Annotated in this window: 57 protein-coding genes; 46 read left to right on the top strand and 11 right to left on the bottom strand. The window is 45.7% G+C overall.

Going from position 1 to position 57,671, the window contains the following annotated elements:
• The first annotated feature begins 107 nt into the window (after positions 1-107).
• The 5 genes from mobA to NAF01_RS24170 all read left to right on the top strand — a co-directional run bounded on the left by mobA (position 108) and on the right by NAF01_RS24170 (position 3,051).
• Complete coding sequence (gene mobA / locus NAF01_RS24190; protein ID WP_250801392.1) at positions 108-719, top strand: molybdenum cofactor guanylyltransferase; 612 nt, start codon at positions 108-110, stop codon at positions 717-719.
• Between the two features lie 89 nt (positions 720-808).
• On the top strand, positions 809-1,273 hold the full coding sequence (locus NAF01_RS24185; protein ID WP_048009472.1) for a molybdenum cofactor biosynthesis protein MoaE: 465 nt from the start codon (positions 809-811) through the stop codon (positions 1,271-1,273).
• Positions 1,266-1,496 (top strand): molybdopterin converting factor subunit 1, encoded by a 231-nt coding sequence (gene moaD, locus NAF01_RS24180; RefSeq protein ID WP_048009471.1) that lies wholly within the window; start codon positions 1,266-1,268, stop codon positions 1,494-1,496. Before NAF01_RS24185 ends, moaD begins: the two co-directional genes overlap by 8 nt.
• Before the next feature lie 29 nt (positions 1,497-1,525).
• Positions 1,526-2,545 carry a thiazole biosynthesis adenylyltransferase ThiF gene (locus NAF01_RS24175; protein WP_226618768.1) on the top strand — a complete coding sequence of 340 codons (1,020 nt, stop codon included), beginning with the start codon at positions 1,526-1,528 and terminating at the stop codon, positions 2,543-2,545.
• 107 nt (positions 2,546-2,652) lie between these two features.
• A complete protein-coding gene (locus NAF01_RS24170) occupies positions 2,653-3,051 on the top strand; it encodes a hypothetical protein (protein ID WP_048009469.1) in 399 nt (132 codons plus the stop codon).
• A gap of 111 nt (positions 3,052-3,162) precedes the next feature.
• Here NAF01_RS24170 and NAF01_RS24165 read toward each other — a convergent pair whose 3' ends face one another.
• A complete protein-coding gene (locus NAF01_RS24165) occupies positions 3,163-3,492 on the bottom strand; it encodes a YflT domain-containing protein (protein WP_076257032.1) in 330 nt (109 codons plus the stop codon).
• A gap of 183 nt (positions 3,493-3,675) precedes the next feature.
• Between NAF01_RS24165 and NAF01_RS24160 the strand changes: the two genes are divergently transcribed.
• The 3 genes from NAF01_RS24160 to NAF01_RS24145 all read left to right on the top strand — a co-directional run bounded on the left by NAF01_RS24160 (position 3,676) and on the right by NAF01_RS24145 (position 5,389).
• Positions 3,676-4,353, top strand: coding sequence for a uracil-DNA glycosylase (locus NAF01_RS24160; protein WP_250801391.1), 678 nt, complete (start codon positions 3,676-3,678; stop codon positions 4,351-4,353).
• Between the two features lie 362 nt (positions 4,354-4,715).
• The gene (locus tag NAF01_RS24150) at positions 4,716-4,991 is read left to right on the top strand and encodes a YwdI family protein (RefSeq protein WP_076257038.1); all 276 of its coding nucleotides are present in this window, start codon (positions 4,716-4,718) and stop codon (positions 4,989-4,991) included.
• A 26-nt stretch (positions 4,992-5,017) separates the two neighbouring features.
• On the top strand, positions 5,018-5,389 hold the full coding sequence (locus NAF01_RS24145) for a DUF423 domain-containing protein (protein ID WP_250801389.1): 372 nt from the start codon (positions 5,018-5,020) through the stop codon (positions 5,387-5,389).
• A gap of 344 nt (positions 5,390-5,733) precedes the next feature.
• On the opposite strand, the gene gerQ is transcribed toward NAF01_RS24145, so the two are convergent.
• Entirely contained in the window at positions 5,734-6,243 is a 510-nt protein-coding gene (gene gerQ, locus NAF01_RS24140) for a spore coat protein GerQ (RefSeq protein ID WP_226618765.1), read from the bottom strand.
• A 183-nt stretch (positions 6,244-6,426) separates the two neighbouring features.
• Complete coding sequence (gene hemQ / locus NAF01_RS24135; RefSeq protein WP_035328069.1) at positions 6,427-7,170, bottom strand: hydrogen peroxide-dependent heme synthase; 744 nt, start codon at positions 7,168-7,170, stop codon at positions 6,427-6,429.
• Positions 7,171-7,554: 384 nt separating this feature from the next.
• Here hemQ and pta point away from each other — a divergent pair, with 384 nt between their 5' ends.
• Both pta and NAF01_RS24125 read left to right on the top strand, forming a co-directional pair.
• The gene (gene pta / locus NAF01_RS24130; RefSeq protein ID WP_048009463.1) at positions 7,555-8,532 is read left to right on the top strand and encodes a phosphate acetyltransferase; all 978 of its coding nucleotides are present in this window, start codon (positions 7,555-7,557) and stop codon (positions 8,530-8,532) included.
• Between the two features lie 194 nt (positions 8,533-8,726).
• Positions 8,727-9,569, top strand: a complete 843-nt coding sequence (locus NAF01_RS24125) for an octanoyl-[GcvH]:protein N-octanoyltransferase (protein ID WP_250801387.1) — start codon at positions 8,727-8,729, stop codon at positions 9,567-9,569.
• 228 nt (positions 9,570-9,797) lie between these two features.
• On the opposite strand, the gene NAF01_RS24120 is transcribed toward NAF01_RS24125, so the two are convergent.
• Entirely contained in the window at positions 9,798-10,550 is a 753-nt protein-coding gene (locus tag NAF01_RS24120; RefSeq protein WP_048009461.1) for an RsfA family transcriptional regulator, read from the bottom strand.
• A gap of 357 nt (positions 10,551-10,907) precedes the next feature.
• Here NAF01_RS24120 and NAF01_RS24115 point away from each other — a divergent pair, with 357 nt between their 5' ends.
• The 3 genes from NAF01_RS24115 (at position 10,908) to NAF01_RS24105 (ending at position 13,425) form a co-directional block, all read left to right on the top strand.
• Positions 10,908-11,129, top strand: a complete 222-nt coding sequence (locus tag NAF01_RS24115) for a YuzB family protein (RefSeq protein WP_197206406.1) — start codon at positions 10,908-10,910, stop codon at positions 11,127-11,129.
• Between the two features lie 443 nt (positions 11,130-11,572).
• Positions 11,573-12,874: an HD domain-containing protein gene (locus NAF01_RS24110; protein ID WP_048009459.1), complete on the top strand. Its 1,302-nt coding sequence runs from the start codon at positions 11,573-11,575 to the stop codon at positions 12,872-12,874.
• 41 nt (positions 12,875-12,915) lie between these two features.
• Positions 12,916-13,425 carry a YwgA family protein gene (locus NAF01_RS24105; RefSeq protein WP_197217520.1) on the top strand — a complete coding sequence of 170 codons (510 nt, stop codon included), beginning with the start codon at positions 12,916-12,918 and terminating at the stop codon, positions 13,423-13,425.
• A 299-nt stretch (positions 13,426-13,724) separates the two neighbouring features.
• Here the strand turns inward: NAF01_RS24105 and NAF01_RS24100 are convergent, their stop codons facing one another.
• Positions 13,725-13,910 carry a 2-hydroxymuconate tautomerase gene (locus NAF01_RS24100; RefSeq protein WP_226618763.1) on the bottom strand — a complete coding sequence of 62 codons (186 nt, stop codon included), beginning with the start codon at positions 13,908-13,910 and terminating at the stop codon, positions 13,725-13,727.
• A gap of 184 nt (positions 13,911-14,094) precedes the next feature.
• Between NAF01_RS24100 and NAF01_RS24095 the strand changes: the two genes are divergently transcribed.
• On the top strand, positions 14,095-14,754 hold the full coding sequence (locus NAF01_RS24095) for a site-2 protease family protein (RefSeq protein WP_048009457.1): 660 nt from the start codon (positions 14,095-14,097) through the stop codon (positions 14,752-14,754).
• A 37-nt stretch (positions 14,755-14,791) separates the two neighbouring features.
• Positions 14,792-15,304 carry a YwhD family protein gene (locus NAF01_RS24090; protein ID WP_035328046.1) on the top strand — a complete coding sequence of 171 codons (513 nt, stop codon included), beginning with the start codon at positions 14,792-14,794 and terminating at the stop codon, positions 15,302-15,304.
• A 183-nt stretch (positions 15,305-15,487) separates the two neighbouring features.
• Here the strand turns inward: NAF01_RS24090 and NAF01_RS24085 are convergent, their stop codons facing one another.
• Positions 15,488-17,557 carry a transglycosylase domain-containing protein gene (locus NAF01_RS24085; protein ID WP_250801385.1) on the bottom strand — a complete coding sequence of 690 codons (2,070 nt, stop codon included), beginning with the start codon at positions 17,555-17,557 and terminating at the stop codon, positions 15,488-15,490.
• Positions 17,558-17,814: 257 nt separating this feature from the next.
• On the opposite strand from NAF01_RS24085, the gene speE reads away from it, so the two are divergent.
• The 7 genes from speE (at position 17,815) to NAF01_RS24050 (ending at position 24,385) form a co-directional block, all read left to right on the top strand.
• A complete protein-coding gene (speE, locus tag NAF01_RS24080; RefSeq protein WP_009332318.1) occupies positions 17,815-18,642 on the top strand; it encodes a spermidine synthase in 828 nt (275 codons plus the stop codon).
• A 57-nt stretch (positions 18,643-18,699) separates the two neighbouring features.
• The gene (speB, locus tag NAF01_RS24075) at positions 18,700-19,581 is read left to right on the top strand and encodes an agmatinase (protein ID WP_226618759.1); all 882 of its coding nucleotides are present in this window, start codon (positions 18,700-18,702) and stop codon (positions 19,579-19,581) included.
• Between the two features lie 427 nt (positions 19,582-20,008).
• Positions 20,009-20,461, top strand: a complete 453-nt coding sequence (locus NAF01_RS24070) for a YwiB family protein (protein WP_035328037.1) — start codon at positions 20,009-20,011, stop codon at positions 20,459-20,461.
• On the top strand, positions 20,448-22,115 hold the full coding sequence (gene argS, locus NAF01_RS24065) for an arginine--tRNA ligase (protein WP_226618758.1): 1,668 nt from the start codon (positions 20,448-20,450) through the stop codon (positions 22,113-22,115). The genes NAF01_RS24070 and argS overlap by 14 nt, the downstream gene beginning before the upstream one ends.
• Before the next feature lie 128 nt (positions 22,116-22,243).
• Positions 22,244-22,423, top strand: coding sequence for a XapX domain-containing protein (locus NAF01_RS24060; protein ID WP_226618757.1), 180 nt, complete (start codon positions 22,244-22,246; stop codon positions 22,421-22,423).
• 491 nt (positions 22,424-22,914) lie between these two features.
• A complete protein-coding gene (locus NAF01_RS24055) occupies positions 22,915-23,817 on the top strand; it encodes a DMT family transporter (protein ID WP_226618756.1) in 903 nt (300 codons plus the stop codon).
• A gap of 25 nt (positions 23,818-23,842) precedes the next feature.
• On the top strand, positions 23,843-24,385 hold the full coding sequence (locus NAF01_RS24050) for a cysteine dioxygenase (RefSeq protein WP_226618755.1): 543 nt from the start codon (positions 23,843-23,845) through the stop codon (positions 24,383-24,385).
• Between the two features lie 29 nt (positions 24,386-24,414).
• Here NAF01_RS24050 and uvsE read toward each other — a convergent pair whose 3' ends face one another.
• The gene (gene uvsE / locus NAF01_RS24045; RefSeq protein ID WP_226618754.1) at positions 24,415-25,371 is read right to left on the bottom strand and encodes a UV DNA damage repair endonuclease UvsE; all 957 of its coding nucleotides are present in this window, start codon (positions 25,369-25,371) and stop codon (positions 24,415-24,417) included.
• 30 nt (positions 25,372-25,401) lie between these two features.
• Positions 25,402-26,604, bottom strand: a complete 1,203-nt coding sequence (cls, locus tag NAF01_RS24040) for a cardiolipin synthase (protein WP_250801381.1) — start codon at positions 26,602-26,604, stop codon at positions 25,402-25,404.
• Positions 26,605-26,861: 257 nt separating this feature from the next.
• Here cls and NAF01_RS24035 point away from each other — a divergent pair, with 257 nt between their 5' ends.
• The 11 genes from NAF01_RS24035 to NAF01_RS23985 all read left to right on the top strand — a co-directional run bounded on the left by NAF01_RS24035 (position 26,862) and on the right by NAF01_RS23985 (position 41,528).
• Positions 26,862-28,973: a (Fe-S)-binding protein gene (locus NAF01_RS24035; RefSeq protein WP_222501462.1), complete on the top strand. Its 2,112-nt coding sequence runs from the start codon at positions 26,862-26,864 to the stop codon at positions 28,971-28,973.
• A gap of 321 nt (positions 28,974-29,294) precedes the next feature.
• Positions 29,295-30,482 (top strand): acetyl-CoA C-acetyltransferase, encoded by a 1,188-nt coding sequence (locus tag NAF01_RS24030; protein ID WP_250801379.1) that lies wholly within the window; start codon positions 29,295-29,297, stop codon positions 30,480-30,482.
• Between the two features lie 6 nt (positions 30,483-30,488).
• Entirely contained in the window at positions 30,489-30,725 is a 237-nt protein-coding gene (locus NAF01_RS24025; protein WP_250801377.1) for a hypothetical protein, read from the top strand.
• 38 nt (positions 30,726-30,763) lie between these two features.
• A complete protein-coding gene (locus NAF01_RS24020; protein WP_250801376.1) occupies positions 30,764-31,615 on the top strand; it encodes a 3-hydroxybutyryl-CoA dehydrogenase in 852 nt (283 codons plus the stop codon).
• A gap of 48 nt (positions 31,616-31,663) precedes the next feature.
• Complete coding sequence (locus NAF01_RS24015) at positions 31,664-32,794, top strand: acyl-CoA dehydrogenase (RefSeq protein ID WP_250801375.1); 1,131 nt, start codon at positions 31,664-31,666, stop codon at positions 32,792-32,794.
• Between the two features lie 53 nt (positions 32,795-32,847).
• A complete protein-coding gene (locus NAF01_RS24010) occupies positions 32,848-33,987 on the top strand; it encodes an acyl-CoA dehydrogenase (protein ID WP_048009445.1) in 1,140 nt (379 codons plus the stop codon).
• A 324-nt stretch (positions 33,988-34,311) separates the two neighbouring features.
• A complete protein-coding gene (locus tag NAF01_RS24005; protein WP_035328010.1) occupies positions 34,312-34,956 on the top strand; it encodes a TetR/AcrR family transcriptional regulator in 645 nt (214 codons plus the stop codon).
• Between the two features lie 49 nt (positions 34,957-35,005).
• Positions 35,006-38,272 carry a fused isobutyryl-CoA mutase/GTPase IcmF gene (gene icmF / locus NAF01_RS24000; protein WP_226618750.1) on the top strand — a complete coding sequence of 1,089 codons (3,267 nt, stop codon included), beginning with the start codon at positions 35,006-35,008 and terminating at the stop codon, positions 38,270-38,272.
• A 135-nt stretch (positions 38,273-38,407) separates the two neighbouring features.
• Entirely contained in the window at positions 38,408-38,584 is a 177-nt protein-coding gene (locus NAF01_RS23995; protein WP_197246462.1) for a hypothetical protein, read from the top strand.
• Between the two features lie 481 nt (positions 38,585-39,065).
• A complete protein-coding gene (rpoE, locus tag NAF01_RS23990; RefSeq protein ID WP_197217548.1) occupies positions 39,066-39,647 on the top strand; it encodes a DNA-directed RNA polymerase subunit delta in 582 nt (193 codons plus the stop codon).
• 273 nt (positions 39,648-39,920) lie between these two features.
• Positions 39,921-41,528, top strand: a complete 1,608-nt coding sequence (locus tag NAF01_RS23985; RefSeq protein ID WP_048009442.1) for a CTP synthase — start codon at positions 39,921-39,923, stop codon at positions 41,526-41,528.
• A gap of 125 nt (positions 41,529-41,653) precedes the next feature.
• Here the strand turns inward: NAF01_RS23985 and NAF01_RS23980 are convergent, their stop codons facing one another.
• Positions 41,654-42,175 (bottom strand): DUF2529 domain-containing protein, encoded by a 522-nt coding sequence (locus NAF01_RS23980; RefSeq protein ID WP_250801374.1) that lies wholly within the window; start codon positions 42,173-42,175, stop codon positions 41,654-41,656.
• A 211-nt stretch (positions 42,176-42,386) separates the two neighbouring features.
• Between NAF01_RS23980 and NAF01_RS23975 the strand changes: the two genes are divergently transcribed.
• The 9 genes from NAF01_RS23975 (at position 42,387) to NAF01_RS23935 (ending at position 51,878) form a co-directional block, all read left to right on the top strand.
• Complete coding sequence (locus NAF01_RS23975; protein WP_172581936.1) at positions 42,387-42,761, top strand: response regulator; 375 nt, start codon at positions 42,387-42,389, stop codon at positions 42,759-42,761.
• Positions 42,762-43,018: 257 nt separating this feature from the next.
• Positions 43,019-43,876, top strand: a complete 858-nt coding sequence (locus tag NAF01_RS23970) for a class II fructose-bisphosphate aldolase (RefSeq protein ID WP_048009440.1) — start codon at positions 43,019-43,021, stop codon at positions 43,874-43,876.
• Between the two features lie 146 nt (positions 43,877-44,022).
• Entirely contained in the window at positions 44,023-44,667 is a 645-nt protein-coding gene (fsa, locus tag NAF01_RS23965; RefSeq protein ID WP_048009439.1) for a fructose-6-phosphate aldolase, read from the top strand.
• A 736-nt stretch (positions 44,668-45,403) separates the two neighbouring features.
• Positions 45,404-46,690 carry a UDP-N-acetylglucosamine 1-carboxyvinyltransferase gene (locus NAF01_RS23960; RefSeq protein ID WP_048009438.1) on the top strand — a complete coding sequence of 429 codons (1,287 nt, stop codon included), beginning with the start codon at positions 45,404-45,406 and terminating at the stop codon, positions 46,688-46,690.
• Between the two features lie 167 nt (positions 46,691-46,857).
• Complete coding sequence (gene glpX, locus NAF01_RS23955) at positions 46,858-47,820, top strand: class II fructose-bisphosphatase (protein ID WP_035327992.1); 963 nt, start codon at positions 46,858-46,860, stop codon at positions 47,818-47,820.
• A 606-nt stretch (positions 47,821-48,426) separates the two neighbouring features.
• The gene (rho, locus tag NAF01_RS23950; RefSeq protein WP_009332281.1) at positions 48,427-49,692 is read left to right on the top strand and encodes a transcription termination factor Rho; all 1,266 of its coding nucleotides are present in this window, start codon (positions 48,427-48,429) and stop codon (positions 49,690-49,692) included.
• Between the two features lie 166 nt (positions 49,693-49,858).
• Positions 49,859-50,071: a 50S ribosomal protein L31 gene (gene rpmE, locus NAF01_RS23945; RefSeq protein WP_009332279.1), complete on the top strand. Its 213-nt coding sequence runs from the start codon at positions 49,859-49,861 to the stop codon at positions 50,069-50,071.
• 197 nt (positions 50,072-50,268) lie between these two features.
• Positions 50,269-50,889 (top strand): thymidine kinase, encoded by a 621-nt coding sequence (locus NAF01_RS23940; protein WP_035327985.1) that lies wholly within the window; start codon positions 50,269-50,271, stop codon positions 50,887-50,889.
• 548 nt (positions 50,890-51,437) lie between these two features.
• Positions 51,438-51,878: a hypothetical protein gene (locus NAF01_RS23935; RefSeq protein WP_197217553.1), complete on the top strand. Its 441-nt coding sequence runs from the start codon at positions 51,438-51,440 to the stop codon at positions 51,876-51,878.
• A 26-nt stretch (positions 51,879-51,904) separates the two neighbouring features.
• Here the strand turns inward: NAF01_RS23935 and NAF01_RS23930 are convergent, their stop codons facing one another.
• Positions 51,905-52,867, bottom strand: coding sequence for a DMT family transporter (locus tag NAF01_RS23930; RefSeq protein WP_250801372.1), 963 nt, complete (start codon positions 52,865-52,867; stop codon positions 51,905-51,907).
• 10 nt (positions 52,868-52,877) lie between these two features.
• Positions 52,878-53,531, bottom strand: a complete 654-nt coding sequence (locus NAF01_RS23925; RefSeq protein WP_197217556.1) for a GntR family transcriptional regulator — start codon at positions 53,529-53,531, stop codon at positions 52,878-52,880.
• A gap of 205 nt (positions 53,532-53,736) precedes the next feature.
• On the opposite strand from NAF01_RS23925, the gene prfA reads away from it, so the two are divergent.
• The 4 genes from prfA (at position 53,737) to NAF01_RS23905 (ending at position 57,615) form a co-directional block, all read left to right on the top strand.
• On the top strand, positions 53,737-54,810 hold the full coding sequence (gene prfA / locus NAF01_RS23920) for a peptide chain release factor 1 (protein ID WP_035327978.1): 1,074 nt from the start codon (positions 53,737-53,739) through the stop codon (positions 54,808-54,810).
• 7 nt (positions 54,811-54,817) lie between these two features.
• Positions 54,818-55,672, top strand: coding sequence for a peptide chain release factor N(5)-glutamine methyltransferase (prmC, locus tag NAF01_RS23915; RefSeq protein WP_226618748.1), 855 nt, complete (start codon positions 54,818-54,820; stop codon positions 55,670-55,672).
• Between the two features lie 116 nt (positions 55,673-55,788).
• Entirely contained in the window at positions 55,789-56,463 is a 675-nt protein-coding gene (gene spoIIR / locus NAF01_RS23910) for a stage II sporulation protein R (protein WP_226618822.1), read from the top strand.
• A 771-nt stretch (positions 56,464-57,234) separates the two neighbouring features.
• A complete protein-coding gene (locus NAF01_RS23905; protein ID WP_048010934.1) occupies positions 57,235-57,615 on the top strand; it encodes a KGG domain-containing protein in 381 nt (126 codons plus the stop codon).
• Positions 57,616-57,671 lie beyond the last annotated feature (56 nt).

The following is a 57,671-nucleotide window of genomic DNA, read 5'->3' as shown; positions in this document are numbered from 1 at the left end:
AGAAACCGGCAGATCTTGATCAAAGAAACCCATTGGATTAGATGGTAAAATAAAACCACAAGGATAGAATGTCGCTGTTCCACATCCCACAAAGACAGGTGAAGAATATGAGTACAACAGGCATTATTTTGGCAGGAGGGCATTCGAGCCGTATGGGGGAGAATAAGGCCCTGCTAAAAATACAGGGAAAAACAGTGATTGAACGCATCGCAGATTCATTGGCTTCTTATACATCACAGGTGATCGTCGTTGCGAATAAACAGGATGAATACCGGTTTCTTGGGCTTCCGATAGTCAGTGACAAATGGATAGAAAAAGGTCCGCTTGCAGGAATTCAAGCAGGGCTGTCAGCGTCATCAACCCAAAGAAATCTGATTGTTGCCTGTGATATGCCTTTCCTATCTGTGGATTTAGGGAGAATTCTTCTAGAAGAATTAAACAGCCGTCAGGCCGCTGTACCGGAAATGGAAGGCCGTCTTCATCCTCTGTTTGCAGCTTACCGAAAAGATGCTAAAGAAGCCGCTGAACAAGCTTTGATGAATAATCGATTAAAAATCCGTGAGTTTTTAAATGAAATAGACACTGCCATATTAAGAGATGAAGAACTGAAGAAGAGAGGTTTTCTAGCCAAGGATGCCTATTTTTTTAATATGAATCATCCGGATGAGTATCGGCAGGCACTAAAAATGGCAGCTGAAGAGGAAGGAAAATCAAATTAAACAATCAGCCATTTCACTTCCGGCACAGGATATGTCAAAATGAAACAAATAAGGCTAGAAGAGTTTTTTTCTATAAATGAGGTGATTCCATGAATTTTGAGATTTCAAAAGAACCAATCGATATTCAAAGTGTGATCGATAAAGTGGTGCAGCGGGAAGCAGGAGCGATTACGACCTTCATCGGAACCGTCCGCGAGCTGACTCACGGCAAAAAAACACTGTACTTAATCTATGAAGCATACGAAGCCATGGCTGTGAAAAAACTGGAGCAGATTGGAACCGAGATAAAAGAACGCTGGAACGGGGCAGAAGTGGCGATTACCCACCGCACAGGCAGGCTGGATATTACCGATGTAGCGGTGGTCATTGCCGTTTCTACTCCACACCGTGCCGATGCTTATGAAGCCAACCGTTATGCGATTGAAAGAATTAAAGAAATTGTGCCGATCTGGAAGAAGGAACATTGGGAAGACGGCGAAGAGTGGATCGGCAATCAGCTGGAAACAGTGGCATATCCAAAAGGGAAACCGGAGGCGGAGGATTTAAATGAATAAAATTATGTTTTTTGCCCATTTGCGGGACCGTGTTGGAGAAGAGTCTGTAACAAGAGATGTCAGCGGCAAAACCATCGCTGAGCTGAAACAGCTGCTTGAGGAAGAATTCGGGCTGAAGCTTGATTCAGTCATGGCAGCCGTGAATGAAGAATTTGCTTCAGATGAAGAAGTCATTCAGAACGGAGATACGGTTGCTTTTATCCCTCCAGTCAGCGGCGGGTGATGCAGCTTTGATAGAGAGGAGTGACCCTATTGTCTGAAAGGTATTCACGCCAGACCCTGTTTGCGCCGATTGGAAAAGAGGGGCAGGAAAAAATCCGCTCTAAGCATGTGCTGATTATCGGTGCCGGCGCACTTGGCTCGGGAAATGCGGAATTGATGGCGCGTTCCGGGGCCGGCAAACTGACGATCATTGACCGTGATTATGTCGAGGAAAGCAATCTGCAGCGCCAGCAGCTTTTTGCAGAAAGCGATGCAGCGGAAAAAATGCCGAAAGCGGCCGCTGCCGAAAAACGGCTGAAACAGATTAATAGCGAGGTTGAGATCCGATCGATTATTGGCGATGCTACTCCGGAAAAGCTGGAGGAGCTTGCTGAAGGGGTGGATCTGATTCTCGATTCAACTGACAACTTTGAAACCAGAATGGCCATTAATGATATCTCCCAGAAATATACTATTCCGTGGATTTATGGAGCCTGTGTCGGCAGCTTTGGCATGAGCATGACCATCCTTCCAGGGAAAACGCCATGCATGAATTGCTTATTGAAAAAAATCCCGATCCAGGGGATGACCTGTGACACCGGCGGGATTATTGCGCCTGCTGTGCAAATGGCCGTCGCCCATCAGGCGGCAGAGGCACTGAAAATTCTGGCTGAGGACTGGGAAGCAGTAAGGACCGCCATGGTCAGCTTTGATTTATGGCGAAACCAGTACACGAGCATGAAGGTGTCAAAAGCGAAGGATGAAGGCTGCTTATCCTGCGGAAAAGAACGAACTTATCCTTACTTGCAGCCGGAAAACATGATGAAATCCACCGTTCTCTGCGGAAGGGACACTGTTCAGATCCGCCCTCCGAAAGAACTGGAAATCGAGTTCACGGAAATCGCCCGTCAGCTGAAATCAATCGGCTATCAGGTGAAAGGCAATCCATATCTGCTTTCCGTCGACATGGAGGAGCAGCGGATGGTTCTTTTCAAAGACGGACGCGCCCTGATCCATGGTACAAAGGATTTAGCGCATGCGAAGTCCATTTACCAGCGGATTATGGGGTAAGGTGAAGCTTCAATCAGTGAGGTTGAACCAAAACTAGTGCTTATTGATCATATATGACCCTCTGTCTTTTCTGTAAAATAAAGACAAAATGACAGAAGAGGTTAACGATGATTACATTTATGTATTTTTTCGGCTATTTATTTGATCAGCTGCTGGTTAATTTTATTGGGTTCATTATGATTCTATACAGTTTTATCATGCCGGTTACGCCATTGTATAAAAACAAGCGTCCTGCCGATTTGATTGTTCATATCAGCCGGATCCTTTTCGCTATCATTCTCCCTTTCCTGAATTTCTTCTACTTTTTATTCAATAGCGGAGATTGGGCGACAGGGAACGGCATAATAGCGCCGGAGCATTTTTATACGTTCATCTGGATTCAGGCAGGGTTGATTGTATTGCCTGAACTCGTATTTTTCATCCTGTCAAAAGTCAATATAACCAGAGTATGGTGGTATGTACTGTACCCGGTTCTGCTTATAGGGTTATGGATTTGGATGTTTTAAGGGCACAAAAAAAGCGATGAAAAAGTTCATCGCTTTTTTATATTACTGTCTAGCTCCAGCGCCTGCCCCCTCGAGGTGTCGGGGGTGAGCAAGGCGCCTCCGCTTTTCTAATTATTTTGCTTCATCTGTACCCACAATAACTAACTTGCCTTCATCCAATACTTTTTCATATTGTTCTGCTTCTACCGTTGTTAACCCAACAGATTCAAATTTTGAACGAAGCTCATCTCCGCGCTTTTTGAAGACATTTCCGACAGAATCGAATAAACCCTGTTCCTTCATGCCGACTTCGCCTGTATCTGTCGCATCAGATAGGTGTTCGGAGCGATCCTTGTCATGTGCGAAAATATAGATGTTTTCCTTATTGAATCCCTGGCTTTGCAGCATTCCAATTGCATCAGTAGCTTGTACACCATTTTCGACAACTTCGATTTTATACATATATAACATCCTCCTTTAAAAGATTTGCAGATTTATTTTTAAGGGCAGCTCTTACTGCCCGTTCTATATATTACATATCCGCTTTGAGATTTTTTAAACATGTAGGCAAGAATGATAGATTATGGCATGATAGCCATTGGGTATGAGAATAACAGTTCAAATAAGAGGAGGGAGAGTTGGCAAATGAAGCGTATCTTGAGAAATGACTGGCAGGAGATTTTGGCAGAGGAATTCGAGAAACCCTATTATCTTCATCTTCGTGAATTTTTGAAAAAGGAATATGAGGAGCAGACTATTTATCCGAAGCAGGAGGATATTTTCAATGCACTCCAATATACAGCTTATAAAGATGTAAAGGCAGTGATATTAGGGCAGGATCCTTATCATGGGCCGGGGCAGGCACATGGATTAAGTTTTTCGGTTCAGCCTGATGTAAAGCTGCCTCCTTCACTAAAAAATATATTCAAGGAAATGCAGGAGGATCTTGGCTTCAGCGTGCCAAATAATGGCTATCTGCTAAAATGGGCCCAGGAAGGGGTACTGCTCCTGAATACCGTTCTGACCGTCCGCAAAGGGCAGGCGCATTCGCATAAGGGGCAAGGATGGGAAACGTTCACCGACACGGTTATCCAAAAATTGAATGAGCGGGAACAGCCCGTTATTTTTATATTATGGGGAAAACCCGCACAGGAAAAAGAAGTACTGATTGATGCTTCCAGACACTTTATCATAAAATCACCGCATCCCAGCCCGTTTTCGGCCAGAAAAGGATTCTTTGGGAGCAGGCCATTTTCAAGGACGAATGAAATCTTACAGAAGCTTGGAGAAGAGCCAATTGACTGGCAGATTCCTAATCTCTGATTCTTTTCGCCATGTTTCACGTGAAACATACCGTTTTATGCAAGAAGTGCTCGAAATATGCTCTGTGCACAAAGGAGAAAAACAAATGAGTTCACAGAAGATCGATTGTTTTAAGTGCAAATATTTCTATGTGACCTGGGACCGGAATCATCCAAAAGGCTGCAGGGCCTTTCAGTTTAAAACAAGGCAGCTGCCCTCTCTCGAAGTTTTCCGCGCATCCGGCCATCCCTGTTTGCGTTTTGAAAAGAAAACCTGATAAACTTGATATGCTAGTCATTCTGGCCGTTTTTAGGCAGGCAGTTTCCCTCCCCGAATGCCGGGGATGGACAAGGGCTGCTTTTTTATAGAAAGAGGTGTAGAGGGTGAATATCTCTGTTCAGAAGCTTTTAGGGAAAATGGAGAAGGAATTGCTGGAAGCGAAAAGCAGCTCTTCCGACGCCAGAATCAGAGAAAGAGTGCAGGCGATCAAGTCGTTATGCGAGCTGGTTTTGGATGAGTCGGATGCAGGAAGTGTGGCTGCTGTTTCGTCTATTAGCCATACATACAATGCGCCGCCAGCAGCTCAGCCGGCGAATCTGCAGCCAAAGAAAATGCAGATGGATGATGAGGCGAATGGCGATTCATTGTTTGATTTTTAATAAAGAGATAAGAGGTGCAGGGGATTATGAAGCTATTTATTATCATTGGGGCTATTAATGCCTTTTTATCAGTTGCATTAGGGGCTTTCGGAGCTCACGGACTTGAAGGAAGAGTGGAGCCGAAGTACTTGGAGACATGGCAAACAGGTGTAACCTACCAGATGTTCCATGCAACAGGTCTTTTGATTATTGGCGTTCTGCTTGGCAAGCTGCCGGCAACGTCTTTATTATCCTGGTCCGGCTGGCTGATGGTGATCGGCATCATCCTGTTCTCAGGAAGCTTATATGTGCTGACTTTAACGAAAATCAGCGTGCTCGGTGCCATCACGCCGCTTGGCGGAGTCTCATTCCTTGCGGCCTGGTTGCTGCTGATCATTGCGGCAGTAAAATATTTGTAAAAGGAAGGAGCTTTGACTTGGGGTCAAAGCTCCTTTTTAAAATATGGAATACATCTTTGAATTTCGATAACTGTCTAGCTCCGGCACCCTATCGACTCGGCGTGCTTCCCTCACCTCGTCTACGACGACGCACAGGATGTGCTAGTAAGGCGAGGCGCACAGGACGTGCGCGTTCCGAGCGTTATAAGTCAACATCGAATCGCTATCGCTCTTCGTGTTTCCTTTATCTCACTCGGCTCAGTCCACCACGCTCCGTCGATGGGCACTAAGGAAAGCTCCTTAGAATAAACCTCGCAGGAACAAGCGCTTTTTGCTTGTTCCGAAGGGCGCCTCCGCTTTTCCTGTTACCTCGGCGAATACTGCGACAATCCCTGTCCCCCGCCAAATGGGTATTCATATTCGATTTCTTCATCAAACGTCACATAGTCTAAGTAAATCATCGGAAGGAGGATGCGCTGGCCTGTTTGAGGATCGCTCAGAATCAGGTGATCCCGCCCGGCTGCCTCAATGAGGCCTTTGAATATTTTGGCGTTCCATTCCGTATTGTTCTCAAATGTGGCATATACTGTCGCAAGTTTCCCTTTGTTCAGGCGAAGAATGTTTTCGATATAGGATTGTTCAAGCGGAAGCATTCCCGGAATAGATGGAGCAGCTGCCATGCCGCCCATGCCGCCGCCAGCGCCTGCACCTGCACCTGGAAACATTCCCCCTGAGCTCGCATTTGGCATGGCTCCGCCTGTTTGTGCCGGCTGAAACTGCGGCTGGGCCTGAAAGTTCTGCGGCATTTGTGTGCCGTCACTATAACGCTGCTGGTAACCATAATAAGGGTATTGACCATAATTTGATTGACTCAATTTAGTCCCTCCTAAGTATTAAAATCAGCATTTTCTATCCGCGTATTTGAGAGTAGACTGTCGGACAGTCCTGCGGGTTGAATTTAAAATAGAAACTCACTATTTCATTACTATGAAGGGGCATGTTTTTTTATAACCGGAAGAAAAAGAAAAACTCCCAGCCGAAGCCGGGAGCTTTACTTATTATATGTGAAGGAACTTTTCTACTTTGTCCTCTTCCAGGATGTTTCCAACAAAGAAAGAGCCGAATTCGCCGTAGCGGGCACTTACTTCATCAAAGCGCATTTCATAAACAAGCTTTTTAAATTGAAGGACATCGTCAGAGAATAGGGTAACGCCCCATTCGTAATCATCGAAGCCAACAGAGCCTGTGATGATCTGTTTTACCTTTCCGGCATACTGGCGGCCGATCATGCCATGGCTGCGCATCATATTGCGGCGGTCTTCCATCGGAAGCATATACCAGTTGTCATTGCCCTGGCGGCGCTTGTCCATCGGATAGAAGCAGACATGCTTCGCTTTTGGCAATTCAGGATAAAGGCGTGCCAGGATTTGCGGATTCTGGTATGGATCTTCTCCTGCAGGCAGGTAGTTGCTCAGCTCGACAACAGACACATATGAATGAACCGGAATCGTGAATTCAGCTAATTTTGATTTGTTGAATTCGTTTTCAATTTCATTCAGCTCTTCCATAGTAGGCCTTAAGATCATCATCATAAAATCAGCTTTTTGGCCGACAATTGTATAAAGGGCATGACTGCCGTTTTTCTCGCTTTGTGTTGTGTTCCACTTGTCCACTAGGGCCATAAATTCGTGGATCGCTGCCTGGCGCTCTTCGCTGGGTACCATTTTCCAAGTTGTCCAATCAACTGTGCGGAAGTCATGTAAACAATACCAGCCATCAAGCGTTACTGCTGCTTCACTCATTATAATCACTCCTAATATGTACTGAAATTCTCATCCCTACTATACCATAGTTTCTCCAATTAACATGTGTACAAAACTTGAAATGTTGGAATTCCTCATGGTGACAGGTACCTATACCAGCTCGCCGAAATGGTGAAGGTGCCTGTCTCCGCAAAACCCCGTTTACAAAGAGGGCATTATGGATATCTTAAAAAAGGTATGAAGCTGCGGCAGCAGAAGGATATTTATTATTGGAAATTTACCGAAAACAAAAACATTTTATTTGTAAACGCTAACAGCAGGTGAACTCCTTGAAATTCTTAGGATGAAGAGTATTCTAAGGGAGTATATAGGAGAATTTCTATTAATTTGAACGGAAAAATTATGGCCGTAGGAGGAATTAGCATGAGTGACTTATTCACAGTATTGAAAGAAAAAGTAACAGGGCAGAATTTACGAATCGTTTTTCCGGAAGGACAGGATGAGCGCATTTTAGCGGCTGCCGGCAGATTGGCTGCAGAAAAAATCATCACTCCAATCCTGATTGGAAACATCGCGGAAATTGAAGCGAAAGCAAAAGACATGGATATCAGCCTGGATTCAGCTGAAATTTATGACCCAAACAACTTTTTAATGATGGATGAGCTTGTGGCTGCATTTATTGAAAGACGCAAAGGCAAAGCGACAGAAGAAGATGCGCGCAGAATCCTTCTGGATGAAAACTATTTCGGAACCATGCTCGTCTATGCGAATAAAGCAGACGGCCTGGTGAGCGGTGCAGCGCATTCGACAGCTGATACAGTGCGCCCGGCACTGCAAATTATTAAAACGAAAGAAGGCGTGCGCAAAACATCGGGTGTCTTTATCATGGTCCGTGATGATGAGAAATATGTTTTTGCCGATTGTGCCATCAACATCTCGCCTGACAGCCAGGATCTGGCGGAAATTGCGATTGAAAGCGCGAAGACAGCCAGAATGTTCGATATCGAACCGCGTGTAGCAATGCTGAGCTTCTCGACAAAGGGCTCTGCCAAGTCTCCTGAAACGGAAAAGGTTTCGGCAGCACTTGAAGCAGCTAAAGTTCGTGATCCGCTATTGATTATCGATGGGGAATTCCAATTTGATGCAGCATTTGTTCCATCAGTAGCAGAGAAAAAAGCTCCGGATTCACCAATCCAGGGTGATGCGAATGTATTTGTTTTCCCTAGCCTGGAAGCCGGCAACATCGGCTACAAAATTGCCCAGCGCCTTGGAAACTTCGAGGCAGTGGGACCAATTCTTCAAGGCTTGAACCGCCCGGTTAATGACCTGTCCCGCGGCTGCAACGAGGAAGATGTCTATAAGCTTGCTTTAATTACAGCAGCTCAGGCTTTAAATCAATAATACAGCATTTTAGAAGCCGGTCCCTTGTGACTGGCTTTTTTGCTATAATGTATCTGGATATGGCCATTGGCCGATAAAGCGATCATTAACTGATAAAGCTGCAGTTAGGCCATCAAATCTAAAGGATACTGCGATTTAAATAGATAAATACTGCCGATTAACTCCAAATATCGGCAAAAGGGGATCAAATAAAGATGAATTCGCAACAAGATTTGCTTTTTCAGGAAGAATGGCGGGTCATTGACCAGTCTGCTGCGGGAATCCACTTAAATGCCCTGCACTCATTTGGAATGGATGATACGCTCTGTGCTTCTGTCGGAGCCGGCGGGGCGCCTGCCACTGCGAGGACATGGGTGCATCATAATACGATCGTGCTTGGCATACAGGATACGAAGCTTCCTTTTTTGAATGACGGCATAAATTTTTTAAAAAGCCAAGGCTATGAAGTGATCGTCCGAAACTCCGGCGGCCTGGCTGTTGTCCTGGATCAGGGAGTCCTGAATATTTCGCTGATATTTCCTGAAAGGGAGAAGGGAATTGATATAAACCGCGGATATGATGCGATGTGGGTGCTCATCCAGGAGATGTTTTCCGATTTTAATATAGAAATAGACGCGCGTGAAATTGTCGGCTCCTATTGCCCGGGAAGCTATGATTTAAGCATCGGGGGACAGAAGTTTGCAGGCATTTCGCAGAGGCGTCTCCGCAATGGCGTGGCTGTTCAGATTTACCTGTGTGTGGATGGCAGCGGAAGTGAGCGGGCCGATCTGATTGGCAAATTCTATTCTCTTGCTAAAAAAGAAGAACAGACGAAATTTGAATACCCTGAAATTCAGCCGGCTGTCATGGCTTCACTGTCGGAATTGCTGGGGACAGAGCTGACGGTTCAGGATGTGATGCTCCGCTTTCTCCAGTCCTTGAAAAAGAAATCCGGCCGCCTTTATGCAGGGCAGCTGACAAATGAGGAGGCAGGCCTGTTTGAGGGCTATTCCCGCCGTGTTATGGAGCGGAATGAGAAAGTGCTTGGCAGCGAATAAATAAAAGAAGAGCCGCAGTCGTTATCGATCTGCGGCCCTCCTTGAAAGGAATTGCTGCCATCTTCTCCTGCTCCCTATGCCGGAAAGAGTTTTGAACTTTGATAACTGTCTAGCTCCAGCGCCTACCCCCTCGAGGTCATAAGCCAATCCTCCCAGCAAGGCAAAGAACGCCTTACCGTGAGGCTCGTCTTATGCTTGTCGGGGGTGAACAAGGCGCTTCCGCTTTTCTTATTCCGCGACTCTCTCCAAATTGCCGTTGCGGTCCATTTTGAACTTGGATGCCGGCCTTTCTTCTTCATCAAACAGAACAAAATTGCGGGCTCTGTTCATGATTTTCATCAGTGTCTCGTAATCTTCCTGAATGGTTACCGTATTTTGCTCCAGCTTGCCGATTTTGCTCTCAAGCTCTTCATTTTGGCTTCTGAGATCCGCATTTTCGCGCTTCAATCTTTCATTCTCATTCTTTAGTATATCAACCTGAATACCAGAATGATTCAATGTTTGCAAGTATGCAATAACGGTATCCATATCCAGCTGTGCGGGTGCCGTGTAAACCGGCTCTGAATAGGTGTAGGATGGAACCGTTTCTGTCTGCACAGTCGCTTCATCCTCTGTGCGCTCCTCGTAAAAGTCTGCCGGTGACGGCGGTACGATCGCATTTGTCTGAACTGGCGCTGCTGAGACCTCCTGCATCGTCGGAACCGGCGGAGAGTATAAGAGTTTCTTCTTGCCGCCCTGATCCTTTCCTAGCATTCTTTGTCTCTGCTTGCGCTGTTTTTTGGCCAGCCCAAGCGCTTTTTCATATTGATGCCTCACCACAGCGTTCCAGCGGAATCCGCATGCTGCTGAGGTGCGGTTCAGCTTGTCTCCAACTTCCTCAAAAGCGTTTAACTGTGTGCTGCCTTCCCTCACATGCCGTAAAACGGTCTCTGCAAGCAATAAATCGTTTTCATCTGTCCAAGCGTCCTGACGTATTTTCATATAACCTCAACTCCCTAAATGATTACTTTTTGCTGTTGCCTTAGTTAAAGGATGGACAAACCTGGCAGATTTTATACAAAGGTGATTAAAAGGATAGTAGATTATTTTAAAAATTTTATTTTCGCTAGATACGTATGGCAGTTTTGTGAAGTTTACTAAGATTCACCACCCAAGTTAATGATTACAGCTTGCAATGAAGGTCGAATAGTTTTAAAATAGCCTGTAGCAGTTGGGCAGGGCAGTCCTTTACTTTGAATAGGAATGCCGTGCAGCGGACATGCTTTAACGAAGAAGATACTCAGGCCAAATAGCGCCGGGATTATATAAAAGATTGACCGCAGAAAGGGTTGTACGAAGATGGCAAACGAATTCCGTGTTTGCGACGATTGTCAGGCAGTAAATCTGAAGACATTGGTACCGCGATTAAAAGAAATAGATCCAGAAGCAAAAATTGATGTCGGCTGCCAGTCCTATTGCGGACCAGGCCGCAAAAAAACATTTGCTTTCGTCAATAACCGTCCCCTTGCCGCACTGACGGAAGAGGAATTGATGGAGAAAATTAATAAAAAGCTGAAATAAGAAAAGCGTAAGGCGCCCGCCTATCGGCGACAAGCATAAGACGAGCCGACTGAAAGGTTGTTCTTTAACCTTTTAGACGGATTGGCTTATGACCTCGAGCCGATGGCGCCTGGAGCTGGACAGTTATCGACGTTCAAAATTTTATACATAGTCGTAAATAAAGATCACCCTGACTCCTGTCCTGCGGTGATTTTATTTTTTGCCTGAGTTTATGATTTAACCCTGATTGGTAAATAGACTTAGGAGGCAATATTGTTTTTGGAAAAGTCGAAAAATATTTCTTGGCCAGATGATTGATGTATCGCGGTTTCTGTCGAACAGCCATGAAAAACGGTGAATTTTGTGATGAATTGACACTATAATCGGGATATAATAAGTATACGCCAGAAATTGGGAACAACAGGTTCGGCGTGCGTGGAAACAGGAAAAGCGGAGGGTACGGAATGGCATATTCAGCGGAAAAGTTAAATGAGGAAAAAGTATTCAAAGACCCCGTTCATCGGTACATACACGTCAGGGACAGAGTCATCTGGGATTTAATCGGGACAAAAGAGTTTCAGCGTCTCAGAAGAATTAAGCAGCTCGGGACAACTTATTTAACCTTCCATGGTGCTGAGCATAGCCGCTTTAATCACTCGCTCGGAGTTTACGAGATTGTGCGCCGCATTTCCGATGATGTCTTTTTGGGAAGGCCGGAATGGGATGAAGAAGATCGCATCCTGACTTTATGCGCGGCACTTCTCCACGATTTGGGGCACGGTCCGTTCTCGCACTCTTTTGAAAAAGTATTCGACCTGGATCATGAACATTATACGAGGGCGATCATTCTCGGAGACACCGAGGTCCATCATGTGCTTACAAGAGTAAGTGCCGATTTTCCGCAGAAAGTGGCGGATGTGATTGCCAAAACATCTAAAAATAAGCTGGTCGTCAGCCTGATTTCCAGCCAGATTGATGCGGACCGGATGGATTATCTGCAGCGGGACGCTTATTTTACCGGTGTCAGCTATGGCCATTTTGACATGGAGCGGATCCTGCGTGTCATGAGGCCGCGGGAAGATCAGGTCGTGATTAAGCAGAGCGGGATGCATGCCGTTGAGGATTACATAATGAGCCGCTATCAGATGTACTGGCAGGTGTATTTTCACCCGGTTACCCGGAGTGCAGAGGTCATCCTGACGAAAATCCTGCATCGCGCAAAAGATCTGCATGAACAGAAATACAAATTCAAATATGATCCAATCCATTTTTATTCTTTATTCAATGGGGAGATCACTCTTGAGGATTATATAAAGCTTGATGAAGCTATTATTCTTTATTATTTTCAGATGTGGCAGGAAGAAGAAGATCCGATTCTAAAGGATCTCTGCTGCCGCTTTATGGACAGGAATTTATATAAATACGTGGAATTCGACCCGGCGAAAGAATACAAGAAGCTGGCCGAGCTGTCGGCATTGTTTAAAAAGGCAGGCATGGATCCTGAATATTACCTGGTCGTCGATTCTTCATCTGATTTGCCTTATGACTTTTACCGTCCGGGGGAGGAAGAAGAAAGATTGCCGATTCATCTGCTGCTGAAAAATGGGGATATCCGCGAGCTTTCCCGTGAATCAGAGATCGTAGATGCTATTTCCGGGAAACGCCGAACGGATCATAAGCTGTACTTTCCGGCTGATTTTATTGCAGACGACAGTAAAAAGCCAAACATTAAAAAGCAGATTAAAATGCTGCTGGAAATTGACTAAAACATAGATACGGGAAAAAACGGAGTAGGAGATGAAGAGCTTTGTTAAAGGATCACGCCAAACTAATGCACGCCATTGCAGTCTCTGAAGAAATCGTGGGACGGAAAAAGCTGCAGAAAATGATTTATATCGCCAAGAACATCGCCTTTCCCTTTCAGGAAAGATTTCAATTTCACTTTTACGGGCCATATTCGGAAGAATTGACACTAAGGGTCGAAGAGCTTTGCAACATGGGATTTTTAAACGAAGTAAAGGAAAAAAAGGGCGGTTACTATCAGTATCGCTATACGCTTACTGAAACCGGCAAGGAATTTTTGGGCATCAACACAGTCGATATGCCGAGCCTCCAGGAATGCCTGCTCGATATGAACGGCCAGAATGCCAGATTCCTTGAACTCGTCTCAACGGTCCTATATTTCAATGACCTGCCTAAGGAAGAAGTGAAAGAAAAAGTCTTTACCCTGAAAAGCAAACAGCGCTACACGGATGAAGAAGTGGAACAGGCGTATCAATATATTGAAAGCTTAAGAGAAAAAGCCGGGCTGCATTGAGTGCCCGGCTTTGTTTTTTGCTGAAAGAGTCTTACCGCACATAAATAGTATTATGCGCGCTGAAATTGGGCTGTGCGCACAGAAAAATTATTATGTGCACAGAAATTTGTGCTATGTGCACATAAATTCCGGCTATGTGCACAGAAATTTTTTATGCGAAAGTAAAACCGTGCTATGCGCAAATATATTTTTTTATCCGCAAGTAAAATCGTGCTATCCGCAAATAAAACCGCTCATTATGCAAAAACTCATAAAAAAGGCAGTCTCCGTTATAGGAAACTGCCTCTTTTTACGCAATTTTACTGGTCGCTTAAGCGTTTTCCGCCGACAGCATAGTGATTTTTGGCCATTTCTTCGATAAATACGACGATTTTGTCTTCTGGTGCTCCAGTTGTTTCACTGACGGCCGCTGTTACTTTTTCAGCGAGTGCTTTTTTCTGTTCCTCAGTACGGCCTTCAAGCATTTTCACGGTTACGTATGGCATTTCTTTTCCTCCTCATTATGTATGCTTGTTTGTATTTTTCCACTTTTTCCTGCAATGTGCAAGCCTGATTCCCTTTGACCAGGCGTTCATGTATACTTTTAGGTAAATAGCAGCGGCTTTTCCTACATAGTATGTATAAATAAAGCCTGGCTTTTTTAGCCGGCAGGAGAGGGAGTTTTGGCTTTTGGAACAATTTTTGGCGTTTTCTCTCAGGGAGATTCCCTATGTGGCGGTAACATTGATGATTGCCTTTACGGTTCATGAATTTGCCCACGCCTATATGGCTTATAAGTTTGGGGATTCCACTGCAAAAAACCAGGGAAGGTTAACGTTAAATCCCATGCAGCATCTGGATCCGATTGGGACGATCCTGATTTTTATTGCCGGTTTCGGATGGGCCAGGCCTGTACCGGTCAACCGCTTCTTTTTCAAGAATCCGAGGCTTGCCGGGATCTCTGTCTCCATTGCGGGACCGATATCCAATCTGGTAATGGCTGTTCTGGGCTTTTTCATCTGGTATGCCCTTGCCGGAACCGGTCTCGCAGCTTCGTTTCCAGCGTTTGTGGCAGATTTCCTGAATATCTTTATTCAGCTGAATTTAGTGCTGTTTGTATTCAACCTGCTGCCGTTTCCGCCGCTCGATGGCTACAGAATTATTGAGGATTTGGCGCCGGCCCATATTCGTCCGAAAATGACCCGGTTTGAGGCATATGGCTCCGTTATTTTTCTGATTCTTGTCATTACCCCGCTGGATCAATACACCATCCAGCCGATTTTTAACACCGTATTGCCGGTTCTGGCGAGCGGCCTAAATGATTTTTTCTATGAATTATTTATGACATAATAAGAAGAATCCAGTACTTGCATAGGAGGACGTGAAGATGGAAGAAAAAAAGAAAAAGAAAGTCGATTTTAATATTATCAAGAGCGACCCGACAGATGGACATGGCGGATTCGGGGTCGGGACTCTGAGCCTTGATAATGTGACACCGGTCATCATTGATGTGGATGCCGGGGAGGCGTCTATTGAAGTGGGTGCCATGCATGCGCGCAGTCCAGTGGAAAAAGGCATCAAGTTTTTGAAAAGCAAAGAGGAAGTGCCAAACGGAAAACCGTACTGGCTGATTTGGATTACTATTGACCGTAAAGAGGGAGGCGCCTACTATGCAGGCGTTACGGCCTGCGAAATGACGGTCGACAGGGAGATTCGCCGGGGCTACAAATCGCTGCCCGAGCATGTGAACCGCATGGATAAATCGATTAAAAGACATATCATCGTGGATCATATGGACGGGAAATCCAAGAAGGTGCTGGCCGATTTCCTGAAAAACCATGACGCAGGCATGTGGGAAAGATCGGCGGAACAGCTAAAAACAGATTTACAAGCCATTTAGAAAAAAAGTCTAATTTTGTGACGAAATTGTGACATTTTTTTGACGTGATTTTCTAACTACTTGTACAATTCCCGTAAAAAAAGTAAACTAATTAACAGTGTGAAGGCACAGTATAGCACTAGGACACGAAAAACCCCGGGATTCGGACCCCGGGGTTTTTCATTTTTTATTTATTAAGGTGTGTCACGAAGCCCACCGGAACAGTTTCTTATACCAAGGTGTCTCCGGCTTCTTTTCAGGCTGCTCTGACTTTTCCTCTTTTTTGTGGTTCAGGTGGTCTGTACAGTATTCCGCTGGTTCTGTGCCTTCTGCGAAGTAGGTAAGGCGCTTGACGGGGCAGTTTTCCCCGGCTATTTTTCCGTTGGCCGGGTCGATGTAGATGCCGGCTGTGCCTTTGGGTGCTTTGAATTCCTTGGCCGGCTTCCCTTTATGGGCTTCTTCCATAAACCGGATCCAAATGTTTTTGGCATACGTTTTTTCAACGGTTTTTGTAATGACCTGGCCTTTGTCATAGCCGGTCCATACTGCAGTAACCAGTTGAGGTGTAAAGCCTGCCATCCAGCTGTCCGTTTCGGTTGAGCCCGACTTGCCTGCATACGGGCGGGTCATATCATTGATAACGGTGCTGCCGGTTACCTGGGCATAGCCGTTCAGCTTCCGGTCAAAGATTCCCGTCATCATATGGGTCATGACGAAGGCGAGATCAGGCTTCAGAACCTTCATCTGGAATGGCTCCTGCTCGTAAATGACTTCGCCTTTATGATTTTCCACTCGCTTAATCAGCACCGGCGATACCTTTTTCCCGCCGTTAGCAAACATGCTGTAGGCATTAGCCAGCTCAATGACTCTCATACCCGATGTGCCGAGTGCCAGGGAAGGAACCTTCGCCATTTTAGAAGTGATGCCAAATTTCTTGGCTGTATTGACAAGCGTCTCTTCTCCTAAAAATAAGTGGGTCTTCACTGCATATACATTGTCAGATAAAGCCAGGGCCTGGGCCATGGTGATCTCATCATCCGCATATTTGCTGTTGAAATTATGCGGTGTGTAGTCCGGTGTGCCGTCTTCAAAGCGGAACGTCGTCTGCTCGCTGCGGATTGGAGTGGAAGGGGTGAATCCCTGCTCCAATGCTGCGTAATAAAGCAGCGGCTTGATCGTCGATCCCGGCTGCCTGACGGCCTGGACTGCCCGGTTAAAGGGACTTTCCTCATAATCCCGGCCGCCGACCATCGCCTTGACGTAGCCGTTTTTCGGATTCATGGCCACAACTCCGACCTGAATCTCCGAGTCTTGTGAAATCATCTTATCTACTGTTTCTTCCGCGATTTCCTGTTCCTTCAGATCCAAAGTGGTATAAACTTTCAATCCGCCCAATTCAATGGTCCGGTCATCCAGCTTCAGCTGCGTTTTAAGAGCATTGCGGACCGCATCCTGGAAATAGGGGGCCGTTTTCGCTCTCGGGTGCATGTGCTCCCCGACCAGCTCAAGCTCCTCTGCGGCAGCAAGATCCGCCTCCTTTTGACTGACCATCCCGTTTTTCACCATGGTCTGCAGAATCACCCTCTGCCGCTGTGCTGCTTTTTCCGCTGATGCGAATGGCGAATAAATGCCTGGCCCTTTAGGGATTCCGGATAAAATGGACGCCTCAGACAATGTAAGCTCTTTGGCATCCTTCCCGAAATAAAACTGGCTTGCTGCCTGAGCGCCATAAGCTCCATTGCCGTAATAAATCGTATTTAAATAGCCTTCAAGAATTTCCTTCTTTGTATAATTCATCTCAAGCCTTATGGTATAAAAAGCTTCAAGCAGCTTCCGCTTCCAGGTTTTTTCGTGCTCGAGAAACAGGTTGCGGGCATACTGCTGGCTGATGGTGCTGGCGCCCTGAACCTTAGCCATTGCTTTGAGGTCAGCGAGAGCGGCGCCGGCAATTCTTTTATAATCAAAGCCATTGTGTTCGAAGAAATTTTTATCCTCAATCGAAACCGTCGCATCAACCAGAAGCGGGCTGATATCATCAAGAGGTGCCCAGTAGCGCTTTTGCCCGTTGTGGCTTTCTCCAATCACAGTGCCATCCTCAGAGAAAAATAAAGTCGACTGCGGAACAGCGAGCGGCGGCGGTCCCAGGATTTTGGCATATACCAGAATGCCCCCAATCATCACAGCGGCTAAAGCCATTCCTATTAAGCTGATAATGAGAAATGCACGCAAATATTTCATTGTTTTTCTGAATCGCTGATCGGTCATTAACTCCAAGTGTGGCACCCCCTGAATCTTTCTAAGTGCAATGCGAAAAATAAAATAAGCATAAGTACATAACTTTAGTATTGAAAAAAGAGTCCGATTTTAAACATCTCTCTATTAAAAAGCGAAATTTTTCTTGCAATTTTGCTAGATTCATCTATACTTTTTCTGTGTTTGTTATTTGCATGTTAGGGAAGTATAAAAGATGAAAATGCTTTTTGCTGCTCTTTAGTGATAATTCATTTTTTTATGGAAGGAATGATTCAAGAATGGGACTTTGGTTTACAGAGAAACAAACAGAGAACTTTGGCATTACGATGAAGGTGAAGCGTACTTTACATACAGAACAGACAGAATTCCAGAAGCTTGATATGGTGGAAACAGAAGAGTGGGGCAATATGCTGCTTCTTGATGACATGGTTATGACTTCAATCAAGGATGAATTTGTGTACCATGAAATGGTTGCGCACATTCCTTTGTTCACACATCCAAACCCTGAAAACGTACTTGTAGTAGGCGGCGGGGACGGAGGCGTTATCCGTGAAGTCCTTAAGCACCCAAGCGTGAAAAAGGCGACTCTTGTAGATATCGACGGAAAGGTAATTGAGTACTCAAAGAAATTCCTTCCTGAGATTGCAGGCAAGCTTGATGACCCGCGCGTAGATGTACAGGTGGGCGATGGCTTCATGCACATTGCGGAAAGCGAAAATGAGTATGATGTAATTATGGTTGACTCAACTGAGCCGGTAGGACCTGCGGTAAACCTATTCACTAAGGGCTTCTATGCCGGGATCTCTAAAGCTCTAAAAGAAGACGGCATCTTCGTGGCCCAGTCTGACAACCCTTGGTTCAAAGCGGACCTTATCCGCAACGTGCAGCGCGATGTGAAAGAAATTTTCCCGATCACCCGTCTTTACACTGCCAACATTCCTACGTACCCAAGCGGCATGTGGGCGTTCACAATCGGCTCTAAAAAATACGATCCATTAGAAGTAAGCGAAGACCGTTTCCATGAGATCGAAACAAAATACTATACAAAAGAACTGCATAAAGCGGCATTCGTGTTGCCTAAGTTTGTTGCCGACTTAGTGAAGTAATGGACAGGCTGCTACTCAGAGCAGCCTTCCTGAATACATAAAAAGTGAGGGATGACCTTGGTTCGTTTTGATGAAGCCTATTCAGGCAATGTGTTTATTAAAAGCCATCCTAGTTATGAGGAAAGTGAAGCAGTCATTTATGGCATGCCAATGGACTGGACGGTCAGCTACCGTCCGGGTTCCCGTTTCGGCCCTGCCCGCATCCGCGAAGTGTCCATCGGGCTTGAAGAGTACAGCCCATACCTGGACCGCGAGCTGGAAGAGGTAAAATATTATGATGCCGGCGATATTCCGCTGCCATTCGGAAATCCGCAGAAAAGCATCGATATGATTGAAGAGTTTATTGATCAGCTTCTGGCTGAGGGTAAATTCCCGCTTGGCATGGGCGGAGAGCATCTGGTTTCCTGGCCTGTCATCAAAGCGATGTACAAAAAATATCCGGATCTGGCGATTATCCACATGGATGCCCATACAGATCTTCGTGTGGATTATGAAGGGGAGCCATTATCCCACTCAACTCCAATCCGCAAAGCAGCTGACCTGATTGGGCCAGGCAATGTCTATTCTTTTGGCATCCGTTCCGGCATGAAAGAAGAATTCCAGTGGGCGAAGGAAGTCGGCATGCACATCTCCAAATTCGAAGTGCATAAGCCACTGAAGGACATCCTTCCAAAGCTTGCCGGACGTCCAGTCTATGTAACAATTGATATTGATGTACTGGATCCTGCCCATGCGCCGGGAACTGGAACAGTGGACGCAGGCGGCATCACATCAAGAGAGCTTCTTGCTTCTATCCATGAAATTGCCCATTCAGATGTAAACGTTGTGGGAGCTGACCTTGTTGAGGTCGCGCCTATCTATGACCCATCTGAACAAACGGCTAACACAGCCAGCAAACTGATCCGGGAAATGATTCTGGGATGGGTGAATAAAAAATAACGGGGACCTCGGTCTCCGTTTTTTTTCGTCAAATTTCGGGCGGTGCCTGTCTAGCTCCACAATTCGACAGCATCATCATCGCACGGCTAAAAGCGTTAGTTTTTAGGAGGAGCGCCCATCCCCCTCGAGGTCACAAGCTTGTCTAGTTGCGGCTCCTAGGGACTCGAGACATAAGCCGATCCCTTCCAGAAGGAAAGAACACCTTCTTGCAGGGCTCGTCTTATGCTTGTCGTCCCTGGACAGTCGCCTTCACTTTTCAGGCAATCCTCCCAAAAAGGCAAAGGACGCCTTTCCGTGAGGCTCGTCTTGTGCTTGTCGGGGGTGGGCAAGGCGCTTCCGCTTTTCTTCCTGTCACCACCTTCTTGCACTTTCCCCATCAAATATTTATACTTATATAGTTATATATGATGAAAAGGATGTGTTGCCGTTGTCCAGTCGCTCAGCGGAACAAATGCCTGTGAAGATTAATGTGAAGACAGATATTCGCAGTGGAGGCAGCAAAGAGACTTTTGAATTGACTGCTTTTGGCCGATACTATATAAAAGATTCCGCCCGTTTCCTTCAGTATGATGAAGTGATGGAAGAGGGAACAGTTAAGACGATTATAAAAATGTCCGATGCAGACGGGCTGATTTTACGAAGCGGCGCCGTGAAAATGAGGCTCCCTTTCAGAATGAATAAAAAGCTCCGCGGCAGCTACGAGACGCCGTATGGAGTGTTTGAGATGGGTACGGTGACCAAGCGGATGGCCCATCAATATGACGGCGAATCCGGCGAAGGTTCGATTGATATTTTATACGACCTGAAAATGCAGGGATCCCAGGCAGGTACATACCATTTGGCGATTACGTTTGAGGAGGAGAACAATGAACATAGTTGAGCAGGTGCAAGGCAAATTAAAGCAGGAAATTAAGGATGCGGTTGTAAAAGCCGGTTTGGCAGCGGAAGAGCAGATTCCCGATGTGATTCTTGAAATCCCGAAGGAAAAGTCGCATGGCGATTATTCCACGAATATGGCAATGCAGCTGGCGCGAGTGGCAAAAAAGGCGCCAAGAGTGATTGCAGAAGAGCTTATTGCTTCATTTGACAGCTCAAAAGCTTCCATTGAAAAAATTGAAATCGCCGGACCTGGCTTTATCAATTTTTACATGAATAACTCTTATCTGACTGATCTGATTCCAGCCGTTCTTGGAGCAGGAGATCAGTACGGAGAAACAACAGTCGGCAACAATCAGAAGATCCAGGTGGAGTTTGTTTCCGCTAACCCGACAGGGGACCTGCATCTTGGACATGCCCGCGGCGCAGCTGTAGGCGACTCCCTATGCAACATTTTAGACAAAGCCGGCTACGATGTTTCCCGTGAGTACTATATCAATGATGCCGGCAACCAGATCAACAATCTGGCTCTATCAGTTGAAGCCCGTTATTTCCAGGCTCTTGGCTTAGATAAAGAAATGCCTGCTGACGGCTATCATGGCGAAGACATCATCGGCATCGGCAAAAAGCTGGCTGATGAGCACGGCGATAAATATGTAAATGCGGATGAAAAAGAGCGTTTTGACTTTTTCCGTGAATACGGCCTGAAATATGAAATGGCGAAGCTGAAGCAGGATCTTGAAGATTTCCGCGTTCCATTCGATGTATGGTATTCGGAAACATCTCTTTATCATAATGGCAAAATCGACACAGCCCTTCAGGCATTAAAGGATAACGGCCACATTTACGAGGAAGAGGGCGCAACATGGTTCCGTTCCACCACTTTCGGTGATGACAAAGACCGTGTCCTTATTAAAAATGACGGCTCTTACACGTATCTGACTCCAGATATCGCTTACCATAAAGACAAGCTTGAAAGAGGCTTTGAAAAGCTGATCAACATCTGGGGCGCTGACCACCATGGCTACATTCCGCGCATGAAGGCGGCCATCCAGGCACTTGGCTATGACCGTGAGGCGCTCGAAGTCGAAATCATCCAGCTTGTACACCTTTACAAGAACGGCGAAAAAATGAAGATGAGCAAACGTACCGGCAAAGCGGTAACAATGCGTGACCTTGTAGAAGAAGTAGGACTGGACGCAACACGCTATTTCTTCGCGATGAGAAGCGCAGATACACATCTTGATTTCGACCTTGATCTGGCTGTATCCCAATCCAATGAAAACCCTGTTTACTATGCTCAGTACGCACACGCGCGTATTTCCAGCATTCTGCGCCAGGGTGAAGAGCAGGGCATGTCTGCTGAAGCAGCAGATTACTCCCTGATTTCTGCGGAAAAGGAAATCGACGTTCTGAAGAAGATTGGTGAATTCCCGCAGGCTGTCGGCGAAGCAGCGCAAAAGCGCATGCCGCACAGAATTACGAACTATATTTATGAACTGGCTTCATCTTTCCACAGCTTCTATAATGCTGAAAAAGTATTGGATGCGGAAAATCCGGAAAGAACGAAAGCACGTCTGGCACTGATCAAAGCGGTTCAGACTACTTTGAAGAACTCCCTGAAATTAATTGGCGTATCTGCTCCGGAAAAAATGTAATGGTGGAAGCTGGCACTTATTGGTGCCGGCTTTTTTCATGTTTTAGACGAAAAAGGGGAAGCTAAAGTCATATGTTTAAGGGTATAGTGAAACTGGTAAAACATAGTAAGCCATTTTAGGAGGGTCTCATGAAAATCGTTCTTTTATCCATTCTTACAGGATTCTTAGTCGGATTCGTCTTTGCTTTCATGAAGCTGCCGATTCCCGCTCCGCCAGCGCTTCCCGGGATTATGGGAATTGTCGGCATTTACCTCGGGTTTAAAGCATATGAAGTGGTTCTGCCTTGGCTGCAGGGGATGTTGAGATAGATGGAGAAGGGGTGTCCACATTTAATGGGCAGCCTTTTTTGTCTAAATGTGAACTTTGCAAATAGATCTTGAATATTTGCAAATAAACCTTGGAAATCAGCAAATAGATCCGGAATATTTGCAAATAAACCTTGGAAATCAGCAAATAGATCCGGAATATTTGCAAATGAACCTTGAAAATCAGCAAATAGATCCGGAATGTTTGCAAATTAACCTTGAAAATCAGCAAACAATAGCTAAAACTGGCAAACACATCAGGAAAACTGCAAACAACCATGGTATAACTTGCAAACAAGCCTAAACTGAAATCCGGACAGCAAACCAAAAAACTAAAGAGCAGTCCTCAAAAAGTTAGGCAGCAAACCAGCCAAATCAGCAATCAAATGATAAATCTGCAAATAACCTGTCAAAACCGCCAAAAAAAACACCGCATGTTACATCCGGACGAGCATATCATGGTAAAAACCCTTCCGGAAAGGACATGCCCGCCCATGAAGCCACAGTTTGCAGCCTCACTTTACGCAACCATTTCGATCAGTTTTTGGGGAGTCTCTTTTGTCTCCACTAAAGCTGTTTTGGATAAGCTGGATCCTTATACGTTAATCATGCTCCGGTTTGCTATCGGAGCCGCTTTTCTGCTCCTTGTGCTTCTCTTGAAAAGGTATCCGCTCCAGATTCCGCTTAAATATATTCCCCATTTAATTGTTCTCGGTGTACTTGGCGTTTTCATCCACCAGGTCATCCAGGTCACAGCCTTAGAGACGATAGACGCCTCCTCTGCGGGATGGATTATTTCTTTTTCACCTGTTTTTACCGTGCTTCTCTCCATGATCTTTCTTCATGAAAAATTGACATTCCTTAAGACACTGGGCATTATAACTGCGATTTCCGGCGTGCTCATGGTAACGGGAGCGAGGAGCGGTCAGACGCTGGGATTTGCTATAAATATAGGATATATCCTCATGATTCTAAGTACACTGAATTGGGCCGTATATTCCATCCTGGTAAAAAAACTGCACATTAAGCTGCCTTCCCTTGTGGTCACTTTTTATATGAGTCTGCTTGGGTGCATGCTGACAATTCCCTTTTTAGTGAGAGATAGAGGATGGGAGAAATTCCATCTATTATCTGGTTCTGAATGGGCCCATATCATGTTTTTGGGCATATTTGTTTCAGGGATCGGCTACTGGTACTGGTCCAAGGCACTCGAGGTTATGGAAGCCTCCAAGGTATCCATGTTTATCTACATGGAGCCGTTATTTACCCTTATTGCGGCCATTCTTCTGCTTCGTGAAAAAATTTTCTTCATAAGCATCATGGGCGGAATCATAATTATTATAGGGGTGATCATGGTGAATGGTCAGCTGAAATACTTTTCATGGAAAAAACGATAATCCACATGAAAAGGGGAGTCGTTAAATGAAGGAACGGTTTCAAAGCATTTTGGCTTCTTTAAAATCACCTTCTGCAGATGAACTTAAAAAAGCTTTGGCCTCACTGAATATCAAGCTTGAGGACCTGCTTCCACACTTGCAGCCGGCAGATGGAAAACCCTATTACCGAAAGCTGCTTTATCATAATGATGAAGTGGAGCTGCTCGTCATGAACTGGTCGGATATCGAATGCGCCCCGCATGATCATGGAAACTCAAAGGGATGGATTCAAGTGATGAATGGAGATTCGGAAAACACTGTTTTTGAAGTGAGGGAAGACGTCCCAATTGAGCTTTTTGCAGAGGTTAAGTCCCAAGGCTCCTTCTTTTATGCGCCTAAAAAAGGTGTGCACAAAATGAAGAGCGCAGGCAGGGAAAACCTTGTCACCCTGCACCTTTATTCGCCTCCGATTACGGGTATGAAGGTGTACGATCTGAAAAAATGTGCAGCCTGTGTAGTCTCTGAAGACTGCGGAGCCTGGTGGCCGGAGGAGCAGAGACAGAAGGTAAGGGAAATTCAGTTAAAATAAAAAGGCGTTCCGCACCTGGAACGCCTTCATTATTTCCACTCTACTTCCGCTCCGCCGATCCTTTTCACCCCGCGGATATTGCTGATATCCTCTGTCAGCTTAAGTGCAGCCTTGTCCTTGGCTTTCGCCTCGATCATAAAATCGACATCCTGATTAAAGGTTTTCAGCACGTCGAGAAGGGGCCGGATAAAATCCAGGTCGACATAGTCGGCATGGGACCGAAAGGCCTTTTCCGATTTGGGCGAGGAAATATGAATTTTCGGCTTAAGACCTGTTTTGTCCCATGTCTGGAAAATCTCCGGGAGAATTTCTTCCAGCGGGCGGGTGCTGAGGTTCGCCATATGGTGATGATAATCGAATACAAGAGGGATGTTTTCCTTTTGGCAGGCCAGGAGAGTTTCCTCCGCGTTATAGGTTTTATCATCATTTTCGAGTGTCATTTGCTCTTTGACATGAGACGGCAGCATCTTTAGACTTTCATGGAACCGGTCAATGGTCGAGAGCTTGTCCCCGTAAGCCCCGCCAATATGGATGTTGATGACGCTTTTCTTTTCGACGCCCATGGCCTCAAACATCCGGTAATGATATTCCATATCTTTAACTGCATTCCGGGTCACATCCTCGCGCGGAGAAGTGAACAGGGTGAATTGATTGGGGTGAAAGCTCACGCGGAGATCATGTTTTTTAATCAAATCGCCAATCTCAAGCCATTTTTTCTTAAAGGGGGTGACAAAATCCCATAAAACCTCCGGATGGGTGGCCAGAGGCACGATGGAGCTTGAGAGCCGATACAGCTGAATTTCATGGGCGATATTAAAATAAAGCATTCGTAGCGTATTTTGCAGATTCACCGCTGTGACGGCCTTCAGCTTTTCCAGCCTTTCCTCTTCAGGCAGCTGCTGATAGCGTGTAAATGTTAATGTTCTTGCAGGAGATGCCTCCCACAAGCTGATTGCATGGGAAACATACCCCAGTCTGATTTTCAATTTGCAGCACCTTCTTTATGCCGGCCTCCTTTACAGAAAACTTGCCACAGAACGGGCAAGCATCTCTTTAAATGTCCGTAAAGGATCCAGACGGTTTAATTCTTTTAGGGTCAATCTCTTTGCATTTAGTATGTCTTTGTCTACAATAGCCTGGATTTGCTCTATGAACTCTTTGTCAAAGATAAAGCAATTGATTTCATAATTTAAGAACAGGCTCCGCTTATCAAAATTGGCTGTTCCAATATCACTAATCTCATCATCGATAATAATCGCTTTTGCATGGTAAAAGCCCTTTTTGAACTCATACACATAAGCGCCTTCTTTTATCAGGGTTCTTAGATAAAGATAAGAGGCTTCTTTTACAAGAATATGATCTGTCACGCACGGGACGAGGATCTTGACCGTGACGCCGCGTTCCAGGGCATGGAGCAGATCCTTAAAAAGTCTTTTGCCCGGAATAAAATAGGGGGTCCCAATCGTAATGCTCGTTTTCGCCTTCCGTATTAATGATGAAAAGCTTTCCTCCAAAAAAGCACCTTTATAAGCCGCAAACTGATGGCGGTATTTACCTGCATGAAGCTCAGGAAAATAGATGCTGTTTGCGAGCAGGTCGGTCTTCGTTGCTTTATACCAGTCAGTCAGAAACTCTCTTTGCAGATCCTGCACGCCCTCGCCCCAAAATTTTAAATGGTAATCACGCCACGGGTTCAGCTTTTTATCCTGATTGATGTATTCTTTGCCGATATTAAAACCGCCGCTGTAACCGATCTTCCCATCAATAACAGTAATTTTACGATGGTTCCTGGCCTGAAACGAATAAAAGAGAAAAGGAAGCTTTGGCACATGCGCAAACGAAAACTTGATGCCGCTGCTCTTCAGTTCCTTGACGATTTTTCTTTTGACAGGAAAGCTTCCGGCCCAATCCAGGAGAAGACGGACTTCCACTCCTTCTTTTGCTTTACCCATTAATATGGTTAAAAACTCCTTGCTGATTTTATCATCCTTCACAATGTAAAATAAAACATGAATGTGCTTTTGAGCTTTTTTAAGCTCGGAAAATAAGTTTTCAAACAAAGCAGGCCCGTCTGCAAACAGCTCCATATCAGACTGCCGGATAGGGCATGCGGTCCGCTCCAGCTTTTTCATATGGCTTTTCCGGCCCCAAGTAAAATCGATATAGAGCCACAGGAATATGATGAGTAATACGGCCATAATGATATTCCAGACAGTCATTGCGATCTTCCTCTCGACAGGGTTTTCCCGTTAGTATTTCCTGCCGTGCCATTTCTATCAGGGATTCTTTCCAAATAGGGAGGACTTTTCCGCTTTAAAAAAGAAATTAATAAATGGAAATAATAAAATTTTTCGAACAAGTTTTAAGAAAAGTGGTTGACTGAATGCTCATTCATAATATAATGGGAGTAAGAGTAAATTCAGAAAATTATACTGTTTTTTAAATTTTCTAAGATGAGGAAAGGAGCACCATGCCCATGAACGGTTTATTGTGGATCAACTTAATTGCATTCCTTCTTGTAACCGCTTACGCTATCAGCCTGTTTGTCTATGTTGTGAAGACGCGGATTGAATATATTAAGCTTGGCAAAAAGGTGGAGTTTGACGGCAAGGTGAAAGAGCGCCTTGAAAAGATCTGGGTCAATGTTTTTGGCCAGAAAAAGCTTTTAAAGGATAAGAAAAGCGGCATCATTCACGTGATGTTTTTCTACGGCTTCATTCTTGTCCAATTCGGAGCGATTGATTTTATTATAAAAGGAATTAAGCCAGGTGCACACCTGCCGCTTGGACCTTTATACCCCGGGTTCACCTTTTTCCAGGAAATTGTGACCCTTACGATCCTTGTTGCGGTCATCTGGGCTTTCTACCGCCGTTATGTGGAAAAGCTTGTCCGCTTAAAGCGCGGATTCAAATCTGGTCTCGTCCTTATTTTTATCGGAGGGCTCATGCTTTCCGTCCTGCTTGGCAATGGCATGAGCATGATCTGGCATGGCCATGAAGGAACCTGGACAGAACCGGTTGCTTCCCTGATTGCCGGCGGATTCTCATGGATGGGTGAAACAGCCTCAATTGCTGTCTTTTATATCGCATGGTGGATTCATTTATTATTCCTGCTTGCATTCCTGGTGTATGTGCCTCAATCCAAGCACGCTCACTTAATCGCCGGACCGGCCAACGTATATTTCAACCGTCTGGACAATCCGGGGAAATTAAAGGCAATCGACTTTGAAGATGAATCACAGGAAAGCTTTGGTGTCGGAAAGATTGAAGATTTTACACAGCATCAGATGATTGACTTCTATGCGTGTGTGGAATGCGGACGCTGTACCAATATGTGTCCGGCAACCGGCACTGGAAAGATGCTTTCGCCGATGGATTTAATCCTGAAATTGCGTGATCATTTAACCAATCACGGTGCTGTTGTCACGTCGAAGCAGCCTTGGGTGCCGACATTCGCTTTTTCCAACACGAAAGGCAATCAGCTTGCCCTTGCAGCTGCCGGCCAGGGTGCAGAAGAAGCTGCAGCTGGCCTTGCATACAGCCCAAGCCTGATTGGCGAAGTCATTACCGAAGAAGAAATCTGGGCTTGTACGACTTGCCGAAACTGTGAAGACCAATGTCCGGTAATGAATGAACATGTTGATAAAATTATCGATCTGCGCCGCTACCTTGTGTTAACTGAGGGTAAAATGGACGCTGACGCACAGCGCGCCATGACCAATATCGAGCGCCAGGGCAATCCTTGGGGACTGAACCGCAAGGAGCGTGAAGACTGGAGAGAAGCACGTGAAGATGTTCATGTGCCGACAGTGAAGGAAATGAAAAAGGCGGGAGAAGAGTTCGAATACTTATTCTGGGTTGGTTCCATGGGCTCTTACGACAACCGCAGCCAGAAGATCGCTCTTTCCTTTGCGAAACTGATGAATGAGGCCGGCGTCAAGTTCGCCATCCTTGGCAACAAGGAAAAGAACTCTGGTGACACGCCAAGACGTCTTGGAAACGAGTTCCTGTTCCAGGAGCTTGCCACTAAGAATATTGAAGAGTTTGAGAAGAATGAAGTGAAGAAGATCGTCACGATCGACCCTCATGCCTACAACATCTTTAAAAATGAGTATCCGGATTTCGGATTAGAGGCAGAGGTTTTTCACCATACTGAAGTTCTTGCCCAGCTAGTGGAAGAAGGCAAGCTGAAGCCGCAATATGCTGTGGAAGAAACGATTACCTTCCATGATTCCTGCTATCTGGGACGCTACAACGAGGTGTATGATCCTCCGCGAGAAATCCTTAAGAGCATCCCGGGCGTCAAGCTTGTGGAAATGGAAAGAAACCGCGAAACCGGCATGTGCTGCGGAGCGGGCGGCGGCCTGATGTGGATGGAAGAAGAAACCGGACACCGCATCAACGTATCACGCACAGAGCAGGCATTGGCAGTAAATCCATCCGTGATTAGTTCAGGATGTCCATACTGCTTAACCATGCTGTCTGATGGAACAAAAGCTAAAGAAGTGGAAGAACAGGTTCATACGTACGATGTTGCTGAAATTCTTGAAAAGTCTGTTATAGGTGAAAGCCGGAATGTAGCATCTTAAATATTGAAAGCGGAAATTGAAGCACAGCCAAAATTCCTGTAATGCATTTTGACGAAAAATGTTTTTGCCTGAATTTTGTGTAAAGTGTTTCAATTTCTGCTATTTTTCTAGTAAAATAGAAAATGATAAAGCGCTTACAATTTTGCTGGGTGACTGAAGATCGGGTGAATCCTTTTGTCGCAGTCCTTTCGAGCGAGCGTTCAGTCAATGACCAGCACCTTCACAAACAGTTAACTTCAACTAGACCTGCAGCAGAGACTCTATTTTTTTCTAATCAATTTTTCGAACATTTTAAATTAATAGTACAAGGAGCGATTCTTTATGGGGAAAACCGTAATTCTTAGCGGAGTAAGAACACCATTTGGAAAATTTGCAGGAGGTCTCAGCACCTTTACAGCTTCTGATCTTGGCGGATTTGCAGTTAAAGAAGCGCTGAACCGTGCCGGCGTTAACCCGGAGGATGTTGACGAAGTGATTATCGGAACCGTTCTCCAGGGAGGACAGGGGCAAATCCCTTCACGCCAGGCTGCCAGAAAAGCAGGCTTGCCGTGGGAAGTGAAAACAGAAACGATCAATAAAGTGTGTGCTTCCGGAATGCGAAGCGTCACATTAGGAGACCAGATCATCCGTGCGGGTGACGAGGAAGTCATCGTTGCCGGCGGCATGGAGTCCATGAGCAACGCGCCATACATTTTGCCAAAAGCACGCTGGGGCCTGCGCATGGGTGATTCAACGGTCAAGGATTTAATGGTCTACGACGGTTTAAGCTGCAGCTTTACAGGCGTCCATATGGGAACGTACGGAAACTCGACAGCGAAAGAATTCGAAATCAGCCGTGAAGAGCAGGACAATTGGGCACTGAGAAGCCATGAACGTGCACTTGCTGCAATCGAATCCGGCAAACTGGCAGAAGAAATCGTTCCGGTGGAAGTTCCTCAGCGAAAAGGGGAACCGGTCGTTGTTTCTCAGGATGAGTCTCCCCGTAAAGATACTTCTTTAGAAAAGCTCGCCAAGCTCGGATCTGCTTTTAACTCCGACGGAACGATCACTGCCGGTAATGCGCCTGGCGTCAACGACGGAGCAGCAGCATTGGTATTGATGAGCGAAGAACGTGCAGAACGCGAAGGCAAAAAACCGGAAGCTTATATTCTCGGCCATACAGCTCTTGCTGTGGAAGCCAAAGACTTCCCGCAGACACCGGGCCTTGTCATTAATGCTCTTTTGAAAAAGACAGGAAAAACCCTTGAAGAGATTGATCTATTTGAAATAAATGAAGCATTTGCAGCCGTGGCACTTACAAGCGGAAAAATTGCCGGCCTTGATGCTGAAAAAGTAAACGTCAACGGCGGGGCCGTGGCTCTTGGCCACCCAATTGGCGCGAGCGGTGCAAGAATTATTCTGACCCTGATGCACGAACTGAAGCGCCGCGGAGGCGGAATCGGCATTGCGGCTATCTGCAGCGGCGGCGGCCAGGGCGATGCGGTGATGATTGAGGTTCCGAAGCAATAATCTGCTTTGGTAAGGCGGCTGCTTCACGGAAAAAGCCGTCTTACCGGACAAAAAATCGGTGCAGCGGCCCATTTATCGGCCCAAATCAGGTATTTACCGGCCATGCGGATAAAACGCCCGGCGGAACGAACATTTACCGGCCGATTCTATAAAAATACCGGCCAAGAAGCAGAATTTACCGGCCATATCAGCAAAAATACCGGCCAAACAGAGAAACGATTTGGAGAATTGATCACCTATTAAAAATTTACCGGTCAAACCCAAGAACGGAGGATACAAAAATGAACGTAAAAAACATTATGGTAATCGGTGCTGGACAAATGGGTTCAGGAATCGCACAGGTTTGTGCACAGGCAGGCTATAGCGTCATCTTAAATGACTTAAAGCCGGAGTTTGTGGAACGCGGCCTTGCTGTGATTAAAAAGAATCTTTTCCGCCAGGTGGAAAAAGAGCGCATGACAGCTGACGAGATGGAAGCAGTACTCAAAAATGTAACCGCTTCAAGCGATCTTCAGGACGCCAAAAACGTAGAGCTCGTCATCGAAGCAGCGGTTGAAAACATGGAGATTAAAACGAAGATCTTCAGCCAGCTGGATGAAATTGCACCAGAGCATGCGATTCTGGCAAGCAACACGTCATCCCTGCCAATTACAGAAATCGCAGCAGCAACAAAGCGTCCGGAAAAAGTAATCGGCATGCATTTTATGAACCCGGTGCCGGTGATGAAGCTTGTGGAAATCATTCGCGGCCTTGCGACAGCTGACGAAGTGTACCAAACGATCGAAGACATCACGAAGACACTCAAAAAAGTGCCGGTAGAAGTAAATGATTTCCCAGGATTTGTATCCAACCGCATCCTGATGCCGATGATCAATGAAGCAATCTTCACGCTTTACGAAGGGGTCGCGACAAAAGAGGCCATTGATGAAGTGATGAAGCTTGGCATGAACCATCCAATGGGACCGCTGACTTTGGCAGACTTCATTGGCCTGGACACATGCCTGTATATTATGGAAACCCTGCATGAAGGCTTTGGCGATGATAAATACCGCCCATGCCCGCTGTTAAGAAAATATGTAAAAGCCGGCTGGCTTGGCAAGAAGACAGGCAGAGGCTTCTACGTTTACGAATAAACCATTAGCCTTGGCCATCAGACCCAGGCAGCATCGGAGGGTATACAAATGAACCTGAGATTTACTGAAGAGCAGGAAATGATGAGAAAAATGGTGCGCGATTTTGCTCAGGCAGAAATCGCCCCTTTTGTTGAAAAAATGGAGCAGGGCCAGTTTCCAAGGGAGATTCTCCGCAAAATGGGCGAGCTTGGCCTGATGGGGATTCCCATTCCTGAAAAATACGGCGGATCGGAAATGGACTTTACCTCTTATATTATCGCCATCCATGAACTGTCCCGCGTAAGTGCGACGGTTGGCGTTATTTTATCGGTCCACACATCGGTTGGAACAAACCCAATCCTTTATTTCGGTACGGAAGAGCAAAAGCAGAAATATATTCCGAAGCTTGCTTCAGGCGAGTATCTCGGCGCTTTTTGCCTCACGGAACCGAGCGCAGGCTCGGATGCCGGAAGCTTAAAGTCCCGTGCGGTAAAAAACGGAGATCATTATGTCATTAATGGTTCAAAAGTGTTCATCACGAATGCCGGCGAAGCAGATGTATATATCGTATTTGCTTCCACAAATCCGGAGCTTGGCAGCAAAGGCATCTCCGCTTTCATTGTCGAGAAGGATACGCCAGGCCTTGTGTTTGGAAAAGATGAGCACAAAATGGGTCTGCACGGCTCCAGAACATTGCAGCTGACATTTGAAGATATGCGGGTTCCGGCTGAAAATCTCCTCGGCAATGAAGGAGAAGGCTTCAAGATTGCGATGGCTAATCTGGATGCCGGACGGATCGGGATTGCTTCACAGGCACTTGGAATTGCAGAAGCAGCTTTTGAAGCAGCCGCGGGTTATGCAAAGGAACGTGTACAGTTCGGCAAGCCGATCGCTGCTCAGCAGGGTGTCGGCTTTAAGCTTGCAGACATGGCGACAAGCGTTGAAGCAGCAAAACTATTAATCTATCGCGCAGCAGACATGCGCCAGCGCGGCATCAAGTGCGGACTCGAAGCCTCCATGGCAAAGCTGTTTGCATCCAAAACGGCAGTGGACGTGACAACAGAAGCCATCCAGGTATTCGGCGGCTACGGCTACACAGAGGATTACCCGGTTGAACGCTACTTCCGCGATGCAAAAATTACCGAAATCTATGAAGGCACAAGCGAAATTCAGCGGATTGTCATCAGCAAACAGCTGTAAAGCAGCCTTTTTATAAAAAAGTTATCGAATCCATATAAAGCGAGGGACCAACAATGAATTTCCAATTAAGTGAAGAGCATGAAATGATCAGAAAAATGGTGCGTGATTTTGCCAGGAACGAAGTGGCTCCGACAGCTGCTGAACGCGACGAAGAAGAACGCTTTGACAGAGAGATTTTTGACAAAATGGCGGAGCTTGGCTTAACAGGGATTCCGTGGCCTGAAGAGTACGGCGGAATCGGCAGTGATTACCTGGCTTACTGCATCGCAGTTGAAGAGCTTTCAAGAGTGTGTGCATCTACAGGTGTAACTCTTTCTGCCCATACGTCCCTTGCAGGCTGGCCGATCTTCAAGTTCGGCAACGAAGAGCAAAAGCAAAAATACTTAAAGCCAATGGCACAAGGTGAAAAAATCGGCGCATACGGACTTACTGAGCCGGGCAGCGGATCTGATGCCGGCGGAATGAGAACGACAGCACGTCTTGAAGGCGATCATTACGTCTTAAACGGCAGCAAAATATTCATTACAAACGGCGGAATCGCAGATATCTATGTCGTGTTTGCCCTGACAGATCCATCCTCCAAGCATAAAGGAACAACAGCGTTCATCGTGGAAGCAGGCTTTGAAGGCTTCTCTGTCGGCAAGAAGGAAAAGAAATTGGGAATACGTTCATCACCAACAACTGAGATTATTTTTGAAGAGTGCAAGGTGCCGGTTGAGAACGTGCTTGGCAATGTAGGCGAAGGCTTCAAAGTTGCCATGATGACACTGGATGGCGGCCGCAACGGCATCGCTGCTCAGGCAGTCGGAATCGCTCAGGGTGCACTGGATGCTTCCATCGAATACGCTAAAGAACGCCACCAATTCGGCAAGCCAATCGCTGCCCAGCAGGGAATCGGCTTTAAGCTGGCTGACATGGCAACAAGCATCGAAGCTTCAAGACTATTAACTTACCAGGCAGCATGGCTGGAATCAGAAGGACTTCCATACGGAAAAGAATCTGCCATGTCCAAACTTCTTGCGGGCGACACGGCCATGAAAGTAACAACAGACGCCGTTCAAATCTTTGGCGGCTACGGATATACAAAGGACTACCCGGTAGAACGCTACATGCGCGACGCCAAAATCACACAAATCTACGAAGGCACACAGGAAATCCAGCGACTCGTAATCTCTCGTATGGTAACGAAATAAGTTCTTAAAAGGGCTGTTTTGAAGATAGTTGTGCATTAGAGTTGCTGACTAAGTTTTAAGTAATGAGTTGATTGGAGCGGAAGGTGCGAGATCCTCGAAAATGCTATCGCATTTTCTTCGTGCGGTGTTTTTTTCGGGGAAGTTTATTCAACGTCCTGCGGGAGTAGCGGGACAGGTGAGACCCCGCAGGCGCGCAGCGTCGAGGAGGCTCACCGCCTGCCCCGCGGAAAGCGAGCAGCCTGGAGCGGAAATCAACGGGCATAATTCATAAGCTAAAACAAATTTATAAACAGGCATATGAATGGCGGGAGGCGGTAGGTAACAATGAAAAAACGGGAAGTGCAGGCTTCTGTTAAAGATGAGCGTCTTGTCAAAAAAAGACGCGATCAGATGATCAAAGGTGCCGTCACCCTTTTTATCCAAAAAGGGTTCCATCGTACAACAACTAGAGAGATCGCAAAGGCATCTGGTTTTAGTATTGGAACGCTTTATGAATACATCCGGACAAAGGAAGACGTCCTGTACCTGGTTTGCGACAGCATTTACGACCAGGTCGCCGAACGGCTTCAGAAAGGCCTTGATACAAAACAGGGCACACTTGAAAGCCTGAAACAGGGCATCGCCGATTACTTCAAAGTGGTCGACGAAATGCAGGATGAAGTGCTTGTCATGTACCAGGAAGTAAAGGCGCTGACAAAAGACGCCCTTCCATATGTGCTCAAGAAAGAAATTGAAATGGTTGGCATGTTCGAGCATGTCATTACCCTTTGCGTGGAGAACGGAGAACTGGACCTGCCGGAGGAAAAAATCAAAATGATCGCCCATAACATTTTTGTCCAGGGGCAAATGTGGGCATTTCGCCGCTGGTCCCTGCAGAAAATGTACAGCATTGAGGAGTATATCCAGCTGCAGACCAATCTTCTTTTCCAGGGAATAAAGGATTCGGGCAAGGTCTCGGAAAAAGCTTAAGAATAGTGCGCAGGGATTAGCCTTGCGTTTACGGACAAGGGGGAGAACGATGAGCAATCCAGAAGTCTATAAGCCGAAAAATCATATTCGTTTTGTGACGGCTTCCAGTCTATTTGACGGGCATGATGCCTCCATCAACATTATGCGCCGCATCATCCAGGCAAGCGGGGCAGAGGTCATCCACCTCGGGCATAACCGTTCTGTGGAGGAAGTCGTAAATGCTGCGATTCAGGAAGATGTGCAGGGAATCGCCATTTCCTCTTATCAGGGAGGACATGTGGAGTATTTCAAATATATGTATGATCTTCTGAAGGAAAGAGGCGCATCCCACATCCGCATTTATGGCGGCGGCGGCGGTGTCATTATCCCGAAGGAAATCAAAGAATTGCATGACTACGGAATCGCAAGGATTTTCTCGCCGGAAGACGGGCGTCAGTACGGTCTTCAGGGCATGATTGATCAGATGATCAAGGAATGTGATTTCCCGACGTTTACAGCCGAAGCATCCGAGCAGATTGAAAAGCTTCAGGATGGGGAAACAAATGCCATTGCCAAGCTGATTACACTGGCTGAGCATCAGGTAACCGTAGGCAAGGAAGCGGCAGCTGCGCTTGAGCCGGTTATGGAGAAAGTGAAATCCCTCGAAAAGCAGGTTCCGGTTGTAGGGATTACAGGAACAGGCGGTGCCGGAAAAAGCTCGCTGACAGATGAGCTAATCCGCCGTTTCATCAATGAAATTCCAGAGAAAAAAGTCGCGATTCTTTCAGTAGATCCGACAAAGCAAAAAACGGGCGGAGCCCTTCTTGGCGACCGTATCCGCATGAACGCCATTTTTAATCCGCGCGTCTACATGCGAAGCCTGGCAACAAGAAATTCCCGCAGCGAGCTGTCGCTGGCGATTCAGGATGCCATTTCAGTTGTCAAAGCAGCCGGTTTTGATTTGATTATTGTGGAAACAAGCGGAATCGGGCAGGGAGATGCCGGCATTACGGAAATTTGTGATGCTTCGATGTATATTATGACAAGTGAATTCGGTGCGCCTTCCCAGCTTGAAAAAATTGATATGATCGATTATGCCGATTTGATCGTCATTAATAAATTTGAACGCAAAGGCTCAGAGGATGCGATGCGCCAGGTGCAAAAGCAGTACCAGCGCAGCCGGATGCTTTTTGAAAAAGAGCTTGAAGACATGCCTGTCTACGGAACCATTGCGAGCCAGTTCAATGACCCGGGCACAAACGCGGTGTTTGCGGCACTGGTGGAAACGATTAATGAAAAAGCAGGTACAGACTGGAAGACAAGTTTTACGAAAAATGCAAAAGTTGAAAAGCAGAATGTCATTATCCCGAATGAACAGCGCTATTATCTCCGCGAAGTATCTGAAGCAGTCCGCAGCTACCATAAGAAAGCCGAAGAGCAGGCGGATCTTGCCCGAAAACTGTTCCAGCTTGAGGGGGCAATTCTTGCTGTAAAAGAACAAGAAGGAAACGAAGAAGTCATTGCTTCGCTTGAAGCCATTAAATCAGCAGCAGAAGAAAAGCTGACGGCTGAAACAAAGAACATTCTGGCAGGCTGGGAAGATCTGAAGGAAAAATACTCTGGCGAGCAATTTGTAACAAAAATCCGTGATAAAGAAATCGTGACGGTTTTAAAAACAAAGAGCTTATCCGGGCTGTCCATTCCAAAAGTGGCACTGCCTAAGTACAAAGATTACGGAGAAATCATCCGCTGGGTATACAGAGAAAACGTGCCGGGTTCTTTCCCGTATACAGCAGGTGTATTCCCGTTCAAGCGCGAGGGTGAAGATCCGAAGAGACAGTTTGCCGGAGAAGGGACACCGGAACGGACAAACCGCCGCTTCCATTATCTGTCCAAAGACGATGCCGCAAAGCGCTTGAGCACAGCATTTGATTCGGTCACCCTATACGGGGAGGATCCTGACTACCGTCCGGACATTTACGGAAAAGTCGGGGAGAGCGGAGTCAGCATCTGTACACTGGACGATATGAAGAAGCTGTATGCCGGTTTTGACCTGTGCCATCCATCTACATCTGTATCAATGACGATCAATGGGCCGGCGCCGATTATTTTGGCGATGTTCATGAACACAGCGATCGAACAGCAGATTGAGGCAAAAGAGCAGGAGCTTGGCCGTGTGCTGACACCTGAAGAGTTCACCGAAGTCAGGGCGCAAACGCTGCAGACAGTCCGCGGAACGGTTCAGGCTGATATTTTAAAAGAGGATCAGGGCCAAAATACTTGCATCTTCTCGACGGAGTTCGCATTGAGAATGATGGGCGATATTCAGCAGTATTTCATTGACCACAAGGTCCGCAATTACTACTCTGTATCCATTTCCGGCTACCATATCGCCGAAGCGGGCGCTAACCCGATTTCACAGCTTGCCTTTACACTGGCAAACGGTTTTACGTATGTGGAGTACTATTTGAGCAGAGGCATGAACATCAATGATTTTGCACCAAACCTTTCATTCTTCTTCTCGAATGGACTGGATCCGGAGTATACCGTGCTCGGCCGTGTGGCGCGCCGCATCTGGGCAACGGTTATGAGAGATAAATATGGTGCGAACGAGAGAAGCCAGAAGCTGAAGTACCATATCCAGACTTCAGGACGTTCCCTGCATGCACAGGAGATAGATTTTAACGATATCCGCACAACGCTGCAGGCGTTAATGGCGCTTCAGGATAACTGCAACTCGCTTCATACCAATGCGTATGATGAAGCCATCACGACACCTACGGAAGAGTCTGTCCGCCGGGCAATGGCCATCCAGATGATCATTACAAAAGAGCATGGCTTATCGAAAAATGAAAACCCGCTTCAGGGCGCCTTTATCGTGGATGAGCTGACAGATCTTGTGGAAGAGCAGGTGCTGAGAGAGTTTGAACGCATCAATGACCGCGGCGGCGTTCTTGGTGCCATGGAAACTCAATACCAGCGCGGAAAAATCCAGGATGAGTCCATGTACTATGAAATGAAAAAGCATACCGGCGAGCTTCCGATCATCGGAGTTAACACTTACTTGAACCCAAATCCTCCATCAGAGGACGAAATGAACAATATGGAGCTTGCAAGGGCAACGAAGGAAGAAAAAGAAACACAAATCCGCAATCTGCGCAGCTTCCAGGAGCGCAACAAAGACAAATCGGAAGAGGCACTGAACCAATTGAAAAAAGCAGCAGTCAGCGGCGGCAACATTTTCGCCGAGCTGATGGAAACCGTCAAAGTGGCAAGCCTCGGCCAGATTACCCGTGCATTATACGAAGTGGGCGGGCAGTACCGGCGGAATATGTAAAAACAGGGCCTGCAGCTGCAGGCCCTTGTTTTCTGCACTATATTTTAATATAGAATTAATATAAAATACATCCATATCCTATATAATGGAATCAATACATAGCAATGTACTTCGGGAAACCTGGGATGTGAAAATATGAAAAAAATCTTGCTCTACGCAGCCATACTTGCCGCTGCTGCAGGTGTTTACTTTTTATATGGAAAACAGCTGGGAGCGATAGCATTCTTCCTGCTCTCCATCTACTTCACCTGGCTCGCCTATAAAAAATGGGACCGGCCGCTGAGGGGCAGGAGAAAGCGGAGGGCAGATTAGCTTCTTTTAACGGATAATCTTAAAAAAGTTAATTGTCTTGCGAATACAATGAGAGTTTTTCTGCTGAGTTAATTGGAGCGGAGGGCACTTGATCCTCGAAAATGCTAACGCATTTTCTTCGTGCGGTGTTTATCCGAGGAAGCCTATTCAATGTCCTGCGGGAGGAGAGGGAGCGGGAGACCCCGCAGGCGAAGCCGAGGAGGCTCCCGTTCCTCCCCGCGGAAAGCAAGTGCCCGCAGCGGAAATTAACGGACATCATTCAAAGCCCTATTAAGATAATTTAAAATCAAGAATAAATCGCATAAAAATACTCAGAACAACAGATATAACTGGCATAAACCGTAAAAATTTGTTTATAATGAAGAATATGCCTTCTTGCAGGCTGTCCGCATGCATTTGCAGGGCCCTGCGGAAATTCAACTTATATGGTTTATTATTTGCGCGTTTATGAGCGTTTACATAGGGAAAGGAAGTGCTGATATTGAGTTTGGAACAGTTCTCAAAAGAAGAATTGCAGGAAATGTCATTAATCGAAGTGGCTTATGAACTTCTGACAAGCAAAAAAGAACCAATGGCCTTTAATGACATCATGAATGAAGTAGCTAAACTTATGAACCTTTCAGAGGAACAAGTCAAGGGAAAAATTGCACAGTTCTATACAGATTTAAATATAGATGGCCATTTCATCGGATTGGGCGATAACCGCTGGGGTCTTCGTTCATGGTATCCGGTTGACCAATATGAAGAAGAAGTCGTAACGGTAATCAAGCCTAAGAAGAAAAAGGCGAAGAAAAAGGGCGACGACGATCTCGATCTTGAAGATTATGATGAACTGGATGAAGAGGATATCGACTACGATGATATCGACGGATTCGATGATGATGACCTGACTGAAGACGATGATGATGATCTTCTGGACGATGACGATGATCTTGAAGATGATGATGATTTCGAAGACGATGAAGATATCGTAGAAAAAGATGAAGAATTCGACCTTGGCGATGATGACGAAGAGCTTGAGGAAGATGACCTCGACGCTGACGAAGACGAAGAAGATTTATAACCTTGACTTTTCGTTTCAGGGCTTGTAGAATACTTTTTGGGCTCCTTAAAAAAGGACGATTCGTTTAGACGCTAATAGCGCTCCCTTACTTACTTAAGTAAGAGGAGCGCTTTTTATTTTTTTTACAGGCCATGTGCCTTTTCAAGAAGAGCTAAACCATCCCTTTGCGATAAGCTTCCGCTGAAAAACCGGAGGCTGAACAATAGAATTTTTATCATCAAGTTTTTAAACCGGCATCATTATGCACAAACTGATATCAAGGGGGAATTTTTCATGACTAAGTATATTTTTGTTACGGGCGGAGTTGTTTCGTCACTGGGAAAAGGAATCACGGCAGCATCGCTTGGCCGCCTGCTGAAAAACAGAGGGTTAACGGTTACGATTCAGAAATTCGATCCTTACATAAATGTGGATCCGGGAACAATGAGCCCGTACCAGCATGGTGAGGTGTTTGTAACAGGTGACGGCGCAGAGACTGACCTGGACTTAGGCCACTATGAGCGTTTTGTTGATATTAACCTGACAAAGTACAGCAGTGTTACGACTGGTAAAATTTACTCTACTGTCCTTAGAAAAGAGCGCCGCGGCGACTATAACGGCGGAACGGTACAGGTTATTCCGCATATCACAAATGAAATCAAGGATAAAGTTTTCCGTGCAGGCCATGAAACGAATTCTGATGTGGTCATCACAGAAATCGGCGGAACAGTAGGGGATATTGAGTCACTTCCATTCCTTGAAGCGATCCGCCAAATTAAGAGTGATATCGGCCGCGATAATGTAATGTATATTCACTGTACACTGGTTCCTTACATCAAGGCAGCAGGCGAAATGAAAACAAAGCCGACACAGCACAGTGTTAAAGAACTAAGAAGCCTTGGCATTCAGCCAAACGTAATTGTTCTGCGTACTGAAATGCCAATTTCCCAGGATATGAAGGACAAAATTGCCCTATTCTGTGATATCGATAAAGAAGCAGTTATTGAAGCAACAGATGCGGATACTTTATATTCTATCCCGCTATCTCTTCAAGATCAGAAGCTTGATGAAATCGTCTGCAAGCATTTGAAGCTGGATTGCGGAGAAGCAGAGATGACCGAGTGGAAGCAGCTGGTTGACAAGGTTCTAAACCTTTCAAGGAAAACCAAGATTGGCCTTGTCGGTAAATATGTTGAATTGCAGGATGCTTACATTTCTGTTGTTGAAGCCCTAAAACATGCCGGTTATGCCTTTGATTCTGATATTGAAATCAAATGGATCAATTCTGAAGAAGTGGACAGCACGAACGTGAATGAACTGCTTCAGGACGTGGACGGAATCCTGGTTCCGGGCGGATTTGGCGACCGCGGCATTGAAGGGAAAATCCTTGCCATTCAATATGCGCGCGAAAACAAAAAGCCATTCCTTGGCATCTGTCTTGGCATGCAGCTGGCTTCCATTGAATTTGCAAGAAACGTACTGGGTCTTGAAGGAGCGCACTCAGCAGAAATTGCTCCTGAAACACCGCATCCAATTATCGACCTTCTGCCTGAGCAAAAGGATATTGAGGATTTAGGCGGAACTCTAAGACTTGGTTTACAAGCTTGTAAATTGAATGAGGATACAAAAGCCTTTGACGCATACCAGGATGAAGTGGTATATGAGCGTCATCGCCATCGCTATGAGTTCAACAACCATTACCGCCAGGATATGGAAAAAGCAGGCTTTGTCTTCTCCGGTACAAGCCCGGATGGCCGCCTGGTGGAAATCATCGAAGTCAAGGATCACCCTTGGTTCGTCGCTTCCCAGTTCCATCCTGAATTTATCTCAAGGCCAACTCGCCCTCAGCCATTATTCCGTGAATTTGTCGGGGCATCATTGAAGTTTAGCGAGGAACTATAATGTATGAAAGATCCCTCCGGATTCGGAGGGATCTTTTGTTTGTCCATGCGCACGCAAACCGGCTGTATTTGTGCATAACTAGTGAATGCCTATGCGCAGCCGAGGCACGGTGAAACCCGCAAAATCTATTCAAACTCCGCCAAAATCTCATCAATTGTAAACTTAATTCCATAATACACAAACAAAGCAGCCATGGAGGCCGGATAGCCGAAGCGATTGCCCTCTTCATCAGGCAGAAGGCCTTTCGCAAGCTTTAAATCTATATGAACATCAGCAAAATCAGCCAGGCTGCCGCCATTTTCAGTTCTTAAAGTGCTTACTGACACAAAAGGGACCCCTTTTTCGGATAAAGATTTTGCCAGAGCGGCTGCATCTTCGTCATCCGAATATCTTGAAAAGATGATGACCCGGTCTGTTTCAGAGACTTCGGAATCTTTCTCCAAAATCGCTGCAACTCTAAGCGGCTCTTGGCTTTGCACGGCTTCATAGCCGATTGCAGCCATTTCCTTAGTTCCATAAATATATATTTTCCCATCACCGGCAGCAGCCTGGGCCAAAAGGCGGGCGCTGTCCTCTATGGAAAACTCTTCTTTTTCCTGAAGTCTTTTAAATAAGCCTGTCAGCTGGGTAGAAAACATCTTCAGCAAATCCGTTCACTCCTTCATCTTTTCCTGCGGTTCTATTATAGAGAATAGGGAAGGAAAGGTAAAATAATCAAAGGTAATTGCTAAAATAAGAAGGAATAATCATCTTTCACAGAGAAATTAGCTGTAGGAGAATGTATAGTTAAGTGACCTGCAGTCATAATTCAGTATGGTTTTAAACCTAAGTGCTTTTAATACGACAGAAAGAGGTGGCTTGATGAAAGGGAAAATTTTAATCGTAGATGATCAGTTCGGAATCCGTATTTTACTTAATGAGGTACTGCAGAAGGAAGGGTACGACACATACCAGGCTGCCAATGGAGTCCAGGCTCTCGACATTGTTTCCAAACATTCGCCTGATCTTGTTCTTCTTGATATGAAAATACCGGGAATGGACGGGATTGAAATTTTGAAAAGAATGAGAGTAGTGGATAAAGATATCCGCGTTATTATCATGACGGCTTACGGTGAACTCGATATGATTCAGGAAGCAAAGGATCTGGGTGCTCTTACTCACTTTGCGAAGCCATTCGATATCGATGATATCAGGGCGGCAGTAAAAAAATATTTGCTTGTCCCTAACTCGTAATAAGCCAAAAATATCCGTTTTTAACCTGAAATTCCAACACGATAAAAATGATAGCGTTTGCTTTATGACATTTCATAAAAACGCGCTGGAATAATGGCTTTTCTAAGTCCTTTTTGGTATGATAACAGATGAATTCCAAAGGGTCGTCTCAGTTTAGCGGACTATTTTAAGGGTACATATTCGTTAGTGTTAAGGGGAAAACTTTAACAGTATTTAGTCTGTTGAACTTAAACGATTATCAATAAGGAGGAAGAAAAATGCCTTTAGTTTCTATGACTGAAATGCTTAATAAAGCAAAATCAGAAGGCTATGCAGTAGGTCAATTTAACTTAAACAACCTTGAGTTCACTCAAGCGATCCTGCAGGCGGCAGAAGAAGAAAAATCACCGGTTATCCTTGGTGTTTCCGAAGGTGCTGCACGCTACATGGGCGGTTTTAAAACGGTTGTAAAAATGGTTGAAGGACTGCTTGAAGATTATAAAATTACCGTTCCTGTGGCTATCCACTTAGACCACGGTTCAAGTTTTGATAAATGTAAAGAAGCAATCGATGCCGGATTCACATCTGTTATGATCGATGCTTCCCATGATCCATTCGAACAAAACGTGGAGACTACTTCAAAAGTAGTTGAATATGCACATTCAAAAGGCGTTTCAGTAGAAGCAGAGTTAGGAACTGTCGGCGGACAGGAAGACGATGTTATTGCTGATGGCGTTATTTATGCTGATGCAAAAGAATGTGAAGAGCTGGTTAAGCGCACAGGCATCGACTGCCTAGCTCCGGCACTGGGTTCTGTTCATGGACCATACAAAGGTGAGCCTAACCTTGGCTTTGCTGAAATGGAAGAGATCGGAAACCTTACAGGTGTTCCTCTGGTTCTTCATGGCGGTACTGGAATCCCGACAAAGGATATTCAAAAATCCGTTTCTTTAGGAACTGCTAAAATCAATGTAAACACTGAAAACCAAATTGCTTCCGCGAAACGTGTTCGTGAAGTATTGGCAGCAGATACAGAAGTATACGATCCGCGCAAATACTTAGGACCGGCACGCGAAGCGATTAAAGAAACAGTAATCGGCAAAATGCGCGAATTTGGTTCTTCAAACAAAGCATAATAAAATAACTGCACGAGAAACCGCTTCTGGAATTAGGAGCGGTTTGCCTTATTTATTGAGGCGAATATGCATGTAAGGCTTTACAGAATCGCAGCTTTATTTAATAATACATAGATATCAGAATATTTTATAAGGTGGGATTTTATATGAAGTTTTTCATCGATACAGCGAACATGGACGAAATTAAAGAAGCATATGCCCTTGGGGTAGTTGCCGGAGTAACAACCAACCCATCATTGGTGGCAAAGGAAAAGAATGTATCCTTCCCTGACCGTCTTCGTGAGATCACGGAATTGGTGCCAGGCTCAGTTAGCGCTGAGGTTATCGCTCTTGATGCTGAAGGCATGATTAAAGAAGGAAGAGAGCTTGCAGCGATTGCACCGAACATCACAATCAAGGTGCCAATGACACCGGATGGTTTGAAAGCCGTAAGCGCCTTTTCAAAAGAAGGCATTAAAACAAATGTAACGCTGATCTTCAGTGCAAACCAGGCGCTGCTTGCTGCAAGAGCAGGTGCTACATACGTTTCCCCATTCCTTGGACGCTTGGACGATATTGGCCACAACGGTCTTGATCTAATCTCCACAATTGCAGAGATCTTCGCGATTCATGACATTGATACAGAAATCATTGCGGCTTCCATCAGACATCCTCAGCATGTGACGGATGCAGCATTAAGAGGAGCTCATATCGCGACAATTCCTTATAAAGTCATCCAGCAATTATTCAACCACCCTCTGACAGATAAGGGAATCGAAGCGTTCCTCGCAGACTGGAACTCAAGAGGATAAAGTGAAACTTCAATCAGTTGGGAGTGCTTTTCTCCCTGCTGATTGTTAGTTGAGGCCCACAGGAAGTGGGTCACAAAGACGTTGCCACAGGACAAGGAAAGCTACGGCAGCGATACATCGCACGACCGAAAGCGGCAGCTTTTGGGAGGATGTGGCGTTATTAGTCTTTGTTCTTCTTTTCGGGCCTTTACGGGCAGTTTGACCCCCCTTATCCTCCATTGATTTCTTTGAGTCTTGAAGTGGGGGGGCTTACTGCCCGTTAGACTGAGATAAGCTTTCTTCGGAAAAATAACTCTAGGAAACTGGCTTTGTTTCGGTGCTGAATCGGATCAAAGCCAGCCCCATTACTTGTACCCCTGTTTTTTAGTGCTTCTTTCTTAATTTTAACTTTTTTTGAATACAATACATGAGATTTGATTTTTCGTGTAAACTATAAGATAAAGATAATGTCGGATTCTGTAAAAAACATATGGAAAATTGTTCCTTTTGCAACTTGCAATGTTGCAAAATGCAGATACATGATAATATGTAAGTGCATATTTTCCCAAAGACTATATTTTTCCGATATTAAAAAAAGACAAGCCTATTGGGTTTCTTATAGAAGCTATGGCTATTTCCTGCCAAAGTTGGTTAGAAAAGTAGTGTGTAGCTTTTGCTGTAAGGGCTATCAATTTTTTAAATATTGAAGTCAAATTCCAGCATATGTGTTTAACAACGGCTTAGAAGGGAGTTACAAATGGAAAAGCTAATGATTGCAGGTGGATATCCTTTAAAAGGCACTGTCCGGATCAGCGGGGCGAAGAATAGTGCCGTCGCATTGATTCCAGCTACCATTTTAGCGGAATCGCCTGTAACAATTGAAGGTTTGCCGGATATTTCGGATGTACAAATTCTAAAAGATTTGCTTGAAGAAATAGGGGGCACTGTCGAATTCTCTGAAAATGATATGACAGTTGATCCCTCTTCCATGATTTCCATGCCTTTGCCGAACGGAAAAGTAAAAAAACTGCGTGCTTCCTATTATTTAATGGGAGCGATGCTCGGCCGATTTAAAAAAGCGGTTATTGGACTTCCAGGAGGATGCCACCTCGGGCCAAGACCAATCGATCAGCATATAAAAGGGTTTGAAGCACTTGGCGCGCGTGTGACCAATGAACAGGGAGCCATTTACCTTCGTGCCGATGAACTGCGCGGAGCCCGTATTTATCTCGATGTTGTCAGTGTGGGAGCAACCATCAATATCATGCTTGCCGCTGTCAGGGCAAAAGGCAGAACCATTATCGAAAATGCCGCAAAAGAGCCTGAGATCATTGATGTTGCTACGCTTTTGACCAATATGGGCGCGAAAATCAAGGGTGCCGGCACTGATGTAATCCGCATTGATGGCGTGGATCATCTGCATGGCTGCCAGCATACGATCATCCCGGACAGGATTGAAGCGGGAACGTATATGATTGTTGGTGCAGCGGCCGGAGAAGGCGTGCTGATTGACAATGTCATCCCTCATCATCTTGAGTCCTTAATTGCAAAACTGCGCGAAATGGGCGTTCAGATTGAAACGAACGATGACCAGGTATTTGTCGGGCCAGCTGAGAAAATGAAAGCTGTGGACATTAAAACACTTGTCTATCCAGGCTTCCCTACAGACCTGCAGCAGCCGCTGACTTCTCTGTTAACGGGAGCAGAAGGGACAAGCATGGTCACTGATACTATTTATAGTGCCCGTTTTAAGCATATTGATGAGCTGCGCAGAATGAATGCCAATATTAAAGTGGAAGGGCGCTCTGCGATCATCAATGGGCCTGTTCAGCTTCAGGGTGCTAAAGTTAAGGCGAGTGATCTGCGCGCAGGCGCAGCATTGGTAATTGCCGGCTTGATGGCGGAGGGAGTTACCGAAGTCACAGGCTTAGAGCATATTGACAGAGGCTACAGCCACCTGGTTGAAAAGCTGAATGGACTTGGTGCCACAATTTGGCGCGAAGAAATGAGCAAGGAAGAAATGGAACAAATGAAGAACGCGTAAATAGAACACCTTTGAATATTGACAGCTGACTGATTAATACTTGAGGGAAAATCAAAGTAAAATCAGCAGACAAATATAAATTAAGGCGGGCTATTGCGGTGCCGGGGGTAAGAATCCGGTCCGCATTTGCCATGCTGCCAGCCTTAGAATCCGGGGAGGAAAAATCGATGGAAAGAAGTTTGTCAATGGAATTAGTTCGCGTAACGGAAGGTGCCGCTTTAGCATCAGCACGCTGGATGGGCCGCGGATTAAAGGATGAAGCGGATGATGCCGCTACTTCTGCAATGAGAGATGTATTCGATACAGTGCCAATGAAGGGGACAGTCGTTATCGGGGAAGGCGAAATGGATGAAGCACCAATGCTTTATATCGGGGAAAAGCTTGGGACAGGCTATGGTCCGCGTGTAGATGTCGCTGTTGATCCGCTTGAAGGCACTAACATCGTAGCATCCGGCGGCTGGAATGCATTAGCTGTTCTTGCGGTAGCTGACCATGGAAATCTTCTGCATGCTCCAGATATGTACATGGACAAAATTGCAGTCGGTCCTGAAGCGGTTGGACAAATTGATATTAACGCTTCTGTTTTGGATAATTTGAAAGCGGTGGCAAAAGCCAAAAACAAGGATATCCAGGATGTTGTGGCGACAGTGCTTAACCGTGAGCGCCATGAACACATCATCAGCCAGCTTCGCGAAGCAGGTGCCAGAATTAAATTAATCAACGATGGCGACGTGGCTGGAGCCATTAATACTGCCTTTGATGAAACGGGTGTCGATATTCTGTTCGGATCAGGCGGAGCACCAGAAGGCGTGCTGGCAGCTGTTGCCCTAAAGTGCCTTGGCGGGGAAATTCAGGGGAAACTTCTTCCGCAAAATGACGCAGAGGCTGAGCGCTGCTTGAAGATGGGCCTTGATATTAATAAAGTCCTTCTTATGGAAGACCTGGTAAAAGGCGATGACGCAATTTTTGCTGCAACAGGCGTAACAGATGGTGAGCTTTTGAAAGGCGTACAGTTTAAAGGCTCATATGGTTCAACCCATTCAATTGTTATGCGTGCCAAATCAGGAACGGTCCGCTTTGTCGAAGGGCGCCATAGTTTGAAGAAAAAGCCTAATCTTGTTATTAAATAAATATATCGCAGTCTAACGGGCAGTAAGACCCCCCTTCAAGACTCAGAGGAATCAAAGGAGGATAAGTGAGGTCAAACTGCCCGTAAAGGCCCGATTGGTGAGATACAGTGAAACTTGCCGACGCGCAGGCAGAGGCTTAGTTGAACCAATCGGGTTCGTAGTGTCGATTGATCGAAGCGCTAGCGGAGATCTTAGCGACACTAGAACGCGACTAACAATCAGTGGGGGAAAAGCACTCCCACTGATTGAAGTTTCACTTTAAATAAACAGATAGAAAATGAGTGCTGGCTGCATTGCGCCAGCCTGCTCATTTTCATTTCCTTCCTGCTATATTTTCCATATCAAATTTTGTTATTGATTAATTTTCATATTAAGGGGTAAAATAGAGATTGTTTTTCATGGAATAGGATACCTCAAAATTTTAACCGAAAACGGACAGCAAACCGTTCCATTCCTCGAAACCTTTAATTAAGAACATAATGATAGAATCTTCAGCTATTTTCAGTGCCTCAAAGTATCTTTCCCTTTCCTTTCATATAAAGTCCAATAATTTGAACAGCTGCATATGGAGGAAATAATTGAAAATTTCAAAAGTGTGGTGTAAAAATGGGTTTAAACATTTCAAGTTTAGAAAATATGAAGCTTAAAGAGCTTTATGAACTTGCCCGTGAATATAAAGTTTCTTATTACAGCAAGTTATCGAAAAAAGAATTAATTTTTGCCATCCTGAAAGCAAGAGCAGAACAGGAGGGCTACTTCTTCATGGAAGGTGTCCTGGAGATCATTCAGTCTGAAGGATTCGGCTTCCTTCGTCCAATTAACTATTCACCAAGCTCAGAGGATATTTATATTTCCGCTTCCCAGATCCGCCGTTTCGATTTGAGAAACGGAGATAAGGTTTCAGGTAAAGTCCGTCCTCCAAAAGAAAATGAGCGTTATTTCGGCCTGCTGCAGGTTGAAGCCGTGAATGGCGATGATCCCGAATCAGCAAAAGAGCGCGTTCACTTTCCTGGTCTGACACCACTTTATCCAAACCGCCATATGAAATTGGAGACAGGTACAAGACAGCTGTCTACAAGAATTATGGACCTGCTTGCACCGGTTGGATTCGGTCAGCGCGGTCTGATCGTCGCGCCTCCAAAAGCAGGTAAGACCATGCTATTAAAGGAAATAGCCAATAGCATTACAACCAACCACCCGGAAGCGGAATTGATCGTGCTATTGATTGACGAGCGCCCGGAAGAGGTAACAGACATCGAGCGTTCAGTTGCAGGCGATGTAGTCAGCTCCACATTTGATGAAGTGCCGGAAAACCACATTAAAGTGGCCGAGCTCGTTCTTGAACGTGCTATGCGCCTTGTTGAGCATAAGCGTGATGTTGTGATTCTGATGGACAGCATTACAAGACTGGCAAGAGCTTATAACCTGGTTATTCCTCCAAGCGGCAGAACCCTGTCCGGCGGTATTGACCCGGCGGCATTCCACCGTCCAAAGCGATTCTTCGGTGCAGCCCGAAACATTGAAGAGGGCGGAAGTTTAACGATTCTGGCAACTGCACTCGTTGACACGGGTTCACGGATGGATGATGTCATCTATGAAGAATTCAAAGGGACAGGCAATATGGAGCTGCACCTTGACCGTTCACTGGCTGAAAGAAGAATCTTCCCGGCCATCGACATCCGCCGCTCCGGCACGCGAAAAGAGGAACTTCTTATTCAGAAGGATCACCTGGACAAGCTGTGGGCAATCCGCAAGTCCATGTCAGATTCACCGGATTTCGCCGAAAAACTGCTTCGCAAGCTAAGACAGACAAAATCAAACGAAGAATTTTTCGCTAACCTTGCTGAAGAAATGAAGGCTAAGCGTTCGTAATTAAAATCCCATCTGGAAATTACAGGATGCGGAATTCACTTATTGCAAAAAATGTATGGACTTGTTATAATGATGACAGTGTGTTTTTGAAGTTTACGGCAATTCATGATTGCCCGTAATATATAACTCTGTTTCGAATGATTCAGGGCGGAAGGAGATGAAAAGAATGAAATCAGGAATTCATCCTAACTATAAAAAAGCAATGGTGAAATGTGCTTGCGGTAACGAGTTCGAAACCGGTTCTGTTCAAGAAGAGATCCGCGTTGAAACTTGCTCTGAGTGCCATCCATTCTACACTGGACGTCAGAAATTCGCTGAAGCCGGCGGACGTGTTGACCGTTTCAATAAGAAATACGGCATTAAGTCAGAACAAAAATAATAAACAACAAAAACAGGCAAGTTAACTTTCTTGCCTGTTTTTTATTGCAAAATAAGCCGTTATGAAGAATTGCTTTAGGGACCTTATTGCTTTTTAAAAGCGCGAGTGCAAGTAAGATTAACAGCTCGACCCTTTTCTTCATAAATTAGTCAAAACAAGCCATTCTATTAGTTAGAACGAGGAAGGAGAGGCCGTTCATGTACGTTATGAATCATCACGGATGGGTGGAAGTCATTTGCGGCAGCATGTTCTCCGGCAAATCAGAAGAACTGATTCGCCGTGTGCGCAGAGCTCAGTTCGCCAAACAGCAAATCGCTGTATTTAAACCGCAGATTGATAACCGATATAGTGATGAAGCTGTCGTTTCACATAATGGAACTTCGGTCATAGCTAAACCCCTGACCCAGTCTACCGATATTTTTAAATACATTACACCTGAAACTGATTTGATTGCTATTGATGAAGTGCAATTTTTTGATGATGAAATTGTCAAAGTCATTCAGCACCTGGCTGACAGCGGGCATCGTGTCATTGCTGCCGGACTTGACCAGGACTTCCGCGGGGAGCCGTTTGGCCAAATGCCTGCCATCATGGCGATAGCAGAATTGGTAACAAAGCTTCAAGCTGTCTGTGCCGTCTGCGGATCACCTGCAAGCCGCACACAGCGCCTGATCAATGGAAATCCAGCTTCATATGATGATCCGGTTATTTTAGTTGGCGCCTCAGAAGCCTATGAACCGCGCTGCCGCCATCACCATGAAGTTCCCAAATCACCCAATGTTCTAGAAAAACAGAAGACAACCGAGTTTTTATCATAAATTCATACTTAACGATCTCTCTGCCCTGGCATGTTCCGGGCAGTTTTTTTATTTTGCCGAGTAGAATTGGTTGCCATGAAGAGTTCATGAAGCCGAAAAGCAGAAGATCCGCGAAAAATCCGTGAGTGAGTCCGAACTTGGGTCATCTTCAGACACAAAAAGTAAAATCCGGGAGACTGAGTTTGAACTTGAGTTAACTTCAGACACAAAAAACCGAAAATCCCGGAATTTGAGTCCGAACCAGGATCAACTTCAGACACAAAAAGCGAAAATCCGGGAGTCAGAGTCCGAACCTGGGTTAACTTCAGACACAAAGAGCAAAAATCCGGGAGTCAGAGTCCGAACCTGGGTTAACTTCAGATACAAAGAGCAAAAATCAAGGAGTCAGAGTCCGAATCTGGATCAACTTCCAGATACAAAACTAAGACAAATGGTCGCCATGTCTTCAGCCAAATCAAAAATCAATGCCTTCACACCCCAGCTCTGCCTTATTTTGGACCGCACAATCCTCCCTCTAGCGGACATGCTATAAAAAGGAGGTGTAAGAAATGAAGAAACTGAGTATTTTCCTTTTGATGCTCGTATTTATGGCTGGCTGTGCCAACAATAAGGCAACTGAGAGTGAGTATGACCATGAGAGCCGGGATGGTGTTTCATTTATCAATAATGACCTGGACCGCACGGAGGACAATGATACAATGGACCGGACGATGAGCGGTGACCAGAACCCGAACTTTATCAATTTTGACGGCAAACGCCTGGATAACCAGGATGATATAGACCAGGCCCGCAAGGTGATTGCTGCTCATGAAGGATTCCGTCCTGGAGCTGTCTGGGTTAATGGAGAAGATATGTGGGTGACAGCTTATCGACGAGGCAATATGACCCATCAGGAAAAAATAGATTCTCAAGCCCAACTGCACAAAATGCTGATCAAGGCTCTGCCCCGTTATCATATTGAAGTGAAGGTTCAGGAAGACCGCACGTAAAATGCCCTGCTTACCAGGGCATTTTTTTACGCAGCTTTTCTTTTTAAAATAGCGTTGTTCGAGGACACAAAACTGTGCAGCGCCATACCAGCAATGACAAGGGCCATCCCTGTTAAAGAAATTCCAGATGGCAGCGGGCTTGACAGCAGCGCCACTTCACCGAGTACAGCGAAAAGAACCTCGAGAGATTGGGTTGCTTCCACAGCTCCCAGCTTTTGCATATTGCCCCGGACTAGGTCTGTTGCTGCAAAGAATAATACTGTAGCAAAAACTCCGGAAAAGAGAGCGACTAAACCGGATTGAGTGACCTGGCTGAAACTGGGCACTCCGCTTGTTGCAAGGGCGGCAAATGAAAGCAGGAACCAAAATGGAAGACTGGCAATTGTCATACCGAGCACACGCTGGTAGGCGTCAAGCCGATTCTCACACACATCCATCATTTTACGGTTGCCTAACGGGTAGGCAAAGGATGCAATAATCAAAGGAATGATGACAAGCAGCGTATCCCGCAAAGAAATGGAGGATGCGTGCTCCACCTGCATAACCGCAACTCCAAGAAGAATAACCACGCTCATCATCATTCCGCGAAAAGGAATTTTCCCTCTTACTTTCACCGTTCCATTTCCGGTTTGAAACGCAACGAAAAAAAACGGTGCAAGCAGGGAACCGGAGATAATCGTAATCTGCCAGGTTCCGGCAATCAGCCAGCCGGGTCCATAGGCTGCCGCAAAACATAAAGGTGCGTAAAATAAGCCAAAGCCTACAAAGCTCCATAGCAGCCACGGCCCTGGGGCCTTTTTCATTTCAATAAATAATGGCCGCAAATTTCTCCTGAATGCCACAATGGCAACCAACAGTGGAATCATAAAAAAATAGCGGAGCGATGCACTCCATAGCCAGCTCCCGCCATCCATTTCCATTGCCCGGTTCAATACAAAAGTGAAGGCAAAGAAGAAAGCGGAGCAAACGCCTAAAAGAATAGCCTTCATAGGAGTCACCTCATTTCCCTGTTAATAGCCCGCCAAGACTCAGCCAATTTTCCTCCACCAGCCTGGATGCCAGCTGTTCCTGGCCTTTCCTGCTGGCTTCCATAATTTTTTTATGCTGCTCAACAGATTTCAGCCCATTCAAAGATCCGAATTGAGCAATTTCCAGACGCTGAATTTTGGGCATAATCCTCTTTAATGCTGAGATAATTTCGGGATTATCTGCAGCAGAAAGATAAACCTCGTGGAAGGCTTCATCTGCTTTTACTGCACCAAGAATATCCTGTTTTTTCATGGCTGCCTCCAGATTTTTATTGGCTGCCTCAAGCCTTGCAAAATCACTTGGCATTAAGCGGGGAACGCCAAGTCTGGCACCTAAAGCATGCAGGGAAGCTGCCACCGGAAAGGCGTGGCTGGCACCATCTTCATTTAGAGGTGTGACACGAGTAGAGGAACCGGGCGTTGATACAACGAGCCCTTCATCCTCAAGCCTCTTTAAGGCTTCCCGGACAGGAGTGCGGCTGATCCCAAAGTCTTCTGCAAGCTCTTTGTCATGAAGGCGCGAACCCGGTTCAAAATCAAGCTGGATAATATTTTTCTTGAGTGTTTCGTAAACTTCATCTCTAAGGGACAAACGTTTGATAGGTGTAATGTTTTTATTTTTCATAAAACCAATATATCGGATATCGCAATATCCCGCAATGATTTTTCTGAAAATTCCTGGAGAAAAGAAAGCCATGAATCGTTTTGACTGTAACTATCAGCTATACTATAATTAGAATGTTAAGCTGTTACGGCTTTAAAATAAAATTAACTATACCCCGCCGGGAAATCCCCCGCGGTTATTGGATAAAAAATTGAGGTGAATGGCTGTGTTTGATCGTCTTCAATCTGTCGAGGACCGTTATGAAAGATTAAATGAGCTTTTGAGCGATCCGGAAATTGTCAATGATCCAAAAAAGCTTCGGGAATATTCAAAAGAACAGTCCGGTATTCAGGAAACTGTTGACACATACCGCGAATATAAAGAAGTGAAAGAGCAGTATCAGGATGCGCGTGCCATGCTTGAAGAGAAGCTGGATGCAGAAATGCGCGAAATGGTAAAAGAAGAGCTGGCTGAGCTTGAAGATAGAAAAGAGGACTTGGAAGCGCGTCTGAAAATCCTCCTCATTCCAAAAGACCCGAATGATGATAAAAACGTTATTATGGAAATCCGCGGTGCTGCGGGCGGTGATGAAGCTGCCTTGTTTGCAGGTGACCTATATCGCATGTACAGCCGCTTTGCTGAGACGCAGGGCTGGAAGATCGATGTCATTGAAGCCAGCTCTACGGGTGTAGGCGGCTATAAGGAAATCATCTTCATGATCAACGGAAATGGCGCATATTCCAAGCTTAAGTTTGAAAATGGCGCACACCGTGTTCAGCGTGTACCGGAGACTGAATCTGGCGGGCGCATCCACACTTCTACGGCAACGGTTGCGGTTCTTCCGGAAGCAGAAGAAGTGGAAATCGACATTCATGAGAAAGATATCCGTGTGGATACATTTGCTTCAAGCGGACCGGGCGGACAGAGTGTTAACACGACAATGTCGGCTGTTCGTTTGACTCACTTGCCGACAGGTACGGTTGTATCCTGCCAGGATGAAAAGTCACAGATTAAAAATAAAGAAAAAGCGATGAAGGTTCTTCGTGCTCGTGTTTATGATAAGTTCCAGCAGGAAGCACAGGCTGAATATGACCAGCAGCGTAAATCAGCAGTTGGTACCGGAGACCGCTCTGAGCGTATCCGTACGTACAACTTCCCGCAAAACCGTGTAACCGATCACCGCATCGGCTTAACGATCCAAAAGCTTGATCAGATCCTTCAAGGAAAGCTTGATGAGGTTATTGATGCGCTGATCGTGGAAGAGCAATCTGCCAAGCTGGACAGTGCATCCAATGAGTAATTCAGCGATGAAAGTATATGAAGCCCTCAATTGGGCTTCTTCTTTTTTTAGGAAGTCAAATCGTGATGAGAATGCCGGTGAGCTGCTATTGCAGCATTTTATGAAAATGAGCAGGGCCAGCTTTCTGGCTAATCTGCGCGAAGAATTGCATCCGGAGGTCCTCGCTGAATTCCAGAGAGCTGTGCAGGCACATGCAGCGGGCCAGCCTGTGCAGTATATCATCGGCTCTGAGGAATTCTACGGGCGCACCTTCCAGGTGAATGAAGATGTGCTTATCCCAAGGCCGGAAACAGAAGAACTGGTTTATAACGCTCTGCAGAAGATAAACAAGCTGTTTGGCACCGCAACTGGGCTTGAGATGGCGGACATCGGCACCGGAAGCGGAGCGATTGCTGTTACGATGAAGCTCGAGAAACCGGAATTAACTGTCACGGCCACAGATATCTATGGGCCGACTCTTGAGCTTGCTCAAAAAAATGCAGAACAGAATGGCGCAGAAATCAAATTTTTCCAGGGAGACCTTCTCCAGCCCCTCATCTCAAAAGGAAAGAAATTTGATATCATTCTATCAAACCCTCCGTATATACCGGAAAAGGATATCGAGTGGATGTCAGATGTAGTCACCAAGCACGAGCCGCATCGTGCCCTTTTTGCAGGGGAAGAGGGACTGGATCTATACAAGCGCTTTATGGCAGAGCTGCCAGCTGTCATCAAAGACCGTGCCCTCATCGGCTTCGAGGTAGGAGCCGGCCAAAGTGCAGCAGTTTCTGCACTACTGCAAAAGACTTTTCCACAGGCCAATATCGAAACCATCTACGATATAAACGGCAAAGACCGGATGGTTTTTGCGGAAATTGGGTGACAGGCACCACCCGAATTTTGTCGAATAATAGAAACTAGAAAAATATTAATTTTAATAGTTTAAGAATCTGCCATCCTGTCCACACTGTGGATAGTGAAGGGATGGTGGCGGAAATGATGAACACAAAAACGATTGTGAAATTATATGTACTGATTTTATCCTTAGGAACTATATTAAGTTTATATATACCGCAAACAGAAGTGACAGCAGATGAACCAATGGTCATACCAAATGAGGCTATCAGGCTGCGCATTCTGGCCAATAGCGATAATGAAGAGGACCAGGCGGTTAAAAGAAAAGTAAGGGACGCAGTAAATGCAGAAATTACAGAGTGGGTGGCAGAGCTGACTTCTATCGAAGATGCCCGCGAACTGATCCAGTCCAGATTGCCTGAGATTCAGAAGATTGCCGAACAAGTAGCAGCTGAAGAAGGATCGAACCAAAGTGTAAATGCCGACTTTGGAAAAGTCAGTTTCCCGACGAAATTATACGGACAATTCTTATATCCTGCAGGCGAGTATGAAGCGATCCTTATCACTCTTGGTGAAGGAAAAGGCGCCAACTGGTGGTGCGTGCTATTCCCTCCTCTATGCTTCCTTGACTTCTCAAACGGTGTAGCGGTAAGCGAAGGATTTGAAGAAGGAGAAAAGAAGGGAGTAGTACAAGCAGAAGAAATCGCGGCTGATACAGACTCCGAAAAAGAAACCCCTCCTGTTTACACGGAGGAAGATGAAGAACCAGTAGAAGTAAAATTCTTTTTAGTAGAAATATGGGAAAAAATCTTTGGTTAAGCCCTGCTGCAGAGCAGGGTTTTTCTTTTTTGTGGCGGGTCCACAGTCAGCTTCGGACAGCGGGAGCGGGAAAAGTGGAATCGAGTCCGAACCCGGCTCAACTTCAGACAGAGCAGGCGGGAAACCTGGAATTTGAGTCCGAACCTGGGTCAACTTCAGACACAAAAGGGGGAGAAAGCGCTGGTAGAGTCCGAACCTGGGTCAACTTCAGACACAAAAGGGGGAGAAAGCGCTGGTAGAGTCCGAACCTGGGTCAACTTCAGACACAAAAGGGGGAGAAAGCGCTGGTAGAGTCCGAACCTGGGTCAACTTCAGACACAAAAGGGGGAGAAAGCGCTGGTAGAGTCCGAACCTGGGTCAACTTCAGACACAAAAGGGGGAGAAAGCGCTCGTAGAGTCCGAATCTGGGTCAACTTCAGACACAGAAGGGGGAAAAAGCAACCGTAGAGTCTGAACCCGGTCTAACTTCAGACAAAGAAGCGAGAAAAAGCGCTCGTAGAGTCCGAACCCGGCCTAACTTCAGACAGAAGGAGCAGGAAAAGTGACCCCAGAGTCTGAACCCGAGCCAACTTTACAAACATAAGCGAGAAAAAGCACCAGAAGAGTCCGAACCCCAAACCCATCTCTTTTTAGAATCATTTTAAAAATTGGAAATCAAATTACAATTAAGACAAGCATATAACATCTTCCTTTCAGGCGTTTGATTCTCCCAAAAACGGATATTTAAAGGAGTGTAACAACAAACACAAACAAAAAAGGAGATGAAAGATTATGGCTAAAAACAACAATAATAACAACGATAAAATGTCTCGTGAGGAACGGGGACGCATGGGCGGAGAAGCAACAAGCCGCAACCATGATAAGGAATTCTATCAGGAAATCGGCTCCAAAGGCGGAGAAGCAACAGCTGAAAACCATGACAAGGACTTCTACCAGGAAATAGGCAAAAAAGGCGGAGAAGCGACAGCGGAAAATCATGATAGTGATTTCTATCAGGAGATTGGCCAAAAAGGCGGAGAAGCAACAGCCGAAAATCATGACAAGGAATTCTATCAGGAAATTGGACGTAAAGGCGGAGAAGCAACTAGTGAAAATCATGACCGCGATTTCTATGAAGAAATCGGCCGAAAAGGCGGCAACTCGAACGACTAAACCTGCCGCAGAAAAAAAGCATATGATAGTAATATAAACACGGCAGCCGCATCAGA

Origin of the sequence: Cytobacillus firmus, from assembly GCF_023657595.1 — a bacterium.
Taxonomy (GTDB): domain Bacteria; phylum Bacillota; class Bacilli; order Bacillales; family Cytobacillaceae; genus Cytobacillus; species Cytobacillus firmus_B.
Note: the sequence above shows the minus strand (reverse complement) of the source record. Positions and strands in the feature narration are given on the sequence as shown.

Bases quoted from the DNA above. Each gene is read 5' to 3' on its own strand.
- NAF01_RS23935 (WP_197217553.1), top strand. From the start codon at position 51,438: ATGAAGAAACTGAGTATTTTCCTTTTGATGCTCGTATTTATGGCTGGC.
- icmF (WP_226618750.1), top strand. From the start codon at position 35,006: ATGAGCAATCCAGAAGTCTATAAGCCGAAAAATCATATTCGTTTTGTG.
- NAF01_RS24170 (WP_048009469.1), top strand. From the start codon at position 2,653: ATGATTACATTTATGTATTTTTTCGGCTATTTATTTGATCAGCTGCTG.
- NAF01_RS23940 (WP_035327985.1), top strand. From the start codon at position 50,269: ATGTACGTTATGAATCATCACGGATGGGTGGAAGTCATTTGCGGCAGC.
- NAF01_RS24035 (WP_222501462.1), top strand. From the start codon at position 26,862: ATGAACGGTTTATTGTGGATCAACTTAATTGCATTCCTTCTTGTAACC.
- hemQ (WP_035328069.1), bottom strand. From the start codon at position 7,170: ATGAGTGAAGCAGCAGTAACGCTTGATGGCTGGTATTGTTTACATGAC.
- mobA (WP_250801392.1), top strand. From the start codon at position 108: ATGAGTACAACAGGCATTATTTTGGCAGGAGGGCATTCGAGCCGTATG.
- speE (WP_009332318.1), top strand. From the start codon at position 17,815: ATGGGACTTTGGTTTACAGAGAAACAAACAGAGAACTTTGGCATTACG.
- NAF01_RS24050 (WP_226618755.1), top strand. From the start codon at position 23,843: ATGAAGGAACGGTTTCAAAGCATTTTGGCTTCTTTAAAATCACCTTCT.
- NAF01_RS24145 (WP_250801389.1), top strand. From the start codon at position 5,018: ATGAAGCTATTTATTATCATTGGGGCTATTAATGCCTTTTTATCAGTT.
- NAF01_RS24185 (WP_048009472.1), top strand. From the start codon at position 809: ATGAATTTTGAGATTTCAAAAGAACCAATCGATATTCAAAGTGTGATC.
- NAF01_RS23925 (WP_197217556.1), bottom strand. From the start codon at position 53,531: ATGAAAAATAAAAACATTACACCTATCAAACGTTTGTCCCTTAGAGAT.
- rpmE (WP_009332279.1), top strand. From the start codon at position 49,859: ATGAAATCAGGAATTCATCCTAACTATAAAAAAGCAATGGTGAAATGT.
- fsa (WP_048009439.1), top strand. From the start codon at position 44,023: ATGAAGTTTTTCATCGATACAGCGAACATGGACGAAATTAAAGAAGCA.
- spoIIR (WP_226618822.1), top strand. From the start codon at position 55,789: ATGAACACAAAAACGATTGTGAAATTATATGTACTGATTTTATCCTTA.
- prmC (WP_226618748.1), top strand. From the start codon at position 54,818: ATGAAAGTATATGAAGCCCTCAATTGGGCTTCTTCTTTTTTTAGGAAG.
- NAF01_RS23930 (WP_250801372.1), bottom strand. From the start codon at position 52,867: ATGAAGGCTATTCTTTTAGGCGTTTGCTCCGCTTTCTTCTTTGCCTTC.
- NAF01_RS24005 (WP_035328010.1), top strand. From the start codon at position 34,312: ATGAAAAAACGGGAAGTGCAGGCTTCTGTTAAAGATGAGCGTCTTGTC.
- NAF01_RS23995 (WP_197246462.1), top strand. From the start codon at position 38,408: ATGAAAAAAATCTTGCTCTACGCAGCCATACTTGCCGCTGCTGCAGGT.
- pta (WP_048009463.1), top strand. From the start codon at position 7,555: ATGAGTGACTTATTCACAGTATTGAAAGAAAAAGTAACAGGGCAGAAT.
- rho (WP_009332281.1), top strand. From the start codon at position 48,427: ATGGGTTTAAACATTTCAAGTTTAGAAAATATGAAGCTTAAAGAGCTT.
- NAF01_RS24090 (WP_035328046.1), top strand. From the start codon at position 14,792: ATGGAAGAAAAAAAGAAAAAGAAAGTCGATTTTAATATTATCAAGAGC.
- NAF01_RS24010 (WP_048009445.1), top strand. From the start codon at position 32,848: ATGAATTTCCAATTAAGTGAAGAGCATGAAATGATCAGAAAAATGGTG.
- argS (WP_226618758.1), top strand. From the start codon at position 20,448: ATGAACATAGTTGAGCAGGTGCAAGGCAAATTAAAGCAGGAAATTAAG.
- NAF01_RS23985 (WP_048009442.1), top strand. From the start codon at position 39,921: ATGACTAAGTATATTTTTGTTACGGGCGGAGTTGTTTCGTCACTGGGA.
- NAF01_RS24165 (WP_076257032.1), bottom strand. From the start codon at position 3,492: ATGTATAAAATCGAAGTTGTCGAAAATGGTGTACAAGCTACTGATGCA.
- NAF01_RS24125 (WP_250801387.1), top strand. From the start codon at position 8,727: ATGAATTCGCAACAAGATTTGCTTTTTCAGGAAGAATGGCGGGTCATT.
- NAF01_RS24020 (WP_250801376.1), top strand. From the start codon at position 30,764: ATGAACGTAAAAAACATTATGGTAATCGGTGCTGGACAAATGGGTTCA.
- NAF01_RS23905 (WP_048010934.1), top strand. From the start codon at position 57,235: ATGGCTAAAAACAACAATAATAACAACGATAAAATGTCTCGTGAGGAA.
- NAF01_RS24160 (WP_250801391.1), top strand. From the start codon at position 3,676: ATGAAGCGTATCTTGAGAAATGACTGGCAGGAGATTTTGGCAGAGGAA.
- NAF01_RS24100 (WP_226618763.1), bottom strand. From the start codon at position 13,910: ATGCCATACGTAACCGTGAAAATGCTTGAAGGCCGTACTGAGGAACAG.
- NAF01_RS24110 (WP_048009459.1), top strand. From the start codon at position 11,573: ATGGCATATTCAGCGGAAAAGTTAAATGAGGAAAAAGTATTCAAAGAC.
- NAF01_RS24015 (WP_250801375.1), top strand. From the start codon at position 31,664: ATGAACCTGAGATTTACTGAAGAGCAGGAAATGATGAGAAAAATGGTG.
- NAF01_RS24060 (WP_226618757.1), top strand. From the start codon at position 22,244: ATGAAAATCGTTCTTTTATCCATTCTTACAGGATTCTTAGTCGGATTC.
- NAF01_RS24115 (WP_197206406.1), top strand. From the start codon at position 10,908: ATGGCAAACGAATTCCGTGTTTGCGACGATTGTCAGGCAGTAAATCTG.
- glpX (WP_035327992.1), top strand. From the start codon at position 46,858: ATGGAAAGAAGTTTGTCAATGGAATTAGTTCGCGTAACGGAAGGTGCC.
- cls (WP_250801381.1), bottom strand. From the start codon at position 26,604: ATGACTGTCTGGAATATCATTATGGCCGTATTACTCATCATATTCCTG.
- NAF01_RS23970 (WP_048009440.1), top strand. From the start codon at position 43,019: ATGCCTTTAGTTTCTATGACTGAAATGCTTAATAAAGCAAAATCAGAA.
- NAF01_RS23960 (WP_048009438.1), top strand. From the start codon at position 45,404: ATGGAAAAGCTAATGATTGCAGGTGGATATCCTTTAAAAGGCACTGTC.
- moaD (WP_048009471.1), top strand. From the start codon at position 1,266: ATGAATAAAATTATGTTTTTTGCCCATTTGCGGGACCGTGTTGGAGAA.
- NAF01_RS24055 (WP_226618756.1), top strand. From the start codon at position 22,915: ATGAAGCCACAGTTTGCAGCCTCACTTTACGCAACCATTTCGATCAGT.
- NAF01_RS24030 (WP_250801379.1), top strand. From the start codon at position 29,295: ATGGGGAAAACCGTAATTCTTAGCGGAGTAAGAACACCATTTGGAAAA.
- NAF01_RS24120 (WP_048009461.1), bottom strand. From the start codon at position 10,550: ATGAAAATACGTCAGGACGCTTGGACAGATGAAAACGATTTATTGCTT.